Source organism: Halomonas sp. Ps84H-12 (assembly GCF_024124725.1).
Taxonomy (GTDB): domain Bacteria; phylum Pseudomonadota; class Gammaproteobacteria; order Pseudomonadales; family Halomonadaceae; genus Vreelandella; species Vreelandella aquamarina.
Map to the genome: position 1 here is coordinate 1 of NZ_JAMXSJ010000016.1, position 57,671 is coordinate 57,671.

Here is a 57,671-nt window from a genome sequence, read left to right on the forward strand (position 1 = left end):
TTTCTCTCGACCGCCGTCAAGCAAGGGGTAGCGGCGCATACCGCACTGGAGCAACTGTTTGCGGGGGAGGTGCCAGCCTTCATGCAGCAAGAAGCCCCGACTCAGCCAACCGGTGCTGAATAGTTACTAATCGATTAGGCTATCCCTCGCGCCCGCTGCCCTTGGTAGCGGGCGCTTTTTTATACCGAACTACAAGCTGCTAGGATGTCACTCTGACCACTGAACCAAGCGAGCCGATATGTCTTCTGCCTTTGAACACACCCTTGCCGCTATTGATGCGCTTCATGCTCAAGACCCCCGGCCAACCACTCTCGCAGATGGCACTTCTCATCCACAAGAGCTTATCTATGCCCAGCGTATGAGCCGGTGGCTAGAGCGACTGCAGGAGACGCCGAGCGAACTGTTGCGCATTGCCGTGCGCGCCCAGCATCTGCAGCGCTGGCAGCTGCCGCGAAGCGATTACCCAGAAGGTCGTATTGGCTACTTAACTTGGCGGCGGGACCAAAGTGCCCAGGCAGGCGATACCACGGCAGCGATCATGGAAGAAGCGGGCTATTCCCAAGAGGAGGCCAAACGCGTCGCCAGCATGATTCGCAAGCAAGGCTTGGGCCGAGATAGCGATGTTCAAGCCCTAGAGGACTGCGCCTGCCTAGTGTTCTTGGAAAACTACTTCGCCGATTTCTCCCGCAAGGTGGAGCACGACCACATGGTGCGCATTGTGCAAAAGACCTGGGGCAAGATGTCGCCGCAAGCGCATGCGCTAGCCCTGACGCTGCCCATGAACGACGCCTGTGCAACGCTCGTCAAAGAGGCGTTAGACAGCCACTGAGATGCCCCATCAAGATGCACCGCCGCAGTAGCTGCGGTAAAGTAGCGCTATCCCCTATCCGCTTCCAGCAGTGACGGCTCAACCTCCTATGATTGCATCCTTGGATTCTCGCACGGCCCCTTTCAAACGAATTGGCAGCCACTACGTGCGTTTTATCGAAGACCTCCGCGCGCGCGGGTTCGAAGGTGAAATAGCACCGGATTACGCCAACCGCACTGTGCTGGCGACGGATAACTCGATTTACCAGCGCCTTCCCCAGGCGGCGGTGTTTCCGAAACACGCCGAAGACTTAGAGCGCCTTGCCAAGCTCGCCTCCGAGCTGCCCCACCGGGATATCGTCATGACCCCAAGGGGCGGCGGCACCGGCACCAACGGCCAGTCGCTGACCGATGGCATCGTGGTGGATGTCTCCCGCCATATGAACCAAATCATTGAGATTGACGTGGAAGCCCGCCGGGTGCGGGTACAGGCAGGCGTGGTCAAAGACCAGCTCAACGCCGCGCTGAAGCCCCACGGGCTGTTTTTCGCCCCCGAACTATCGACATCGAATCGCGCCACCATTGGCGGTATGATCTCTACCGATGCCAGCGGCCAGGGGAGCTGCCAGTACGGCAAAACTCGCCACCACGTGTTAGAGCTGGATACCGTCCTTCTCGGCGGCCAGCACTTGCATAGCCGCCCACTTAGCGCAGAAGAGGAGCAGCAGGCGCTGGCCCAGGAAGGCGTGTTGGGCAAGGTACACCGCACCGCCGCGACGATTATCGACCAACAGCGCGAACTGATTGAGGCAAAATTCCCACCGCTCAACCGCTGTTTGACCGGCTACGACTTGGCGCATCTGCGCGAAGAGGGCCAGCTCAACCTGAATAGCCTGCTGTGCGGTTCGGAAGGCTCCCTGGGCTTTTTGAGCGAAGCCGTGCTCAACGTCTTGCCGATCCCCAAGCACTCCACGCTGGTCAACGTGCGCTACCCGAGCTTTATGGATGCCTTGCGGGATGCCAAAGCGTTGATGGCCAGCAGCGCGAAGCCAACGTCCATTGAAACCGTGGACGACACCGTGCTGCAACTAGCGATGGAAGACTTCGTTTGGGACAGCGTGGCGGAATTTTTCCCGGCGGGCAGCACGCCCATTCAGGGCATCAACCTGATCGAGTTCAACGACGATGACCCGGAACAGCTCGCAGCGCGTGTAACAGCATTTACCCAGCACCTGAGCCAGGATGCCACTGTGGAGCGGCTAGGCTACACCCTGGCGGAAGGCCGCTCGCAGATCCAGAAAGTCTACGCCATGCGCAAACGCTCGGTGGGCCTGCTGGGTAACGTTCAGGGGGAGAAACGTCCGCTGCCGTTCGTGGAGGACACCGCCGTTCCGCCGGAACATTTGGCCGACTTCATTACCGAGTTCCGCGCCGCGCTGGATGCGCGCAAGCTCTCCTACGGCATGTTCGGCCATGTGGATGCGGGGGTGCTACACGTTCGCCCGGCGCTGGATATGAAAGACCCCGCCCAGGAAGCGTTGATTCGCGAGATTTCTGATGAAGTCGCTGCGCTCACCCAGAAGTACGGCGGGCTGCTGTGGGGCGAACACGGTAAAGGCGTGCGCTCCGAGTACGGGCCGAAGTTTTTCGGTGAGCTTTACCCCTGCCTGCAGCAGGTCAAGGCGGCCTTCGATCCGCACAACCAGCTCAACCCTGGCAAGATCGCGTCACCTTCTGAAATTACCACGCTGATTGCGAAGGAGAGTGACCCGGAACTGCTCACCGTCGATGGTGTTCCTATGCGAGGCCAGCTCGACCGCACCATTGACGAGCGGGCCTGGCAGGCCTATGACGCAGCGGTGTACTGCAACGGCAACGGCGCTTGCTACAACTACGATGTGGACGACCCCATGTGCCCCTCGTGGAAGGCCACCCGCGACCGCCGCCACTCCCCTAAAGGCCGCGCCAGCTTGATTCGTGAGTGGCTGCGCTTGCAGTCGCAAGCGGGCATCGACGTGGTGGAAGAGTCGCGCAAAAAGAAAGCCGAGCGCAGCTGGGGCTTTATTAAAAGCTTCCCCAAGCGGGTGATGAACACCGTTAGCCGCCAGCAGCACCACGACTACTCCCATGAAGTCTACGACGCCATGGCGGGCTGCTTGGCGTGTAAGTCCTGCGCGGGCCAGTGTCCGATCAAAGTCAACGTACCGCAGTTCCGCTCACAGTTTTTAGAGGTGTATCACGGCCGCTATCTGCGCCCGCTGCGGGATTACGTGATTGGCGGCACCGAATTTATGCTGCCTGCGTTAACCAAGATGGCTCCGCTGTATAACGCCGCACTTGGCCAGCGCTGGATAGAGCAACTGATGCAGAAGGGGCTCGGCATTAGCGACTCCCCCGCGCTCTCTCGCGCCAGCGTGAAAAAGCAGCTGCGCGCCTGGGGCATTGCGGAAGCCACGCCCACATCGCTTGCGCTACTCACCGAGCAGCAGCGGGCCAACAGTGTCGTGATTGTGCAAGATGCCTTCACCACCCACTTTGAAGCCAAGCTGGTGATGGATGTGGTAGAGCTGCTAGCGCGGCTGAACCTGCGCGTGTTTGTCATGCCGTTTTCCGCTAACGGCAAGCCGCTGCACGTACAGGGCTTTTTAGGTGCCTTTGAGCGCACGGCAGAGAAGCAAGCCAAACGCCTTCGCGCGCTTAGTGAGTTTGAGGTGCCCATGGTAGGCATCGACCCAGCCATGACGCTGACCTACCGCCAGGAGTACGTCAAAGCGCTGGGCGGCGATAAGGTGCCGAACGTACTGATGCTGCAGGAGTGGCTAGCGACCCGCGTCAACACCCTCGCCCCCGGCCAGCCAACGCTCAAAGACCCAGGCTTTAAGCTGCTTTCCCACTGCACCGAAAAAACCAACGCGCCGGGCAGTCCAAAAGCGTGGCAGCAGGTATTTGCAGCGTTTGGTTTGCAGCTAGAGCTGGCCACCACGGGCTGCTGCGGTATGTCCGGTACCTACGGCCATGAGACCCGTAACGTCGCTACCTCGAAAACGATCTACGCTCAGTCGTGGCAGCCACAGGTGGAAGCCGAAGAGAACAGCGGTAAGCTACTGGCCACCGGCTACTCCTGCCGCAGTCAGGTGAAACGCTACTCGGCGCAAACCCTGCCCCACCCGCTGCAAGCTCTGCTGACCAGTATCAAACAGGCCAGCCGCTAACGCGGCTGGCCTGCTGGGGCTTGCTGATATCCGTGTGGGCGTTTAGAAAAACAGCCGCTTGAGGGCCAAACCAGGGTCCTCTTCGCGCATAAACGCCTCCCCCACCAAAAAGCCATTGACCTCGTGGTCACGCATTAGCTCTACGTCATCACGCGTGTGAATGCCGGATTCGGTAATCACGGTCACGCCTTCAGGGATACGCGGCAGCAGGTCCAAGGTGGTATTCAGGCTGGTGTCAAAGGTGTGCAGGTTGCGGTTATTGATACCCACCAGCTTTAGGTTCAGCGCCAGAGCCCGCTCTAGCTCCTCTGCATCGTGAACTTCCACCAGCACATCCATCCCCAATGCGTTGGCCTGCTGGTTCAGGTCGCGCAACTGAGCGTCATTGAGCGCCGCCACAATTAATAGGATGCAGTCCGCACCGATGGCACGCGCTTCGGTGACCTGATAACCGTGGGTGATAAAGTCTTTGCGGATCACCGGCAGGTCGCAGGCATCGCGAGCGGCAATTAGGTAATCCTCGTGACCCTGGAAGAAGTCGGCATCAGTCAGCACGGAAAGGCACGCTGCGCCGCCCTGGGCGTAGCTTTTTGCAATATCCGCTGGGTGAAACTCTTCCCGCATCACGCCTTTAGAGGGCGAGGCTTTTTTCACCTCGGCGATCACTGCTGCGTCGCCTACCGCAATACGCTGATTCAATGCATCAATAAAGCCACGGGGCGCGCTCTGCCTCTCCGCCAGCGCGAGCAGATCAGCCTCAGATACCGCCTGCTGACGCTCAGCAACTTCCTGGCCTTTACGGGCCAAAATGCGCGTTAAAATAGTCGGCGTTGCCTGGTCACTCATTGGAAGTTTTACCCTTTAAAGACACTAGTGAAGTGCGAAAGCTCTCGGAGCTTCTCAAGCGGTAGTTTGGAGGCCTGGGCATCCTGGGCCACCATCACGCCCTCTTTCAAGCTATCGGCCACGCCCGCGCAGTAGAGCGCCGCCCCGGCGTTGAGTGCCACCATATCTGCCGCCGCTCCTTCACCGCTAAGTGCGGCTTTCACCAAACGCAGGCTATCTTCCGCGCTGGATGCTTTAAGGGTGGCGAGGCTTTGGCGCTCGATGCCCAGGGATTCCGGCGTAATGGTGTACTGGGTAATCTCGCCATCTTTTAGCTCTGCCACCAGAGTGGGCGCTGCCAGAGAGATTTCATCCAGTCCATCTTCAGAATGCACCACCATGACATGGCGGCTACCCAGCTTGCGCAATACCTCGGCCATCAGCGGCACCAGCTCCGCAGAATACACGCCCAACACTTGATTGGGCGCGCTGGCGGGGTTGGTGAGCGGGCCAAGAATATTGAACAGCGTACGCACGCCCATTTCCCGCCGTGGCCCAATGGCATAGCGCATGGCGGGGTGGTGGTTAGGTGCGAACATAAAGCCAACGCCGACCTGCTCAATACAGCGCGCCACTTGTTCAGGCTTGAGGTCGAGATAGATGCCGGCAATATCGAATAAATCAGCGCTGCCAGAAGAAGAGGAGACGCTGCGATTGCCATGTTTAGCCACATGGGCACCGCCAGCGGCGGCCACAAAACTAGACGCCGTGGACACATTAAACAGGTTCGCGCCATCGCCGCCGGTGCCGACGATATCCACCACGTTCTCGGTGTGTAGCTCGACGCGTTTCATTAAATCGCGCATCACCTGGGCGGCGGCGCTAATCTCTTCAGCGCTTTCGCCTTTCATGGCCAGCCCCACCAGCAGGCCGCCAATTTGCGCGTCGGAGGCTTCGCCGGTCATGATTTGGCGCATCAGTGCGTGCATCGCATTGAAAGAGAGGTCTTCGCGGCGCATCACCGCGTTAATTGCGTCTCGCATTTGCATGAGCAGGAAAGCCCCTAAAGCGTATGAATTTGGCGATCAGCCGCGTTGTAAAAAATTGGCCAATAACGCATGGCCCTGGCGCGTGAGTATCGACTCAGGGTGAAACTGTACCCCCTCCACATCAAGGGTACGATGACGAAAGCCCATGATCAGCCCGGGCGTTACGTCATCCTCGGCGGTCCAGGCGGTCACTTCTAGGCAGTCGGGCAGGCTCTCCTGCTCAACGACTAATGAGTGATAGCGCGTCACTTCCAACGGGTTTTCCAGCCCGCTGAACACTCCCTGCCCACGGTGTACCACGGCCGAGGTTTTACCGTGCATCACCTGGGGTGCCCGCACCACTTTGCCGCCGTACACCTGGCCGATGGCCTGATGCCCCAGGCAAACGCCCAAAATAGGCAGTTTGCCCGCAAAATGCTCGATGGCCGCTAGCGAAATGCCCGCCTCGTTGGGCGTACACGGGCCGGGCGAAATCACCAGATGGGTAGGCGCCAGGGCGTGCATTTGCTCCAGGGTAATCTCATCGTTGCGGTAGGTCACCACCTCGGCATTCAGTTCACTAAGGTACTGGACGATGTTAAACGTGAAGCTGTCGTAATTATCCAGCATCAACACCCGTTGCACTGCCTGCGCTTGCGCCATCGCCCCGCTTACTCCATCACATAAATAAAACCGCACAGGCGAGATGATACCCCAACCCAGACGCTCCTTGCAGGGGCAGCGCGCGCTTAGTGGGGCTGCGACACTGCTGCCCGCTCCAGTCGGCAGGCGGCGTACTTGAACTCGGGTATTTTGCCGTAGGGGTCCAGGGCCGGGTTGGTGAGCAGATTGGCGGCGGCCTCGGCGTAGGCAAACGGCACGAAGACCATCCCATCGGGGATTTTATCGTCCACTCTGGCGGTCAGCGTTATTGTGCCTCGCCGCGTGGTAATGGTGAGCTTCTCGCCCGGTACTACCCCCAGACGGTTGAGCTCGCCCGGTGAGAGGCTGGCGACCGCTTCTGGCTCTAGGGCGTCGAGCACCTGAGCACGCCGCGTCATGGAACCCGTATGCCAATGCTCTAACTGGCGACCGGTGGTCAGTACCGTCGGGTAATCATCATCCACCGGCTCGTCCGGCGGTAGCGGGCGCGTGGGGGCGAATTTCGCCAGCCCGCCAGCGCGCGGAAAGGCGTCGCTAAAGACCACGTCCTGGCCAGGGGCGTCCTCGGCTGGGCAGGGGTACGTGACGGAGTTCTCCCGCGCTAGCCGCTCCCAGCTAATGTGGTTGAACGAGTGCATTCCCTGCTGCATTTCGGCAAACACGTCTTGCGGGTGCTGATAGCGCCAGCCCAGCCCAAAGCGGTTAGCGATCTCTTGGATGATCCACCAGTCCGGCTTGGCGTCTCCTGGCAATGGTAATGCCGCCCTGCCCAGCTGTACTTGGCGGTTAGTGTTGGTCACGGTGCCGTCTTTTTCGGGCCACGCAGAAGCAGGCAGAATCACGTCGGCGAACTGGGCAGTTTCAGTGATAAACAGATCCTGCACCACCAAATGCTCAAGCTTACCCAGCGCGGCGCGGGCGTGGGTAAGATCCGGGTCGGACATCGCTGGGTTTTCACCCACAATGTACATACCACGCACCTCGCCTGCGTGAATCGCATTCATCACTTCCACCACCGTCAGCCCAGGCTCATCGCTCAGCGGCGTGTTCCATAGCTCTTCAAACGCGGCGCGTAGCTGGCTATCGCCTACTGGCTGGTAGTCCGGCAGCACCATGGGAATCAGCCCCGCATCCGAGGCACCCTGCACGTTATTCTGGCCGCGCAGCGGGTGCAAGCCCGTGCCGGGGCGACCGGTATGGCCGCAGGCCAGTGCCAACGAGATTAAACAGCGGGCATTGTCGGTGCCGTGGGTGTGCTGAGAAATACCCATGCCCCAGAAAATCATCGCTTTCTCGGCGTTGGCGTAGCGGCGCGCCACCTCACGAATAGTGTCGGGGGCTACGCCGCACAGCGCGCTCATGGCCTCCGGTGTGCTGTGCGCCACGCTCTGCTTGAGCGCTTCAAAGCCTTCGGTGTGGGCGTCGATGTAGGCTTGGTTATACAGGCCTTCCGCGATGATCACGTGGAGCAGCGCGTTGAACAGCGACACGTCCGCCCCCGGTGTAAAGCGCACACTCATGCTGGCGTAAGCGTCCAGCGACTGCCCGCGAGGGTCGAGAATGATGATCTCAGTACCCCGCTTGGCTGCCTGCTTGAAGAACGTCGCCGCCACGGGGTGATTCACTGCCGGGTTGCAGCCGGTGAGGATAACCACGTCTGCTTCCAGCGCCTGCATAAACGAAGCGGTCACCGCGCCAGAGCCTAAGCACTCCATCAGCGCCGCAACGGAGCTGGCATGGCAAAGCCGCGTGCAGTGATCCACGTTATTGCTGCCAAAACCGGTACGCACCAGCTTCTGGAACAGCCACGCCTCTTCGTTAGAGCACTTGGCACTGCCAAAGCCCGCCAATGCTTTGGGGCCTTGCGCCTGCTTAATCGCCATTAGGCCACCCGCCGCGATTTCCAGCGCTTCGTCCCAGCTGGCTTCGTGGAAGTGGCTAAATGGATTGGCAGGGTCAAAGGTAGAGTCGAGCACCTTAGGAATACCCGGTAAGCGTATCAGCGGCTTGGTCAGGCGTGTCGGGTGGCTCACGTAATCAAACCCAAACCGGCCTTTCACGCACAGGCGGTTCTGGTTAGCGGGGCCGTTGCGCCCTTCCACATAGGCCAGGGCATCGTCGTTAATATGGTACGTCAGCTGGCAGCCCACCCCGCAGTAGGGGCACACGGAATCCACCTGCCGCTGGCTTTGAGAATCGCCCTGACCTGCGGTATTGACCACGGTGGCGGGCATCAACGCGCCGGTAGGGCACGCCTGCACGCACTCGCCGCAACCAACGCAGGTGCTTTGGCCCATCGGGTCGGCAAAATCGAATACCACGGTGGCGGCGGCGCCCCGCTGCGCCATGCCGATGACATCGTTACTCTGCACCTCGCGGCAGGCGCGCACGCACAGGTTGCAGGTAATGCAGGCGTCCAAGTTAACGTGCATCGCCGGGTGGCTGGTATCTGGCTGGCTCACCTTTGGCGCAGCCGCTGCATGGTTGACGGCTGCTTTACGGCGTGGCGGTAGCCACGACTTAACGGCCGCTTCGTCGACCGCTAACTGGTCGGCTACTTCCCAGAAGTGGCTGGAGCGGTCAGGGCTTTGGGCGCGGCTGGGCTGGTCGGCCATCAGCAGTTCCAATACCGTTTCACGCGCTTGTGTGGCACGGGGCGAGTGGGCGCTGCGCACCACCATGCCGGGTTTGGCCTCGCGGATACAGCTTGCAGCCAGCACTCGCTCGCCTTCCACTTCCACCATACAGGCACGGCAGTTGCCATCGGCGCGGTAGCCGGGCGCATCTTTAAAACAGAGGTGGGGAATGGCCTCTCCAGCGCGCTTGGCTACCTGCCAAAGGGTTTCTCCTGGGTAGGCAGTGACTTCTTGATCATCCAATACAATAGTGAACGAAGCGGTCATGGTGCACTCCCTTCAGCGGCATCGCTGACAATAATCTGCTGTTGGGCGAGCGCAGGGCGGAAATCCTTGAGTAGCCCCAATACAGGATTTGGAGCCGCTTGCCCCAGGCCGCAAATCGAGGCGTCCTGCATCACTTGTGCCAGTCGAGTGAGCGCCTGCACATCCCATGTGGGTTGCTCTAGCAAGCTGAGCATTTTCTCGCTGCCTACCCGGCAAGGCGTACACTGCCCGCAGGATTCATCGGCAAAAAAAGCCAGCAGATTGGTGGCCACCGCCTGAAGATTGTCTTGCTCAGAGAGCACGATAATCGCCGCTGACCCAATAAAACTGCCGTGCGCCTGCAGCGTGTCGAAATCCAGCGGCACATCGGCTTTACTGGCGGGCAGAATGCCACCCGAGGCGCCGCCGGGCAGATAAGCGACCAGCGTATGCCCTTCCGCCATGCCGCCCGCATACTCCTCTATCAACTCGCGCAGCGTGATGCCTGCTGGCGCCAAGTACACGCCGGGCTTGTTCACTCGCCCGGAGACAGAAAAACTGCGCAGGCCTCGTCGACCATTGCGCCCATGCCCAGCAAACCACTCAGCCCCTTTGTGCCAAATGGCAGGAATCCAATAAACGGTTTCAACGTTATTGACCAGCGTGGGGCGGCCCAACAGCCCCTGCTGGGCTACGTAAGGCGGGCGGTGGCGCGGCTTACCCGGTTTGCCCTCCAAGGATTCAATCAGCGCCGACTCCTCACCGCAGATATAAGCGCCCGCACCCCGGCGCATGATGATGAATCCAGGCGCGACGATGCCCGACTGCTCAAGCTCTGCAATCGCTTCATGGAGCACACGGTGAAGGCCGGGGTATTCGTCGCGCAGATAGATATAGAGCGCCTCGGCCTCTATCGCCCAAGCGCTGACCAGCGCGCCCTCAAGAAACTGATGCGGCGCGCGCTCTAAATAGTAGCGGTCTTTAAACGTCCCCGGCTCGCCCTCATCAGCGTTAATCACGCAGTAGCGCGGCCCGGCGGCTTGGCGCACCGCCTGCCACTTTTTAAACGTAGGGAAGCCCGCGCCTCCCAAGCCTCGCAGGCCCGACGCTTCAAGTGCCTGCAGCACCTCATCAATGCTGATCTTACCGCTGCGCACATGGGCCAGTAACTGATAACCACCTGCCTGCTGATAGGCGTCAAGCCGCTGCCACAAAATCGCTTCAGGATGAAAGTGGCCGGTATCCACCACGGCTTCGACGCCTTCTGCGGTGGCATACAGCACATGGTGATGGCCCACTTCTGCCACCGGCGCGCTATCGCAGCGGCCCATGCAGGGCGCACGAATCACCCGTACACAGCCAGGATCGACGCGGGCTTCCAACGCTTTGTGTAGCGCACTGGCCCCCGCTAATTGGCAGGAAAGAGAATCACAGACGCGAATTGTGGTATCCGGCGGGGGCGCTTGGTGGTCGTGCACCACATCGAAATGGGCATAGAACGTCGCCGTCTCGTACACCGCTGCCATGGGCAGGTTCATATAGGCTGCCAGGGCGCGCAGTTCCACAAGCGATAAGTGGCCGTGGGCATCCTGAATGGCGTGTAGATGCTCTATCAACAGGTCGCGACGCTTTAGGCTTGGCGTCTGGCGCTCATCGCCTAACAGGTCACGCAGCGCCGCCAGTGCGACAGGCGCTACATCACGCCCTTTAGGGTACCCGCGGCGGCGAGAGGACATACCATTTTGAGAGGTCATGACACGCTATCCAGAAAGCTGTTCAAAAGAGTGATTTAAAAAAAGCTACGCTTGTCAAAAGAGGACTAGGCTTAGGGCTAGGCGAACATAGATAGTAGCTATTTTGTCCACCATGTCGTTATTAAGCGGCATTTTTTTAAAGCATAGAGGTTAACAGGCGTGGGTGAAACCACTTCGTTTGCAGGAGTTGGCACTACGCTTTGCTCTAAAGCAAAGCGCGGCAATGGCTCTAGCAACAAAGCAGGACACTCTTTATGATTTGCCGTCATTTTAATAGGTTAGGAGCGTGGTATGGACAAGCGGACACCCTGGATAATCACGCTCTTATTAGTGGCGACATTCATCACCCCCCAGGCATTCGCGGCCACTTCGATTAAAGTGATAGCGTCATTTTCGGTCATCGAAGATTTAGTCAAGCGTGTCGCAGGCGATGATATCAGCATCACGACGATTGTACCGGTGGGCGATGATGTTCACCGCTGGGAGCTGACGCCCCCTAACGTACTTGCAGTGGAAGAGGCCGATATTGTGTTTTACAACGGCCACGGGCTAGAGCCATGGATCCGTCATGTAGAAGCGATGGCCAACGACACGCTAACGCTAATGGCTCTGGCCGAAAGCGCCAACTATGCGCCGCTGACGATTCCAGTGGGTCAGCATAAAGGCAATCCGGACCCCCATATGTGGATGGACCCCAAAGGAGCTGCCGCTTATATCGAGGTAATCACTCACACCCTAAGCGTACGCTATCCCGACAAAGCAGCCGCTTTTCAGGCTCGAGCGGTGCAAGCCAGGGAGGCGCTTGCCCTACTCGACCAGCAGATAAAAGAGCGCCTGGAGGGGATTCCGCAAACCAATCGTATACTCACTACCAGTGAAGCGGCTTTTGGCTATTTTGCCCACGCTTACGGCTTTGAGTATGCCGCGATTTGGGGCCTAGGCAGCGAGACACTGGGCAGCGCCCAGGCTATGGAAATCATGAGCAAACGCTTAACCGACAAACGTCCGCCCGCGCTGTTTTATGAAAGCACGACGCCCTATATCCATATGGATGCCCTAGCGCGAGAGGCTGGCCTTACGCTAGCAGGCCCGCTCTATGTGGATACGCTGAGTGATAGCGATGGCCCCGCCTACAACTACCCGGCAATGCTGCGCCACAATGCCGAGCTGTTGCATGAAGCGCTGGGAGGTGCCAGGGCCGAGGAGTAGGCGCTAGCTAACCAGCTCGCGAAGCGATGCCACTATCAGATCCGGGTGGCTCTGCTCGATGGGGTCGCCGTGGTTATAGCCATATGGCAGTGCCACCGTCGTAAAGCCCGCCGCCTTACCCGCCGCGATATCATGGCGAGAGTCCCCCACCATCACGCTCGCCGAGGGGGCAATATCCAGCGTATGGGCAACATGCAGAAGCGGCAACGGGCTGGGTTTTTTCTCGGCTAGCGAGTCGCCGCCCACGGTAGACGTGAACAGCGCCAGCACACCAAAGTGGCTTAAAATAGGCGCAATGAACCGCTCGGGTTTATTGGTAATCAAGGCCAGCACAAAACCCGCCTCATGCAGCGCATGAAGCGCTTCAGACGCGTCCGGGTAGAGTTTGGTTAATGCATTGGGCGCGGCCCCGTAATGGCGCATAAACGCTTCGTAGGCGTTTTGTTGCAACGCTGCCTCCGGTGCGGCGTTGAGTGCCCAGGACAGCGCTCGCTCTACCAGTACCTGTGCGCCGTTGCCCACCCAATCGCGCACCTGATCTTCACTCGGCTGCGCCAGCCCAACTTCTTGCAGCGCCCGCTGCACGCCAACGGCCAAATCGGGCACTGAGTCGATTAACGTGCCGTCTAAATCAAAGGCGATTAACCGCTTTCCTTGCAAAATGGTATGCACGCGTGGCCTCACTTATGTGCTTAGGCTGCTAGTTGGCAACAGTGTCGATTAATTTGATCATCTTACCTACTTAGTTCTTCGTCATACACCGCATAAAGTTCTATGCTGTGGCTATATTTGACAAGGAGAGAGTAATGGCCATTCCCCGAATTGTGATTGTGGGCGGCGGCGCGGGCGGGCTAGCCCTAGCCACCCGTCTTGGACACACGCTAGGTAAAAAAAAGCGCGCTGAGATTGTCCTGCTTGACCGCAACGCCACCCACGTATGGAAGCCGCTGCTGCATGAGCTAGCCACCGGGGTGCTAAACTCCAGCATGGATGAAGTGGATTATCGCGGGCACTCCTCAGCCCACTACTACCGCTACCAGCGCGGCTCGCTCAACGGTCTTGATCGGGAACAGAAGGTCATTCACCTGGCACCTATTGAAGATGAAGATGGCGTGGAGGTACTGCCCGCCCGCCAGCTCACTTATGACTATTTAGTACTGTCACTTGGCAGTATCTCGAATGATTTTGGTACCAAGGGAGTCGCAGAGCACTGCCACTTTATTGACTCTCCCCAGCAGGCCAAAGCCTTCCAGCGGGATATGATTAATACCTTCCTGCGCTATACCGACCCCAATTTGCGCCAGCACACCCAACTCACCATTGGCATTGTCGGCGGCGGTGCAACGGGGGTGGAGCTTTCGGCGGAATTGTTAGACGCCTCGCGCCTGCTCAATGCCTACGGCGTCACGGCTGTTGATCACCAAACCATTAGCGTGCATTTGATTGAAGCGGCACCGCGCCTGCTCCCCGGCTTATCTGAGCGCATCAGCCAAACCGTTCAGCAAGAGCTGGAGAGCATGGGGGTCACCGTACATGTGGGCACGGCAATTCAAGAAGCTCAGGAGTATCAGCTGGTCACAGGCGACGGTGAGGTGATCGAAACCGATCTCAACGTATGGGCCGCTGGCATTAAAGCGCCGCCGTTTCTTACTGAGCTGGGCTTAAGCACCAACAAGCGCAACCAGATCAACGTCAAGCAGACACTGCAGAGCGTAGACGACCCGCATATTTTTGCAATGGGCGACTGCGCTTGCTGCCCCCAAGGCGATAATGCAACGGTGCCGCCTCGCGCTCAGGCCGCCCATCAGCAGGCCAAGCTATTGGCTAAAAACCTGGAGCATTGCCTGGAGAAGAAGCCGCTGCGCGAATTTCACTATCGCGATCACGGCTCGCTTGTATCCCTGGCCCGTTACGACGCGGTAGGCAACCTCATGCGCAGCTCCGCCTCTCGCGGGCTTTTTCTGGAGGGCTGGCTGGCGCGCCAAGCCTATGCATCGCTCTACCGCATGCATCAACTCTCTATTCACGGTGCGCCAAAAACCGGGCTTGCCTGGCTGGTGGATAAATTGAACCGCTACCTCAAACCACGCATGAAACTTCACTAAAGACATGCAAAGGCGGGAGATCTACCCTAATACCATTCAATTAAGCATAATTAGCAGTTATGGGAGAGAGCTTCAGCTCGCGACAGGGGCTCGGCTAAGGCGCCTAGCGGCGCCATTCGCCCGCTAAAGCGGCCTCCCACTCAGGCTTACTCAGCATAATGGGTAGGTAAACCCGATAACTATCAGCGAACCTTGGCCAGCTCCGCGCGCATCTGCTGAATCACGCTGTCGTAGCCGTGGGGGTCGCTTGCCTGGTGGGCGTTAAAGATCGCTGAACCCGCTACAAAGGTATCGGCACCGGCGGCGGCGATATCCGCGATATTGTCGACTTTGACGCCACCATCAATCTCCAAGCGAATGGGCAAGCCCGAAGCGTCGATACGCGCACGTGCCTCACGCAGCTTGTTCAGCGTGCCGGGGATAAACGACTGGCCGCCAAAGCCGGGGTTGACGCTCATCAGCAGCACCATATCAACCTTATCCATCACGTAATCAAGATACGAAAGCGGCGTGGCCGGGTTAAACACCAGCCCCGCTTTACAACCACCATCACGAATCAGCTGCAGCGCACGATCAATATGCTCGGATGCTTCGGGGTGAAAGGTAATGTAGCTGGCCCCGGCATCAATAAAATCGCTAATCATGCGATCCACCGGCTTCACCATCAGGTGCACATCAATGGGTGCCGTCACACCATGGTCGCGCAGCGCCTTACATACCATCGGCCCAATAGTCAGGTTCGGCACGTAATGGTTGTCCATGACGTCGAAATGAACCACATCGGCGCCGGCCGCCAGCACGTTATCAACCTCCTCGCCCAGCCGCGCAAAGTTAGCGGAGAGTATCGAAGGGGCAATCAAAAAATCCTGTGCAGCGCTCATGAAGGGGTCCTCAGGTAATAAAAATAAAGGGGCCATCTTACCAGAGCCACACACGAAGCCCTATTACACGTGACGGCCATGCAGCACGCTTGCCGTCAGTGCATATCCTTAAACAGATATTTCCAAATAGAATATAAAACACAATTGTAATTCCACAATCCTAGGTTTAACCTTAGCGACATCGCGACTAAATCGCCCCCAGAATTAAGGAGTCTGCAATGACGCTATCCTCTGCATTCCGTACTGGCCTTCGCCGTAGCCTACTGGCCGTTGCCGTTGGCACCGTCGTTTCTGGCATGACCTTCTCCAGCGCCGCCGTCGCCCAGGAGCGCGAGCTACTGAACTCCTCCTATGACATCGCCCGCGAGCTGTTCGCCGCGATTAACCCGGAGTTCCAGGCGTGGTGGGAAGAGGAGCATGGCGAAGAGATCGCTATCAGCCAGTCCCACGGTGGCTCCTCTGCCCAGGCGCGCGCCATTATGCAGGGCCTACGTGCGGACGTAGTGACGTTTAACCAAGTCACCGACGTTCAAGCACTAGCCGATGCAGGCTTGGTGGCTGAGGATTGGCAGGATGCGTTTGAGAACAACGCTTCGCCCTACTACTCCACCACCGCTTTCCTGGTGCGCAAAGGCAACCCGAAAGGCATCGAAAGCTGGGATGACCTCGTTAAAGAAGACGTACAAATGGTCTTCCCGAACCCGAAAACCTCCGGTAACGGCCGCTACACGTACCTGGCTGCCTGGGGCTTCGCCGAGAATGAATTCGACGGCGATGAAGAGAAGATCCAAGACTTCATGCGCACCTTCCTGCGCAACGTAGCGGTGTTCGACACCGGCGGTCGCGGTGCCACAACCAGCTTTATCGAGCGCGGCATTGGCGACGTACTGATCAGCTTTGAGTCTGAAGTGAACAACATCCGCAGCGAATACGGCAGCGATGACTACGAAGTAATCGTCCCGCCGGTGAGCATTCTGGCGGAATTCCCGGTCGCGGTGGTGGGTGAAAACGCCGAACGTAACGGCAACAGCGACTTAGCCCAAAGCTACCTAGAGTATCTCTACAGCGAAGATGCCCAGCGTCAGCTGGCAGGCTTTAACTACCGTGTCCATAACGACACTGTGGTAGAAGAGTTTGCCGACCAGTTCCCCGACACCGAGCTATTTGAAGTCGAAACCGTGTTCGGCAGCTGGGAAGAAGCGATGGAGAACCACTTCGAAGGCGGTGCTCTGCTTGATCAACTGCAACGTCGTTAACGGAACCCCATGAGCCAATTAGCATTTTGGCGATCCGGCAGCACGCGCGTGCTGCCGGGTTTTGGCCTATCTATGGGTATCAGCGTGCTATTTATTTCGCTGGTACTGCTACTCCCCATTACCGGACTATTTGGCCAGCTTTCTGAACTAAGCCTGGCCGAGTACTTTGCCATCATCACCGAAGGCCGCGTCGTCGCCAGCTATATGGTCACCATCGGCGCGGCAGCCGTAGCGGCGCTGGTGAATGCGGTGTTTGGCCTGCTACTGGCCTGGGTACTGGTGCGCTATGAGTTTCCTGGCAAGCGCCTGCTCGATGCCTTGATGGACCTCCCCTTCGCCCTGCCTACTGCCGTGGCTGGCATCACCCTGGCCACGCTCTATGCGGGTAATGGCTGGGTCGGCAACATCATCGAGCCCATGGGGCTTCAGGTCGCTTACACCTGGGTGGGGATTGCCCTGGCGATGGCCTTCACCAGTATTCCCTTTGTGGTGCGCACGGTGCAGCCGGTGCTGGAAGATTTGCCTGCCGAAGTGGACGAAGCCGCGATGTCCCTGGGTGCCACCGATGGCGTGGCGTTTCGCCGTGTGATTATGCCGCATCTATGGCCCGCGCTCGTCACCGGCACCGGGCTTGCCTTCGTACGCTCATTAGGTGAGTTCGGGGCGATTATTTTTATCGCAGGCAATATGCCCTATGAAACCGAAATTACCGCGCTGATGATCTTCGTCAAACTGCAGGAGTATGACTACGCCGGGGCGTCTGCCATTGCCTCGGTGGTGCTGTTTGTCTCGCTGGCGCTGCTGCTCGCCATCAATATCTGGCAGGGCCGCTTTGTGCGTCGTCTGCATGGAGGTAAAGGATAATGCGCCGGATTGGTGATGCGCCTTTAGTGCGGCGCTTATTAATTGGCGCAGCCCTACTGCTGTCTGCGCTATTTCTGCTGCTGCCGCTGGTGGCTATTTTTGCTCAGGCGTTCTCCCAGGGCGTCATGGTATTTTGGGAGAACGTGAGCAATGCGTTCACCCTGCACGCCATTGGCCTTACGTTGGTCATTGCGTTAATGACCATCCCCATTTGCTTGGTATTTGGCGTCGCGCTAGCGTGGCTGGTGACGCGCTTTAGCTTCCCAGGGCGGCGCATTCTGCAAACGCTGATTGATATTCCGTTTGCCGTTTCTCCTGTGGTCGCTGGCTTAATTTATCTACTGCTGTATGGCCGCAACGGCTGGATTGGCGGATGGTTAGATAGCCACGATATTCAGCTGATGTTTGCCTGGCCGGGCATTTTGATGGTCACCATCTTCGTCACCTGCCCCTTTGTGGCGCGTGAATTAATCCCGCTTATGCAGGCCCAAGGCTCACGGGAAGAAGAAGCCGCCGTAACGCTGGGCGCTTCTGGCTGGACAACGTTTTGGCGGGTCACGCTGCCCAACATTCGCTGGGCACTGCTCTACGGCATCATCCTCACCAACGCCCGCGCGGTAGGTGAATTTGGCGCGGTCTCGGTTGTCTCAGGGGCCATTCGTGGGCAAACCAATACGCTACCGCTGCACCTTGAGCAGCTCTATCAGGATTACAACGCCGTGGGTGCGTTTGCGAGCGCCGCCCTGCTGGCCCTGATTGCCCTGTTAACTCTTGCGGCCAAGGCAGGCCTTGAATGGCGCGCATCGCGCCGGGAGGCATACACATGAGTATTCGCTTACAGAATATTGCCAAGCACTTTGCCAACACCCAGGCGCTTGAGCCCATCAACCTGGACATTCACGAAGGTGAATTGGTGGGCTTGCTAGGTCCTTCCGGTTCGGGAAAAACCACCCTGCTGCGTATCATTGCTGGCCTAGAGAACGCCGACCGCTCTCCGCAGCCCGGCAAGATTCTATTTGGCGACCGTGACGTGACCAATGTGCATGTGCGCGACCGCCGCATCGGCTTTGTTTTTCAGCACTACGCCCTGTTTCGCCATATGAGCGTTTATGACAACGTGGCGTTTGGCCTTACGGTGATGCCGAAAAAGCGCCGCCCCTCCAACGGTGAAATTCGGGCGCGAGTCTTCAGGCTCCTTGAGATGGTGCAGCTACAGCACTTAGCCAACCGCTTGCCTGCCCAGCTCTCGGGTGGGCAACAGCAGCGCGTATCGCTGGCTCGCGCACTTGCTGTAGAGCCTGACGTCCTGCTGCTAGACGAGCCGTTTGGCGCCCTGGATGCCAAGGTTCGCCAAGACCTTCGCCGCTGGCTGCGCCGCCTGCACGACGAATTGAACTTTACCAGTGTGTTCGTCACCCACGACCAGGAAGAAGCGCTGGAGCTTTCTGACCGTGTGGTGGTGATGAGTAACGGCCGTATCGAGCAAATCGACACGCCGGATACGCTCTACCGCGCACCGAAGAACCGCTTTGTATTTGAGTTTTTGGGTGATGTGAACCACCTAGAGGGCCGCGTTCGCGATGGCGTGCTGACCTGCGGCGATGCGCACCTCAACGTGGACTTACCCGATGGCGATGAAGAGCTGCTGCTGCGCCCCCATGAGGTGCGCCTGGCGGAAGAACCCAGCGCTGAAAGCCACCTGCCGGTGACGATTACCGCTATCTCCCCGGTCGGTGCCGAAGTACGCGTAGAGCTAGAGGCCGACTGGCTGGCAAAACCGTGGCTAGCCACCGTTCGCCACGCCGATTTCGAGCGACTGCACATGCGCCGGGGGCAGCGCTTGTTTGCTCACCCGCGCCAGTGGCATCGCTTTAAAGAAGACGCTAAAACACCTGAGCAGCAGGCACGAGTGGCTTAGGGACTGCTAGCGCGGCAGGCTAGCACAACGCTATACTGCCGCGATTATTGCAATGCCTTGTTTCTTAACGCTTTGCTTTTTAATACCTTGTTGCGACAGGTATGTTTATCGTTTAACCACAATGATTGCGGAGAGTTTTATGCGTCGGCGTCACTTTTTACGCGCGTCTGGTGCGTTGTTAACCACCCTATTGCTGGCAGGCTGTGCAAGTCCTCAATACCTACAGCTAAACCCCACCCGTAGCGCTAACGTGCCGCAAACCGGCTCGGGTCAGCAAGTGACCGTGGTGGCCGTCGACGCCCGGCCGAGTGAAGTCATTGGTACGCGCACGGGCGGCAACATGTCGACGGCGCAGATTATAGTAAGCAGCCATGAATTGATTCCGCGCCTACAGGCCGAAGCGGAGCGTGCCGCACGCGATATGGGGTTTACCCCTACCCGCGAAGCCGCCCAAGGCCGCCCCAGCCTGACTCTGGAACTTGCCAGCTTGCACTATGGCCGTGGCGACAGCGGGCAGCCGCTAATTGATGAAGCGCGCATTGAAGGGGTTTTCCGGGCCATCGCGCAGAACCAGGGCACGACGTATACCGGGACATATACGTCACGTCGCACCCAAGGTTATGCGCTTAAACCGGGTGAAGATGCCAATACGCGGATGTTGAACGACTTGCTTAGCGATGGCCTAAACCGGGCATTCAGCGACCCAGAGCTGGGTCGGCTTCTCGCCCGTTAAGGGGGATAATTAAACCCGTGGCCCACGCCGCTCAAGCGCCCAGATGCTTTCACTTCGGCCACGGGCATCGGCGGGCAGGTGCGCTAACCGCTCTATGCGGAAATTGGGCGCCATCAGGCGCTCAATTTCCTCATCCGGCACGCTAAATGGCGGCCCGGCATCGCCATCGGCGTGGGTTAACCCCACCAGCAGCCCTTTCGCTCCCGGTGGCACCAACTGAGCCAAGTGGAAAGCGTAGCGTTCGCGGGTAGCCGGTGGCAGCGCAATCAGCGATGCACGATCGTAAAAAGCCTCCACTTCAGCCGCCTGCTGAATATGCAGGTGAAAGAAGTCACCGCACCAGAGCTCGATGTTACCCTGCCGGCACACCTCAAAGCCTGCCTGAGTATAACGAGAGATACCGCCACTACGCTGGGCCAAAAATTGCTCGATAGCCTCCGGGGCAAGCTCTATGCCCAACACCGGGTGCCCTTGGTCCGCGAGCCAGCGCATATCTAAGCTCTTCCCACATAGCGGCACCAACACCTTGGCTCCAGAGGGCACGCCTAGCGTTGGCCAATACTTCAACAGTGCCGGGTGGGTCTCCTCCAGGTGAAAGCCTATCCGTCCCTCTTGCCAACGCTGCCGCCAGGAATTCTCCATGGACATGCCCTCTTACTCTCCTAAAAACCTAACTGTTTAGAACCAGCGGTCACGCTTTTTACGACGGCGCGGCAAGTGCGGCACAATCAGCCCCACCAGCAGGCCAGCGCCCGCCACACCGCCACCGTACATAAAGTAGCGCATCAGCAAGTCTTCCTCTTGAGTGTCCAGACGTGCCTGCAGCGCTCGCACCTGTTGGCGTGACTGCTCTGCCTCGTTATCCAGCTCAAGGTTCCTCGCTTCCAGGTCTGCGATGCGCTGCTCGCGAACATCAAGCGTGGCGGTCATGGAAGAGACCCGCTGCTCCCAGGTATCGTTGATACCGTCAAGCTCTTGGGTCAGCTCTTCCACCTGGGCCTGCAGCTCGGGCAATTGCTGACGAGCACTAGGCGTTTGCTGAAGCTCATTGCTCAAAACCCACACCGTATCGCCGCTATTGCTGCGCACCCGGGTGTAATCACCGCTGGTTTCCAGCACTTCCACCTGCTCGCCTGCATTGAGCGTTCCCACAATGCGATAACCATCTGTCGGCCCACTGCGCACGTAGGTACTTAGCTCATCGCTGACCCAGGCCTGACTATCGGATTGAGCGAATGCCGCTTGGCTGCTCATGCTTAGCAGCACGCCAACTGCGGCGGCATAACAATTACTGCGAAATTTATCTACTTGCATGACGTCATGTCCTGATCATAAAAACGCGCATGGCCGACGAAGCCACCGCGCGTATCGCTCAAAGCGTTGCGCGTGTCTAAAGCGCTTACCCTTCCCCGCGGGGCGGTAACGGGAAGGGACGAGGAAACTCTGCGACGCGAGCATCACTTTTCACGGCCTTCAGGGGGCCTTCACGCTCTACCTCATCAATCCGCACAATGGCGTTAAGAGGCAGGTAACTACGCTTCACACCCTCAAAGGTTCGCTGCAGTTTTTCCGCTCCTGGATCCACCACCACTCGCGACGCATCGTCAAAGACAAACTCCTCGACTTCAATAAAGCCCCAGAGTTCGCTCTGAAAGATCTCTCTGACGTATAAATCCCAAATTTCACCCTGCTGGTGAACCACCACACGGTAGATCGGCTTGGCCGCCATCTTGGCCTAATCCTCTTGCCACTTGAAGGTAACGTTACCGCGCCTAGCCTACCATACTCCGGGGTTGCCCCTTTAGCAGACATCATCGAAAACGGCGCTTTCCTTATTTGACAGCCTCACAGGCCACTAATTAGCCGGTGGTAGCGCCTATTGTGTATGGTACCCACTGGGGCTTGATCTACTTTAAAGGTGAGGACGCGCATACCATCCGTGATCTTTTAAAACGCCAAGAGGATCTCGACTTCTATGTATAATCCCCGCTACGGCAAGGGTAAGGAGTCTATGTGACAAACCACCAAGAGGTCTCTTCACCTGAAGATGCCAAGCTCAACGAGCTAGCACGTCCGGCAACGGCGAGCGCTTTGGCGAAGCCTCTCTGCCATTTGAGCAGTTCACTTCGCGGCTCTATATCTACCACTACGCCCCTCTAGAAAGAGGCGAGCTGGCCACGGTGACCGATGAAGAACTAGAGCGCGTTAAGGGCTTTCTGCACCGTAGCTGGGGAGCCACACGCTTCCCCTACTGAGCTGCAGGCCGACTAATGGCCCCAGTAATACGGGGCCTCCCAAACACTACAGATACGACCAAGATGATACGACTCGATCAATTACTGGTCAGCCAAGGACTGGCCAGTTCTCGTACCCGTGCCCAACGGCTGATCAAAAACGGGCGCGTTTTTTTAAGCGACGGCACCTTGCTGAGCAAACCCTCTGAAAAATGGCCGACCAATGCCCCACTCCGCGTGGAGGAGGACCCAGAAGAGCGCTACGCCTCACGCGCAGGGCTAAAGCTAGAAGGCGTTCTACAGGCGTTAGCCATGCGCTTAGAGGATAAAGGCGTGCTGGATATTGGCCAGTCCACAGGCGGGTTTACTGACTGCGCGCTGCAATTTGGCGCACGCCATGTAGTAGGCGTGGAAGTCGGCCACGACCAGCTTGCCAGCCACTTACGCAGCGACCCACGAGTAACCTGCCTGGAAGGACTCAATGCCCGTCATATGAGCACCTCAGAGGCACTTTTGAGCACGCTTGCCGAACGGCCGATTGATCTTGCGGTGATGGATGTATCGTTTATTTCACAGACGCTGATTCTGCATGAGATTGCCGCCCTACTGCCGCCTAGCGGGCAGCTGCTTTCGCTGGTAAAACCACAGTTTGAGCTAGACCCCGGTGCGCTGGATAAACGCGGCGTCGTGCGAGAACCTCGTCGCTACGCAGAGGTGGAACAAAAAATACGCACCGCCTGCGAGCAGTGCGGCCTCGTCATCAGTCACTGGCAAGAGAGCCCGATTACCGGCAGCGACGGCAATCGGGAGTTTCTTCTTCTCGCCAGCAAGCCCTAGCGGTTAGCTCAACGAAGCAGGCGGGAGGGTCAGCTTGGACTGCACTTTCACCGACTCCCCTTGCTCAGGATGCAGCCAAACATCGAGCTGTTCAAAGGCGATCTTCACTCCCGCCTCCTTGAACAGCTCATCCACCCGGCAATTCACCTCATCGGCCGCAAACAGGCGGTCTAACAAGTCATTGACGAAAATACGCAGTTCGAAATTGAGGCTGTGAGGGCCGTAACTTAGGCAGAACACCTGCGGCTCCGGGTCATCCAATACGCGTGCGTTCTCATCGGCAGCCTGACGTAACAGTCTATGCACGAGTGGTAAATCCGAACCGTGGGAGACGCCGTAGGTGAGCACCACGCGGGTCACGTTATCGGAGAGCGACCAGTTGATCAGTTGGTCGGTCACGAACGTTTTGTTGGGAATGATGATCTCTTTGCGGTCGAAGTCGGTCACCGTGGTCGCCCGAATGCGAATCCGGCTGACCGTGCCGTGAAGGTTCCCTAGCGTAATGGTGTCGCCGATACGAATGGGGCGCTCGAACAGAATGATCAATCCCGAAATGAAGTTGGCAAAGATCTCTTGCAAGCCAAACCCCAAACCCACACTCAGCGCCGCCACCAGCCACTGCAGCTTGTCCCAAGAGACCCCCAAGGTCGCCAGCGACATAACGATCCCGGTGCCTACGATGGTGTAAGAGAGCAGTGAGCTAATCGCATAAGCGCTGCCCTGCTTGAGCGCCAAGCGAGAGAGCACCATGACTTCGAGTAGTCCTGGCAGGTTCCTCGCCATGATGAACGTGACAGCCACTACCAGCAGCGCCGTAAAAAAATCCGAAATGGAGAGAGCATCATCGACCAGATCGCCTTCGCCCGCGTCCCAAAGCGATACCTGGTCCAAGTAACCCAATACCGAGAGCAGATCCGACCACACCAAATAGAGCAGCGCACTGAAACCAATCAGCAGAATCAGCTTGGAGAGCCGCAGCGACTGAGCGTTGATCTTTTCCATATCCAGCGGCGGCTCTTCGACTACCTCGAGCCCGCCTTCAGCACCCTCTTGTACTTGCGCACGGCGGCGGGCTAACGCACGACGATAAGCTAACCGACGGGCGGCCACTGCCAAACTGCGCACCACCGTCGCCTCAACAACCACCCAAAGCCCCAATAAATAGAGCGTAATGGCAAAGCGTGCCACTAATCTGAGCGCCGTATACTCATATCCCCATGCCACTAACCCAAGCAGCACCAAGGGCACAGCCGCCATCGCCAGACCCAATATCAGCCTAAAAAGCCGCACACCAAAAATCGGCACATGGGCAAGAATAAGCTGCGCCAGCCACCAGGCCATCGCAAGCAGCCCGCTCATGAACAGCGCCATCGCCACCGGGCGCTGAGCCAGCGGTGTTTCCATCTGCTCGGACATGGCCGCAATGGCCACGACCGGTACCAGCGCCATGCCCAGCCCAATCAACAAGCGACGCAGCCGCGCGTTGTACGCCGGTGACCAGGTAAAGTGACGCTCGGCGACGCCGTCGGGCACCAGCAGTCGCCGCCCAAGGGCTACCACAAACCAGCTCAAACCAAGCTGCAGCAGCGCCGGTGCCAGTCCAAGGGCCAGACCACCTTCCGCCGTACGTAGGGCTACGCCCGTGCCAGCCAACGCCAGCGGGCCTGGTACCGCCAGCAGTGCATTGAGCAAAACGGCCTTGGGGGTATGCAGCTGGGTATCGCTCTTCAAACGGCCAATTTGTGAATGAATCAGCGCCAAACGCGCTTTGATATGCCCGCGCAAAGCGATTAAAACCACGCTCAACAGAAGCAGTGGCGCGCCCACCAACATGTCCCATGAGAGCCCTTTCCAACGGGTAGGCAACACCGCGCGCCACTCCCCTTCCCGCCACTCCTGCTGAAGATGCTGGGGCAGTTGGCGCAGCCAGTTCACATCTAGAGGACGACTGTTGGCCACCCAAAACAGCTGCTCATCGATGGTAGTGCGTAAATCTTGTGTCGTGCTGAGCAGCTGCTGCTGATTGAGCTGTAGCTCGATAGCCGAGCTCAATAGGTTGCCGTATGCTTGTTCGAGCTGCTCGACCAGCTCGCGTCGGGATTGATACAAGCGGGTCAGAGAATCCACCAGCCCTGGCGTGATATCGACGCCAGCCTCTTCCAGGCGCTGGGTTGCCAGTCGCTCGCCCTGCCGGAGTTGATCGCGCTGGCGAATGAGATCGAACTGCTTCAAACGCAGATCGGCGATTTCATCTTGCAAATCCCGGCGCGGCACCACAACGGGTAGCGATTGACGCTGTTCGCGAAGAATACGCGACAACAGTTGGCTGCCGCGAATCGCCTCCATCTGCTCGTTGAGGCTGCGCTGGAGCTGGCGAACATGTTCCAACTGGCGCTGCGCCTCGATGTTCTCGCGCACGATGCCATTGGCACGGTCCGTCGCCCGCAATAGCTCCAGGCTAAGCGTTTGGTTGATCTGCTGTGCATTCAGCACGACAGGGTGCCCCTCGGCGATCAACGGATCGTTCTTGGCGGCGTCGGCAATGGCCTGTTCAGACTGAAGACGGCGCTGGCGGTCGATCACGCCCTGGAGCAGGTTGAGCTGCTGTTCTTGCTGGTCGATTTGCAAGGCAATCAGGTCACGACGCTGCTGAGCCAGCTCGCGCAGGCGACTGTTAGCGCTCAACTCCCGCTGGTTCAGGGTGACCTCTTGCTCGGCCACCGCTCGCTCTAAGCGCCACTGAATGAGCTGGGCATCCTCACGGGCCGAAAGCTGGCGGTCGGCGAGCAGCGCGGCTCGGGTATCGTGCTCACGACGCAGTGTTTCAGCCCGCTGCAGCGCCTCGGAAATGGCCTGTTGCGCCCGCTCGGGCAGCGTTTGCGCCGCAAGGAGTTGGGAATTTACCTCGGCCATTTGGCTCTGGAGCTGCTGCAGTTCGATCACGGCATCCGCCAGTTCGGCTTCCAAAGCCTCTAAAGGCATATCGCTAAGGTTATCGACCGACAGCTGCAGACTCTCCTCTTGCGCAGCGTTGAGCTCACGCTCCAGGCGTAGCAACTGCTCAGGCGCCTGACTGACCCGCTGCTCGAGTGCCTGCTGACGCTCTTCAATCGCTTGGAGCCGCTCATATGCCTGCAATGCAGCGGTCAACGCCGCTTGGTCACGCTGCTGGTCAGCGGTAGGCTCAGTTTCAAGAGACTCAATGACTGCCAAGCGTTCGGAGAGCTCAGCTTGAGGAGGAACGCCCTCGATCAAGGTGCTTTGAGCGATGGCGGTTTCCGCCAACAGCACTACCACAAACAGGCAGCCGATGGCGGCTTTCAGGGCATTTCTAACCACGTGACGGATGCCTCATAGACATATCGGCCCGCGATGCCGGGCGAGATGGCCATTGTCATAGGTAAGACAGCTCGACGCAATATTGTCAGCACGTCGCCATACGGAGTTGACTTACACAAGCGGCATGTATAGAAACAGTGCTGACATCTCTCTACTCTTAATTTGCGAGCCACGTTGATGGTTACCCGAAAACTGCTGTTCACCGGTTTGGCGACATTTGTGAGCGCGACCGTGCTCAGTCAAAGCGCCATAGCCGATTCCCGAGAAGACATTGAAGCCCGCATTCAAGCGCTCAGTACCGAACTCTACCAGTTGCGCCAGCAGCTTCAGCAAATCGAAGCACCCGAAGATGCCGCCCTGGGTATCGAACCAGCGCCGCTGCCGGTCGAAGTAGCGCTCGAAGACCTGAGTGAACGGCGACAGTTGGAACAAGAGTCGTCACGTAACCCCTTCGCCATCACGACGCATCGCACCAACTATCTGTTCCCCATTAGCTACAACACGAATCAAAACGTCGAGAATTTCCGCAGCATCACAGACGACGTTCAACCGGATAGTGGTGAGGTCAAATTTCAATTCAGTGCCAAGTTCAATTTGGCCGAAAATGTCTTCGGTGACATAGGCGACGTTTACTTTGCGTATACCCAGCGTAGCTGGTGGCAGGCGTACAACACCGATGCCTCCTCGCCGTTTCGCGAAACCAACTATGAGCCCGAAGTGTTTATCGACTTCGACAATGCCTGGAGTGCCTTGGGATGGGTGAACACCCGCAATCGCGTGTCGTTCATCCATCAATCAAACGGACGCTCCGATCCGCTCTCGCGCAGTTGGAACCGAGTGTACTTGGAAAGCACCTTCCAAAGCGGCGATTGGGCGCTCACCCTGGCGCCTCACTGGCGCGTGCCCGAGTCGGATAGCGATGATGACAACCCCGATATCGAGCGCTTCGTCGGCTATGGCGACATTCGCCTCGCCAAGCGCCTGCAAAACAACCATGAATTTGCCGGTCAACTGCGTGGCAACCCTAGCGCCGGCAACTACGGCACGCAGATCGATTACAGCTGGCCAGCGTTCAACGGCGTGCGCACCCATGTGCAGTACTACTACGGTTACGGCGAGAGCATGATCGATTACAACCACCGCGTGCATCGCCTGAGCCTTGGTTTTAGCCTCAACCCACTATTCAGCGCCACTGGGCTGAACCGTTAAGCCAGTAAGGTTGTCTATATGGTGATGACTGCTATGCTGAAGTCGTTACTCAAAGTCGTAACTCATTCACTCGTCAAAGGAAGACATCATGGCAAAACGTAATACAGACACCTCTGCCCGTGCTGACCAGCTGAAAGAAGACCTGCGCCATCTCAGCGAAACAGTCGAAGAGCTGGTGAACGCAACCTCCAAAGACGCCAGCAGCGAAATGCGCGATCTGCGTGAGCGTGCCGAGCGACGTTTAAAAGATACTCGTACTCGCCTAGAAGCCCGCGGAGAACGTTTCTACGAAGACACCCGAGAAACGCTCTCCGAACAGGCAGCGTGTTGTGACCGTTATGTCCATGAAAACCCCTGGACCAGCATCGGTATTGGCGCCGCTGCTGGCCTTGTCGTTGGTATGCTGCTCGGGCGTCGCTAATGGCTTTGGGTCCCACCCAACGCGTCTTTTCTGCCGCCAAACGCCTGCTGAAATCACTGGTAGCCAACAGTGAGACCCGCCTGCGTTTGGCGGTTTTGGAACTAGAGGAAGAGCGCGCCCGCTTATTAGTCTTACTGCTGCTTGCTGGTGCCAGCCTGCTATTACTGCTTCTTGGCATTGCTACGCTAACGGCTCTTGTCATTGTGCTTTTTTGGGACACGTATCGTCTCACGGCCATCAGCGTGAGTGCTGGTGTACTGATTGCACTCAGCGTACTACTCGCCGTAATAGCACTTCGTCAAGCCAAGCGTCATACGCTGCTCAAAGAAACGTTAAAGCAGCTTGCAGCGGACCGGGCCTTGCTAGAGGTGAATGAGGATGACCCGTCACGATAGCGTCGTTAAACCACTCAGTCGCGCAGAGCGCAAGGCGGCGCTGCTCGCCGAACTGGAGCAGCAGCGTATCGACATACTGGTCGATAGCGACACGCTGCTACATGCCTCTTCCCCGCTGGAACGTCATTGGAAAAGCGTCAAACTGCCGCTTTACGCCATTGGCGGCATTGCTGCGTTACGCATTGCACGTCATCCAGGCGGTGCCATGGTGCTAGGTCGTAAGGCACTGGCAGGTTACATGCTCTTTCGAAAGCTGAAGCTCCTTGCCAAAGTGGCGACATAATCGTCCGTTGACCGCTACGCCTGCGACAAGGATTATCCGACAAGCCGCTGCGGCTCACTTACCACAGCGGCTTGTTTAATGCGTGTCGATGACACCTAACACGCTTGTCCACAGGCCACACCGCTTGCCCAGGCCCACTGAAAGTTATAACCGCCTAGTTGGCCCGTCACATCCAGCACTTCCCCAATAAAGCGCAGTTGAGGTAGATCCTTTACTTCAAAGGTTTTGGATGAAATGGCGTCGGTGCTGACACCCCCCATCGTCACCTCGGCCGTGCGCCACCCTTCGGTGCCTGCTGGTTTTAGCTGCCACTGATTTAGCCGCTGGGCCCAAGCTTCGAGCGCTTCGTTGCTGTATTGCGCCAGCGGGCTGGCCAAGTGAGAGTCGGGATACCACTCCAGCAGCGCTTGGGCAAAGCGTTTGGGGAAACGCTCGCCTAGCCAGGTCGACAGCAGCCGCTTAGGGGTTTCCTGGCGCGCATGGCGCAAAGCGTCAGCCGCGTCTTCGCCCGGCAAGAGGTCGATGGAGATTGCGCTACCCGGCTCCCATACGCTGGAAATTTGTAGCATAGAAGGGCCGGATAGCCCTCGATGGGTAAACAGCATCGGCTCGACAAAGCGCTTCTCTTTGCAGCTCACTGCCGTGGGCACGCTAACGCCAGAAAGCCCCGCCGCCCGCTCTTTCCAGCTATCGCTTAGGGTAAATGGCACTAGGCCGGGGCGCGTGGGCAGCACCTCTAAGCCAAACTGGCGGGCAATATCGTACCCAAAGCCGGTCGCCCCCATGGTAGGAATGGAAAGCCCTCCGGTCGCCACGACCACCACCCCTGCATCAATCGTGCCCAGAGACGTGGCCAACCGCATGCCCTCGCCCTGCCGCTCCAGCCGAGAAACGGATGTGCTCAGTTTAATCTCCGCCCCGGCCCACTCACACTCGGCCAAGAGTACCCGCACAATCTCTTTGGCGGAATCTGCGCAAAATAGCTGCCCTGGCGCTTTTTCCACATACTCAACGCCATGGGTTTCTACCAGCGATACAAAGTGTTCTGGGCGATAACGTTTTAATGCAGAAATGCAAAAATAAGGATTTTCAGAGTAAAAGTGTCCAGGCGCTGTATCAAGATTGGTAAAGTTACAGCGGCCTCCCCCAGACATAAGAATCTTTTTACCCGCTTTGTTCGCATGGTCGACCACCAAAACGCGTCGCCCGGCATAGCCAGCCTGTGCCGCGCACATTAAACCAGCGGCACCTGCGCCAATGACTACGACGTCGTAGACCATAACTGAGGCTCCCAGAGTGAAAAGGCGGGCATTTTAACAGGTAAGAAGCGCCAAACTACTGTACATTTTAAAAACTCATGTATAAGAAATGCACAAGATACTACCTATTCGCCTCAACATTCGCCCCAACAATGTTGCAGGTAATGACTTACTATCATCGCCGATTGCGGAATATTTCAATAATACTGAGACACTTATGATCGCTTTTAAACGCTCCTTTTGCTGCCTCGTGCTACTCCTTGGATGGGCTTCTATTGCCAGCGCACAATCAAAGCCGCCTGTGATTGGTTATTACGTTGAGACAGAGACCTGGTCCGACCCGCTGGAAGCACTAGGCACCTTACGTGCTGATGAAAGCGTGACCTTATCGGCCACCGTAACCGACACCATTGCAGAGATTAACTTCGATGATGGCGAGCAGGTAGAGCGCGGTCGTTTACTGGTTCGTTTGGAAGACGCCGAAGAGCAAGCACTGCTAAGAGCCGCCCAGGCCATTACCGATGAGCGGCGAAACGCTTCTGACCGCGCTTCGCAGCTGCAGCAGCGCAACTTAGCGGCTAGAGCAGACGTAGAAGACACTCAATCCCAGCTGCGCCAAGCACAAGCCGATGCCCAAGCCCTGGAAGCTAGACTGGAAAATTACCGAATACACGCGCCGTTTAGCGGCCGCGTAGGATTTCGTGACGTCAGTGTGGGCACCCTCGTCACCCCCGGCATGGCGTTGGTGACGCTAGATAAGCTAGATGTAATGAAACTCGATTTTACCGTACCAGCGGTATTTTTGGGGCGGCTATCCGCCGGGTTAAGTCTTAGTGCCACCACGGCGGCGTACCCAGACGAGGTATTTCGCGGCGACGTTGCCAGCATTGGCACAAGGATTGACCCGGTATCCCGTAGCGTTAGCGTGCGTGCCGAGTTGACCAATCCTGATTTAAAGCTGCGCCCTGGCATGCTGATGGAAGTCATCGTGCAGCAGCGCGTACGCGATGCGTTAGTGCTGCCTGAAGCCGCGATTCAGCCTAGCGGCAACCGCCACTTTGTGATGGTGATTCAACAGCAGGAGAATGCGCCACGCTTAGAGCGCCGAGAAGTAGCTATCGGCGAGCGCCGCAGCGGGGAAGTAGAAGTACTAGAAGGCATTAGCGAAGGCGATTTGGTGGTGATTCATGGTCTGCAGCTAGCCCGTGAGGGTCAAGAAGTTCGCCTGCTAGGCGTTGCCGACGACAGCACGGACATTCGCTCGCTGCTGGAGGCTGATCGCTAATGCGTTTATCCGATATTTCCGTTCAGCGGCCAGTGCTGGCCATGGTAATTGCCGCACTGATTATTGCTTTTGGCTTGCTGGCCCTTAACCGCTTGCCGCTGCAAGAGTACCCCACGGTTGACCCGCCTATTGTCAGTATTGATACCCGCTACCCCGGTGCCTCGGCCAGCGTGGTAGAAACACGCATTACCCAAGTATTAGAAGACCGCATTGCCGGGGTGGAGGGCATCGAGCTGATCACCTCCCAAAGCGAGGATGGCCGCTCGCGGATCGAGATCGAGTTCGCCATCACTATGGATATCAACGCTGCGGCGAACGATATCCGCGACCGCATTTCAGGCGCACTGCGCAACCTGCCGGACGACGCCGACAATCCTGAAGTCACTAAAGCCGACAGCAGCGAAGAGATTGTTGTTTGGCTAAGCCTATCGGGGGCGGACTACTCGATTGCCGAACTCACCGACTACGCCAACCGCTTTCTCGTCGATAGCCTTTCAGTACAGCCGGGCGTTGCCCGAGTACGCGTGGGCGGCGGCCAGGATTACGCCATGCGTGTATGGCTGGACCGTAACGCATTAGCAGCCCGTGGCCTCACCGTGGGCGATGTGGAGGACGCTCTACGTGCTGAAAACGTCGAGCTGCCTGCGGGTTCTATCGAATCCGATGACCGCCAGTTTATTGTCCGCTTGCCGCGCAGTTTCGCCACTGCTGAAGACTTTCAAGGCTTAGCGCTTGCCCAAAGCAATAACGGCTATCTAGTGCGCTTATCGGATGTCGCCCGGGTGGAAGTAGGCTCTGTGGAAGACCGCTCCGTTTTCCGAGCCAACGGCGTGCCTATGGTGGGGCTGGGGATGATCATGCAGTCCACCGCCAACGTGATTGAGCTTTCTGAGGCGGTTCAAGAAGAGCTTGGGCGGCTTCAAGGCACTCTGCCTGAAGGCATGTCGCTCACGCTGAACTATGATGCCTCAGTGTTCGTTTCCGGTGCCATTGAGCAGGTGGTGATGACGCTGTTTATCGCCATGGGGCTCGTCGTGGTGGTGATCTTTCTATTTCTTGGCAATTTCCGCACTACCCTTGTCCCCGCCGTCACGGTGCCGATTGCCGTCATCGGTGCATTTACAGCACTGGCAGCCATGAATTTCTCCATCAACCTGCTCACCCTGCTCGCACTGGTGTTGGCCATCGGGTTGATTGTTGATGATGCCATTGTGGTGCTCGAAAACATCAACCGACGCATGCACGACTACGGTGAAACACCGCTGGTGGCCGCCTTTCGCGGTACGCGGCAAATCGCCTTTGCGGTGATCGCCACCACCCTAGTGTTAGTCGCCGTCTTTGTGCCACTGAGCATGCTGCAAGGCGATATTGGTCGGCTGTTCTCTGAATTCGCCCTGACCATGGCAGCAGCAGTGGTCGTCTCTACCTTGCTCGCATTGACCCTAACGCCAATGATGGCCTCCAAAATACTCAAGCCCGGCATGCACGATAGCCGCATTGGGAAAGGCGTGCAGTGGCTGCTGGATGGCACCAAACGCCGCTACCAGCGAGCCTTAGAAGCCGTACTAACGGCCAAATGGCTGGTCGTGGCCCTGTTTGCCCTACTCATTGCCGGAACGGCGTGGCTCGCCACAGCGCTGCCCAATGAATACACACCGCAAGAGGATCGCGGCAACTTTATTGTGCTGGTCAACGGCCCGGAAGGAGCCACGTTCGACTACATGATGGACTACATGGATGAGATCGAAGCGCGGCTCACCCCCTTTGTAGAGAGCGGTGAGCTTGAGCGCGTGGTGGTTCGTGCCCCGCGTGGCTTCGGTAATATCGAAAACTTCAACAGCGGCTTTATCATCGTCAATATGGCGGACTGGGGCAGCCGTCGCAGCGCCTGGGAGATCATGGCCGATGTGCGCCAGCAGCTCAGCTCGCTCCCTGGCGTCCAAGCCTTCCCGGTGATGCGCCAGGGCTTTGGTCAGCGCACTCAGAAGCCAGTGCAGTTTGTGCTGGGCGGCGGCACTTATGAAGAGCTGGCCCGCTGGCGCGACCGGCTGATTAATCATGTGCGGGAAAACAACCCACGTCTAACCGCCATCGAAAGCAATTACGATGAAACCCAGCCTCAGCTGCGTGTCGATATTAACTATGAGCGCGCCGCTGCGTTAGGCGTCACCTTGACTGAGATTGGTCGCACGCTGGAAGTGTTGCTGGGGGGCCGTAACGTAACGCGCTATGTGGATGATGGCGAAGAGTACGATGTGATTGTGGAAGGTGACCGCAGCCGCCAAAACAGCCCGCGCTCACTGGATAATATCCAGGTGCGCTCGGCGCGTTCCGGCGAACTCATCCCACTGGCAAGTCTGGTAACGCTGTCAGATTTTGCTGGTGCCAGTACGCTGAATCGCTTCGACCGCGTGCGCGCGATTACCATTGAAGCGAACCTCGCCGATGGCTACCCGCTGGGCGAAGCGCTGGCATACCTGCAAGACACCGCCGATACCATTTTGCCGGAAGAGGTACAAACCAACGTGGCGGGGCCATCGCGGGATTTCCAGCAGGCAAGCGGCGCGACAATGTTCCTACTGGTGCTAGGTGCCGTGGTGGTATTCCTGGTACTGGCCGCCCAGTTCGAAAGCCTCATCCACCCGTTTGTGATTATGCTGACGGTACCGCTGGCTATGAGCGGCGCACTGCTGGCGCTGCTGCTCAGCGGTCAGTCGCTGAATATTTATAGTCAGGTGGGCTTGGTGCTGCTGATTGGTTTGGCAGCGAAAAACGGCATTTTGATCGTCGAGTTCGCCAACCAGCTCCGCGATGAGGGGCAAGCATTTCGCTCAGCGTTAATTGAGGCCTCGGTGACCCGCCTACGGCCCATTTTGATGACCGCCGTGACCACCATGGCGGGTGCTATTCCGTTGATCATCTCCAGCGGCCCAGGGGCGGAATCGCGGTTGGTGATTGGCACGGTGATTATGGCTGGTGTCGGCGCCGCTACCGTCTTCACGCTGTTTGTGGTGCCCGTGGCGTACGACCTGCTGGCCCGCCACTCTGGCTCGCCTGGAGCAGTGAAGCGCCGGCTCGAAGAGGAGATCGCCAACGCGCCTACGGCTCAACATACGCCGCTTGATACGCCAGAGCGATAACGCATCCCCAAAAACACTAAGGGCGCCAACGAGGCGCCCTTAGTGTTTAAACGTCACAACGGCTGTACTTATTCGCAATCGCCGATACGCTCACCTTCAATCACGGTGTTCATAGTCAGCTCACCCATGGGAGACTGAGTCAGAATATCCACAGTGCCTTCAATTTGCTCGCCCATAAAGCGCATTTCGCCGTCGATCGTGGCTTCGCCACCTTCAGCGCGGCATACCATGCTGTAGGAGAGGCCGTCGGCATTCATATCCTGGTTGAGCAGCTCGCAGCCCTCTTCCTCTTCGATGAAGCCAAAGTCAGCGCCTTCCAGCTCTTCCTGAGTGATGCACTGACGCTCGGTTTCCGTTTGATCGGGAATCTGCATATCGCCGCTGACGCTAGTCACGCTGACAAACTCCCACTCGCCGGGCGTAACATTAGGTGTTTCCGCCTGGGCAACCATCGGGAAGGCCGCTAGGGCCGCAACTGCCATGTACTGTTTCATCATCGCTTTTATCTCGCTAGGTGGTTCGGGAAAACTCGTCATTATCCTACCTGATTCGTTGATCAGGTGCCTGCTTGCAAACAGCACTGCTACACTAAGCTGTCAATGACATTGAGTGTAACGCTGAAAAGGGCAACAACCATGCACGACGACGCACTAATTAATCATGATTTCCACTGCCCTTACTGTGATACGCCACTCACCTTTGTGATCGATACCTCTCAGGGTAGCCACGACACCTGGGAAGATTGCCATCAGTGCTGCGCGCCCATCCAGCTACAGGTCATTGTGTCACCAATGACCGGAGAGCTAGACGCCGTCATCACTGGACGTGACGACGACGTGCTGTAGCGTTGGATTAAAAAGCTTAAACCCCCTCCCCTTGCTGTATCACTGACTGGCGCTTGGCCTCGCTGCGGCGCATGAAGTACCACGCCAGAAGTGTCGCCAACGATACGGTCAGAATAATCAGCGTCGCCAGCGCGTTGATCTTCGGCGACACGCCCATCCGCACCGAGGAAAACACCACCATCGGTAGCGTATTGGCCCCCGGCCCAGAGACAAAGCTGGCAATCACCAAGTCATCCAACGACAGCGTAAAGGCCAGCAGCCAGCCTGCAGCGAGGGCGGGTGCAATGACCGGTAGCGTGACAAAGAAGAAGGTTTTGACCGGCGGTGAGCCTAAATCCATCGCCGCCTCTTCAATAGAGCGGTCCACTTCCCGCAACCTAGCCGCCACCACCACCGCCACGTAGGCGCTACAGAACGTAGTGTGGGCAATCCAAATAGTGGCCATGCCACGGTCAGCGGGCCAGCCGATCAGCTGCGCCATTTGTACAAACAGCAGTAGCAGCGAAAGGCCGGTAATCACTTCCGGCATCACCAGCGGTGCGGTCACCATGCTTGAGAGCGCTGTTTTACCCCGGAAATGGCCGTAGCGCGTCATCACGAACGCGGCGACCGTGCCCAGGCACACCGCCATACTGGCCGCAAAGAAGGCAATCTCAAGGCTGGTCCATACCGCCGACAGAATCTGCTGGTCGCGGAACAGCTCGCCATACCATTGGGTTGAGAAACCGGCCCATACGGTTACTAGGCGCGACTCATTAAACGAATACACCACCAGCACCATCATGGGCAGGTACAAAAACAGCAGGCCCAACACCAGCATCACGGTGGTAAAACTTGGGCGCCGACGCGATCTCATCATTCTTCAAGCTCCCGTGACTGGTAGCGGTGGAACCACACAATGGGAATGAGCAATAGCAGCAGCATCACCATGGCGAGCGCTGACGCGACCGGCCAGTCACGGTTGAGGAAAAACTCTTCCCACAGCACCTTACCAATCATCAACGTATCGGGGCCGCCTAGTAGCTCAGGAATCACAAACTCCCCAACGGCAGGAATAAACACCAGCATTGAGCCTGCGATAATACCCCCCATGGAGAGTGGCAGCGTGACTTTCAAGAAGGTGTTGAATTTACGTGACCCAAGGTCCGATGCCGCTTCCAGGAGCGAATTATCCAAACGCGTCAGGTGGGCATACAGCGGCAGTACCATAAACGGTAGGTAGGCGTAGACAATGCCCACAATTACCGAAAACTGGGTATTCATCATCCGCAGCGGTGAATCAATCACCCCCAACCCCATCAGCAGGTTATTGATCAGACCGCTATTGCTAAGAATACCCATCCAGGCGTATACCCGAATCAGAAACGACGTCCACGAAGGCAGCATAACTAACAGCAGTAAAATCAGCTGCCAGCGCCCTGGGGCACGGGCCATGGCATACGCCATCGGATAGCCAATCAGCAAACACACTGCCGTTGCGACAAATGCGGCTTTAATCGACCCCCAGTACGCCGCCACATAGAGTGAATCGGACAACAAAAATAGATAGTTGCCCAGATTCAAAAAGATGTTCAACGTTTGGTCGGCGTACTCGACCAGTGGCCCATAGGGCGGTATGGCGATCACTGACTCCGACAGGCTGATTTTTAGCACCAGCGCAAATGGGAGCAGGAAAAACAGCGTGAGCCATACCAGCGGAAACGCAATCACGGCGCGTCGGCCTAGCTGCATCCGCTTGATCACGCCTGCAATGCGAGATGGCATCATAATAGGCAATCTCCTGTCAGCCCCCCGGGCATTAGCGGTTCAGCACGATAGCGCTATGGTCTTCCCAATAAACGTACACGCTATCCTCCCAGGTTGGGCGGTCACCGCGCCGCTCGGTGTTGGCCATGCTCACTTTAATCATCTGCCCGGAAGCAGTGCGCACGTAGTAAAGTGAATAGCCGCCCAAGTAGGCGATATCATCCACCTTGCCCGCTTCCCAGTTGTACTCTGATGACGGCTGCTCACGGGTTAGCCAGATTTTCTCGGGGCGCAGCGCCGCCCACACCCGGCGGTCTACTGCCTGGGTGGTAATGCCGTGGTCGATATAGATCGGCCGTGAGAGCGCAGGTGACTCAATGCGGCAGTGGTCAGCGGCGTCCTCAATGATCTCACCCTCAAACAAGTTCACTGTACCGACGAACTCGGCCACCATCCGGCTGGCAGGGCTTTCATAAATATCCACCGGCGAGCCAACCTGCTCAATCCAGCCATCCGCCATGATCGCTACACGGTCGGCCATGGTCATGGCCTCTTCCTGGTCGTGGGTCACCATGATGCAGGTCACACCCACCTGCTCAATGATCTCAACCACTTCCAGCTGCATTTCGGTGCGCAGCTTTTTATCCAGCGCGCCCATGGGCTCATCAAGCAGCAGCAGCTTGGGTCTTTTGGCAAGCGAGCGCGCCAAGGCGACCCGCTGGCGCTGACCGCCAGAAAGCTGGTGGGGTTTACGCTTAGCGAAGCGCTCCATATGCACCAGTTTGAGCATCTGGGCAACCCGCGCTTCAATTTCAGCTTTAGGCAGCTTGTCCTGCTTTAATCCAAAGGCAATATTCTGCGCCACGGTCATGTGCGGAAATAGCGCATAGGACTGGAACATCATATTGATGGGCCGCTTGTGTGGCGGCATCTCAGTGATGTTTTCGCCACTCAGCAAAATGCGCCCTTCGCTGGGCGCCTCAAAACCGGCAAGCATGCGCAGTAGGGTAGATTTACCCGAGCCAGACCCACCTAGCAGGGCAAAAATCTCGCCGCGCTTTACCTGCAAATTCACATCATCGACGGCAAGCGCATCATCAAACCGCTTGCTCAAGCGCTTAACCTCTAAAACGATATCCTCGGCAAATCGAGGTGCTTTCCCCTGAGAGCGCACAGGCGGGGGAATGGCAGACGAAGAGGATGAAGAATCGTTCGACAGGGGCGTAGTGACCATTCGCCACTCCCATCAAAAGGCCCGGTTAACCGGGCGATAAAAGACAAACAGCGAGCCGAGCAGCTACCCGGCTCGCCGTCAGGCGATGATTAGAATTAACGGCCAGACTTAACGCGGTTCCAGGTGCGCGTACGGGCACGCAGGATATCCTGGGGTTTTTCTACCTGGACATACAGGTTCTGCATGACCTCGGTTTCCGGGTAGACGGCCGGATCGTTAATCAGCTCATCTGAGAGGTACTCGTTCGCCGCCAGGTTGGGGTTGGCATAGCGCACGTACTCGCTGATCTCAGCAGCAATTTCAGGGTCGAGGATAAAATTAATAAACGCGTGGGCGTTTTCGGGATTCGGAGCATCTGCCGGAATCGCCATCATATCAAACCACAGCGCAGCGCCCTCTTTCGGGATGCTGTAGCCAATGGTGAAATCACGGCCCGCTTCTTCCGCACGCGCGGCAGCCTGGAAGATATCACCAGAGTAGCCTGCCGCCACGCAGATATCACCGTTGGCAAGGTCAGACACATAGCGCGAAGAGTGGAAGTAGGTAATGTTATCGCGCACTTTGGAGATTAGCTCACCGGCAGCCTCAATGTCCTCAACGCTTTCATTGAGCGGATCAAGGCCAAGATAGACCATCGCGGGCGACAGCATTTCATCGCCAGAATCGAGCATCGCAAGGCCACAGCCTGCTTCACTCAGCTGAGTGGTAATTTCCGGGTCAAACAGTAGCGCCCAGCTATTTAACGGTGCGTCGTCACCCAAAATTTCGGTGACGCGCTCAACGTTATAGCCAATGCCGTTGGTGCCCCACATATAAGGAACCGAGTATTCGCTACCCTGATCGATGGTTTCCAGATTAGCCATCAGCTCTGGGTTAAGGTTATCCAAATTGGGCAGCAGCTCATGGTTAAGCGGCTGAAAAACGCCTGCTTTCAACTGGCGGGTGAAGTAGTAGGTCGAAGGCACGACCACATCGTAGCCGGAACGGCCGGAGAGCAGGGCCGCATCAAGAATTTCGTTACTATCGTAAACGTCGTAGGTCACTTCTATACCGGTGCGCTCGGTAAACTTCTCCAGCGTTTCCGGAGCAATATAGTCTGACCAGTTATATACCCGCACTTCATCAGCGTGGGCAGCAGCGGCCGCTACGGCAAAAGAGATGGCCGTAACGGCCCCTGAAAGTTTTTTAATGTTCCCCACTTACCTGCTCCTTATCTCGAAAGTCTTCATCACCAATGGCCATGTACTGCAACCGGCTGTCGCTGGCTGATTCGTCACCCTATGCAACTAGCTTCAACTGAAAACAGCTTAGGCGATTATCGCAACCGTGCGAATTTTGCGGTGCAGTGCCGTCTACCGCAAGAGTATGTGAAAAATTCTTGTATTCAGCTCCCTATGCCCCCACTTTCCACCTGCGCGAAAGGTAGCAAGAAAGTTTCATAGCCAACACCTATTGGAAAGATTCAGTTTTCCAATTTTAGCTATTGGTCGCAGTCCGCTACCATGAGCAGCAACTTTTTCTACTGCCACTCACCTATTATGGAGACGTTCTGAATGTCTTTGATTAACACTGAAGTAAAACCGTTTAAAGCCACAGCTTACCTGAACGGCGAATTTATCGATGTCACTGAAGCGGACCTGAAAGGTCAGTGGTCCATTTTCTTCTTCTACCCGGCCGACTTCACCTTCGTTTGCCCGACTGAGCTGGGCGACCTGGCTGACAACTACGAAGCCTTCAAGAAGCTGGGCGTTGAAATTTACAGCGTATCTACCGACACCCACTTTACTCACAAAGCATGGCACGACAGCTCTGAAACCATCGGCAAGCTGCAGTACCCGATGATTGCTGACCCGACCCTGCAAATTTCTCGCAACTTCGAAGTGCTGATCGAAGAAGCCGGTCTGGCCGAGCGCGGTACTTTCGTCGTTGACCCGGATGGTAAAATCCAGATTGTCGAAATCAACGCTGGCAATATCGGCCGTAACGCTGAAGAGCTGCTGCGTAAAGTGAAAGCTGCTCAGTACGTTCGTGCAAACCCGAACGAAGTATGCCCGGCTAAATGGAAAGAAGGCGAAGAGACACTTGCTCCGTCTCTGGACCTCGTAGGCAAAATCTAAATTGCCTACCGCTGCCGCTTAGGGTTCGAATCACATTAAGTTGAATCCCTACAGGCAGCGCAACACCCGGGCACTTGGCCCGGGTGTTTCGTTTAAGCACCCGTGTAACCGCACCCCCTGTTTTCCCTAGCGCTTTTACCGACTGCCCTACTGATCCGGCAGCGGGCGTTTTAGGTTGAGAACAACTTACTGCTGACTGCGAGGAAGCCACTGTCATGCTGGACGCCAATTTAAAAAATCAGTTGAAAGCTTACCTGGAAAAAGTGACTCAACCGTTCGAGATCGTTGCGTCCCTCGATGACGGTGCCAAGTCACGCGAATTACTGGGCCTGTTGGAAGATATCAGCAGCCTCACCGATAAAATTACCCTGCATACCGACGGGCAAGATAGCCGTACCCCGTCGTTTGCGATTAACCGCCCCGGCGAAGAGACCGGCGTGGTGTTTGCAGGCATCCCCATGGGCCACGAGTTCACCTCGCTGGTACTGGCACTGCTGCAAGTCGGTGGTCACCCACCAAAGACCTCTCAAGAGCTGTTAGATCAAATCAAGGATCTCGACGGCGAGATGCTGTTTGAGACCTACTACTCGCTCTCCTGCCAGAACTGCCCGGATGTAGTTCAGGCGCTGAACCTGATGGCGATCTTCAACCCGAACGTGCGTCATGTCGCTATCGACGGTGCGCTGTTCCAGGATGAAGTCGAATCGCGCGAAATCATGTCCGTGCCCAGCATCTACTTAAACGGCAAGCCGTTTGACCAGGGCCGCATGACCCTTGAGCAGATTCTGGCCAAAGTGGACACTGGCGCCGCCGAGCGTGAAGCCAAGAAGCTGAGTGAAAAAGCTGCCTTCGATACGCTGGTGATTGGCGGCGGCCCAGCAGGTGCAGCGGCAGCCATCTACTCCGCACGTAAAGGCATTAACACCGGTGTTGCCGCCGAGCGCTTTGGTGGCCAGGTATCCGACACCATGGGTATTGAGAACTTTATCTCTGTTACCCACACCGAAGGCCCCAAGCTGGTCAGCGCACTTGAAGAGCATGTTAAAGAGTACGAAGTCGACGTGATGAATCTGCAACGTGCTACGTCGTTCAAAGCAGCAGAAGCCGAAGGCGGCCTGCATGAGGTCACGTTTGAGTCTGGCGCGAAGCTGAAGAGCAAAACTCTGGTACTGGCCACCGGTGCCCGCTGGCGTGAAATGAACGTGCCCGGCGAGCAAGAGTACCGCAACAAAGGTGTTGCCTACTGCCCCCACTGCGACGGCCCGCTGTTCAAAGGCAAGCGTGTCGCGGTGATTGGTGGCGGTAACTCCGGCGTTGAAGCCGCTATCGACTTGGCTGGCATCGTCGGCCACGTAACGCTGGTTGAGTTTATGGGTGAAATGCGCGCCGACGCGGTACTGCAGAAGAAGCTGAAGAGCCTGCCTAACGTCGACATCGTGCTAAATGCCCAAACCACCGAAGTGACCGGCGACGGCAGCCGCGTCAATGGCCTAACTTACAAAGACCGCAACACCGATGAAGTGAAGAGCATCGCGTTGGAAGGCATCTTTGTACAGATTGGCCTAGTGCCTAACACCGAGTGGCTGAAAGACTCGCCAATTGAAATGTCACCCCGTGGCGAGATCATCGTCGATGCCCACGGTATGACCTCGGTGCCCGGCGTGTTCGCCGCTGGCGATGTCACCACCGTACCCTACAAGCAGATCATTATTGCGATGGGTGAAGGTGCCAAAGCGTCACTGGGTGCCTTCGATTATCTGATTCGTAACTAATCTGCTAGATGACTGGCTGATAGGGCGGCAGCGCCGCCCTACTGAGTTCGTTCCCTTTGACGTGAAGACCGTGACGTCGCGCCCGCCTCCCTGCGGGCTTTTTTATGTGCGAGTTTTTATGTGCGAGCGCTACACACCGGGCACGCTGGGTCTCTAGGCACTTGAAAATGGCGCCACTGGCCGCTTAAGCCATCAAACGTAGATAACCCCTGATGCGCACTCCCTGCGCCGCTTAGCAGCTTAAATGCCTCTACCGCCTGGAAGCAGCCAATTAGCCCCACTAGCGGGGCCATGACACCGCTCTCTGCACAGCTCAGCGCCTCATCCTCACTATCCCCTGGCGGGTATAAACAGGCGTAGCAGGGGCACGCGTCATCACGCGGGTCAAACACCGCCAACTGGCCCGAAAAACGAATCGCCGCGCCGGAAATCAGCGGTACGCCTGCCTGTTGGGAGGCGGCATTGATGGCATAGCGGCTGGAAAAACGGTCGGTGCAGTCCAACACCACATCGGCCGAGGCCACCAGGGCGGTGAGCGCTTCGCCTTCTGCATGCTGCTCAAGGGCCACAACGTGGCACTCTGGGTTAAGCGCCTGCATGCTCTCCTTCGCGGAGCGCGCTTTGTTCACCCCCAGGCTTGCCTGCTGATGGGCAATTTGGCGCTGCAAATTCGTCAGCTCGACATGGTCAGCATCGGCGATAGTGATGGTGCCTACACCCGCCGCCGCCAAATAGAGCGCCACCGGCGAGCCAAGCCCGCCGGCACCGATAATCAGCGCATGGGCAGCGTGCAAGCGCTCCTGCCCCTCAATGTCCACCTCAGGCAGCATGATTTGGCGGCTATAGCGCAGCAGCGCCTGATCGTCCATCATCGCGTTACTTATCCTCAAATTCCTCAAAGTCGGGGATGTGCAGGCTGAAGCTCTCCTTCACCTCCTCCATCACCACGTAGCTTTTCGACTCTTTCACGCCCGGTAATGTCAGCACCACATCGCCTAATAGCTGACGATACGCGGCCATCTCAGGAATGCGGCACTTCAAGATGTAGTCAAACTGCCCAGAGACCAGATGGCACTCCTGAATCTGCGGCAGCTTCTCCACCGCACGGCGGAACTCGTCGAATACCGCGGGCGACTGGGTTTCCAGGCTAATTTCAACAAACACCAGCAAATTCGCCTTGAGCGCTCTGGGGTCAAGAATGGCTTGGTAGCCGCGGATAATGCCCGCACGCTCCAAGCGCTTCACCCGCTCTAGGCAAGGGGTTGTGGATAAACCAACTTCAGAGGCAAGGTCTACATAGGAAATGCGTGCGTTCTCTTGCAGGCAACGCAAAATTTTCAGGTCGATACGGTCCAGCGTTCTATTTTTTGGTTTCATGGCAGGATCCAATACTGATGAATCAGGCAGTTATTCGAGGTACCCCAGGGTAACCCGTTCATGGCCGCCCATGTCTTGCACGCTTTCAACGCTTTGATAGCCCGCCAGCTTTAGCGCTTGGCGCACACTGGGAGCCTGCTGATAGCCGTGCTCCAGCGCCAGCCAGCCGCCGGGCGAGAGAAACGCCTGCGAGGTGGTAATCAAGTGCAGCAGATCCGCCATACCGTCGGCCTCGGCCACCAGCGCCGAGCGTGGCTCAAAGCGCACATCGCCTTGGCCCAAATGCGGGTCATCGGCGGCAATATAGGGCGGATTACTGACAATGATCTCAAATGTTGAACCAGGTGAAGACGCACTAGGAGAAGAAAGCGTGAAAGCGCTGAACCAATCGCTGACCAGGAACGTAGCGTTAGTGATATTAAGCGTGCGGGCATTGTCAGCCGCCAGCGCCACCGCCTCTGGGCGAACATCCACCCCGACCACCTGCCAATCCGGCTTTTCACTGGCAAAGGCCAGCGCGATAGCCCCGGTGCCCGTACCAAGGTCAAGCAGCCTGCCGGTTGGCGTGCCTGCACGCGCTAATGCGGCCTCTACTAGGGTTTCGGTATCGGGTCGAGGAATCAGCGTGGTAGGCGAGGTAGCCAACGGCAGCCCCCAAAACTCACGCTCTCCGGTTAAATAGGCCACCGGCTGGCCCTGGGCGCGGGCGGCAATTAGCGCGTCAAAGCGGGCATGCTCCCAAGTCGGGCATTCGCTATCGCCCCAGGTATAGAGCCATGTGCGGCTGCGGCCAGTAGCGAACTCCATCAGCACCTCGGCATCTACGCGAGGCGACGGCGAACCTGCCAGCTGCAGCCGCTGGGCGGCGCTCTTCAGCAAAGCGTCGAACGTCATTAAGCGTCCTGCAGCGCCGAAAGCTGTTCCGCTTGGTACTCATGAATCAGCGGCTCGATCACGTCGTCCAACTGCTCGCCACTCACTACTTCGGTCAGCTTATACAGCGTCAGGTTAATGCGGTGATCGGTAATGCGCCCCTGAGGGAAGTTGTAAGTGCGGATACGCTCACTGCGGTCACCAGACCCTACCAGCGAGCGGCGGGCATCGGCCTGCTCCTGGCGCTGGGAATCCACCGCGTTACGCTTGAGCTTGGCGGCAAGCAGCGACATCGCTTTGGCGCGGTTCTTATGCTGGCTACGCTCTTCCTGACACTCCACCACCACGCCGGTAGGTAGGTGGGTAATACGGATCGCGGAATCTGTGGTGTTAACGTGCTGACCACCGGCACCGCTGGAGCGGTAGGTATCAACCCGCAAATCCGCAGGGTTAATATCAATATCCCCCACTTCATCCACTTCAGGCATCACCGCAACGGTGCAGGCGGAAGTATGGATTCGGCCCTGGGATTCGGTCGCCGGTACGCGCTGCACCCGATGAGCGCCAGACTCGAACTTAAGGCGGGCATAGACGCCGTCGCCCTTCACTCGGGAAATGACTTCTTTATAACCGCCCTGCTCGCCGTGGCTAGCGCTAACAATTTCTACGCGCCAGCCGCGCTTTTCCGCATAGCGGGAGTACATGCGGAAGAGATCACCCGCAAAGATGGCCGCTTCATCACCACCCGTGCCCGCGCGCACTTCCAAAAAGACACCGCGACCGTCGTCCGGGTCTTTCGGAATCAGCAGGCGCTTGAGCTCAACGTCGAGCGCTTCCAACTGCTCGCGGCCGTCGAGAATTTCCATCTCCGCCAGCTCGCGCATCTCCGGGTCACTGTCGCGGCTTAGCTGCTCGGCTTCGGCAATGCTGTTTTCCACCTCAAGGTAGCGCTTCCAAGCGGCGACCAGCTCTTCCAGCTCCGAGTACTCGCGAGAGTAGTCGCGGAAGCGCTGCTGGTCGTTGATCACCTCAGGATCTGACAGCAGCATGGCCAGCTCTTCAAACCGGTCGGAGAAGCTGTCTAAACGTTGGCGCAAAGTCTCTTTCATGCGGGCGTATCATCCTTCTGGCGTTTTGCCGGGGGCGCAGGCTGCTCAAAGGCGGGCTTCGGTGGCAGCAACAGGCGCGGTGCGGCGCTAAGCAAATCGTGGTTTTCCTGAGAGGCCGCTTCGCGAATGGTGAGCGTTGGCTGATGCATTAGGCGGCTGGCCAGCTGATGCGCTAGGCGCTCAACCACTTTGGCCGGGTCTTCGCCTTTTGCCAAACGCTCAAGCGCCTGATCCCGCGCCTGATCGCGCAGCGCCTCACCGTGGCGGCGATAGTCGCGAATTACCTCACCGCCATTACGAATACGCCGCTCATGCTGCCAGCTACCCACGCCGTGCTCAATGAGCGACTCGGCCTGGTCGGCTGCCACTTGGCGATGGCGACGATTCTCTTCGATCACCTCTTCCAGGTCATCGACGGTATACAGGAACACATCCGCCAGCTCACCCACTTCTGGCTCGATATCCCGGGGTACGGCGATATCGACCATAAACACGGGACGATGGCGACGCTTCTTCAGCGCCCGCTCGACCATCCCTTTGCCCAATATAGGCAGCGGAGATGCGGTAGAGGAGATAACAATATCGGCATGCTCTAAGGCATCAGGAATCTCCGGCAGCGTAATCGCCGTACCGCCCAGCGACGATGAAACCTGCTCGGCCCGCTCCCGGGTACGATTCGCCACGGTGAGCTGACGGACACCAGCTTCATGAAGATGGCGCGCCACTAGCTCGATGGTCTCACCTGCGCCAATCAGTAACGCGTTGGCGCGGCTGAAATCATCGAAAATGCGGCTGGCCATGCTGACGGCAGCATAGGCAACGGACACCGGATTTTTACCGATGCCGGTTTCGGTGCGTACCTGCTTAGCCACGGCGAAGGTGTGCTGAAAAAGACGCTCCAGCTCGCCACCCAGGCCCTTGGCCTGACGCGCTTGCTGATAAGCATCTTTTAACTGGCCCAGTATTTGCGGCTCACCCAACACCATGGAGTCCAACCCCACGGCCACGCGCATCAAATGACGAGCAGCGTCGTTGTCGTGGTAGTGGTAGGCGCAGCGGGCGAGCTCTTCAACGCGTAAATTATGAAAACGACCCAGCCAGTCCAGCACAGTCTGCTCACCGGCGGCATCCGTCACACAGTAGAGTTCCGTGCGATTACACGTCGAAAGCACCGCCGCTTCGCTAATGTGTGGCAGGCTACGCAGTTCAGCCAACGCGCTTTCCAGCTGCGTCGGCGTAAAGGCCACCTGCTCACGCACAGCCACGGTGGCAGTACGATGATTGATTCCCAGGGCAAGAAGCGTCATGGGTTATGCGTCTTCGCTAGTGGATCGGTCGTCACGTCACTGTCGGTCATGGTTTCTTGGCTTGTTAATACAAGTCTAAGAGAGCAGCTCATTAAGTGAATTGCGCTGACTCGGCTCTTTTTCAAGGTGGGACATTCTATCACAGCCGAGCATCTTCTGGCGCACACCACTTTGCCGCAGGCAACCAAGCCGCTATGCTGAACACTCGGCCACTTGATCGAGATACGCATGCCCCATCGCGCAACACTACTGGGTATTCCCTGTTCGTTTTCGGGTTTTCCACTTTTGCCCTTGGCCGCCACGCTGATACTGAGCGGCTGCCAGCTGTCACCCTCTCTTTTTGACGGTGAAACCAACGCTCATGTTGAAGACCCAATGGTGACGGCACCGCCTATTACCAGCGGGCTGGATGCCGCTGGGTTACGTACCCTGCTAACCGCAGAGCTGGCCGGACAACGCGGCGATTACCGCTATGCGGGCCAGGGATATCTTGAGGCCGCCCAGCGCTACACGTCACCAGGGCTGGCCGAACGGGCCACGTTCGCCGCACGCTTTGGTAATGATGCCGCACTAATGGAAGCCGCCGCGCTGCGCTGGCGTGAATTAGACCCTCGGGCAGAAACACCCAACCGCCTGCTTGCCTCACTATCACTCCAACGGGGCGACTGGCTGGATAGCCTAGAGCAGCGGCTAGCCATTGCTGAATCAGGCGGCAATGGTGAAATTGCCCCCTTCGCTGAAATCGCCGTCGCCGAAGAGGCACCGCTTAACCTGTTAGCACAGCAGCTACGCAGCTATCTTTCACAGCCGGAGGTTTCCCAGCGCGAGTTTCACAGCGATGTGCTGCTGGGTACCGCCCTGATCGAAGCTGCCCTGGGAGAAACGCAAACCGCCCAGCGCTATTTAGATGAAGTAGAACAGCAAGAGCCAGAGTCAGCCGCCCTGTGGCTAGCTAAAGCACGCCTTGCGCTGGAAACTGGCGACCACCGCGGCGCACAGCAGGCAGCCCAGCAAGGCCTTAGCCTAGCGCCTGACGACGTGCGCTTTATCTTAATGCTGGCCCAAGCAGAAATACGCCTCAACAACATTACCGCCGCCGAAGTGCAAACCAATGCTCTATTAGAGAGCCACGGTGGCAACCAGGATTTACGCATTGCCTTGGCGCAGCTCTATTTAGAAGAAGGGCACAGCGAGCCTGCCTACCGGCTGCTGCAGCCGCTCATTAGTCAAGAGAACATACCCAACATTGCCTACTTCTTATTAGGTGCTATTGCCCAATCCCAAGGAGAGGTCGACAACGCCCTCCTCTACTACCGCCAAGTGTATGAAGGTGATGAATTTTTAGCCGCCAGGTCGGCGGCGGCTCGCATGCTCATTGAGGATGATCGTTTACTCGACGCCCGCGCTTTTCTACGCATTGAGCGCATGCGCCACGACGCCTATTTCGGTGACCTAGTAAGGTTAGAAGTGCAACTGCTGGACGAGTTGTCGCTTCAAGAAGATGCCACCGCCCTGCTGGATCGGGAAATTACCCGCACCCCAGATGACACTAGCCTGCTGTACCTTCGCGCCATGCGCGCCTGGGAGATGGGCGACTTAACAGGCATGGAGCGGGACTTACGGCAAATCTTACGCACCGAGCCCAACAATGCTGACGCGCTAAATGCCCTAGGTTACACGCTCGCTGACCTTAACTTACCCGGAAGACTAGAAGAAGCTCGTGAGCTTATTGAGCGTGCCTACGAAGCGGACCCAGATAACCCGGCGGTATTAGACAGCATGGGCTGGGTGTATTTCCGCCTCGGCAAACCCGACGATGCGCTGGCATGGCTAGAAAGCGCCTACGCGCAGATGCCCGACCAAGAAATTGCCGCGCACTTAGCCGAGGTGCTTCATTCACTAGGACGCAGTGACGAAGCGCGCCTGCTGATTGCACGCATTCTGCAACGAACCACTTACCATCCTCACATTGATGATTTACTTGAGCGTTACCCTGAACTTACGCCACCCAGCGCGCCCTAAGGCTTACTTCTTTACCGTTGCTAGTTTTTACCCTTAATAGACAGCACTGACATGGAGCCAGTTATGTTGACTTCTTTTTTGAACAGCGCGCCAGTGAGCACCCCTTCCGCATCACTCTATCGTTCTTCCCGCCTATGGGTGGCCGCCCTGGCGGTGGCTGCCCTTACCGGGTGTGCCAGCCAAGCGCCGACGGATGAAGGCGGCCGCCAAGCCGGCCAGTGGGAGCGCCAACAGGCAGATGTGGAAGCGTTCGAGAGCTGGACCCTGGTCGGCAAAGCGGGCCTACGCACTCCAGAAGAGAACACCAGCGCCAACCTGGACTGGAACCAAACCCCCTACTACTTCCGCATGCTGATTAGCGGCCCCTTTGGCGGTGGTCGCAGCGTACTGGAAGGCCGCGAGGGTCGCTTCTCACTGACCACCAGTGAAGGCCGTTTTGAAGCAGAAACCCCGGAAGCCTTAATGGAAGAGCAGCTTGGCTGGTCGTTGCCAGTGCGCGCCATGCCTGACTGGGTGCGCGGCCTGCCCGGCGACCACGCCAGCTACCAGCTCGAAACTGACGAACTCGGCTTCCCGAGCCACCTTCAACAAGACGGCTGGGAAATTGACTACCGTGACTGGGAGCAGGCTGAAGGTATGTGGCTACCGCGCCGCTTGGTCATGAACTACGGCGATGTACGCATTACCCTGGTAGTTAATCAGTGGCAGGCCTCCGAATAGAGCGCTCGGGCTGGCAAGCGCCGGCCCTCTTTCATACGTTTAGCCAATAGAGAACCGGCATGCCCGCAACACCCTGCCCACTCACTCTACCCGCCCCAGCCAAGTTAAACCGCATGCTGCATATTGTGGGCCGCCGTCAAGACGGCTACCACGAACTGCAGACGCTGTTTCAGATTATCGACCTCTGCGATTATCTAAGCTTCAACCTGCGCCAAGACGGCGTTATCGAACTGACCACATCGATGGATGGCGTAGCGCACGATGACAACCTTATTGTGCGTGCAGCAAAGCGGTTGCAGCAGGCCAGCGGCACCCACCTTGGTGCTTCTATATCAATTGAGAAGCACCTGCCCATGGGCGGCGGCCTGGGTGGCGGCAGCTCCAACGCGGCAACCGTACTTAAAGGACTCAATCAGCTCTGGCAGCTTGGGCTCAGCGATGCCACCCTAGCAGAGCTGGGCTTAGCGCTAGGTGCCGATGTACCCGTCTTCGTTTTAGGCAAAAGCGCCTGGGCCGAAGGCGTGGGCGAGAAATTAACACCCGCGACCCTCGACACCCCGTGGTTTGTGGTCATCCACCCAGGCATTAGCGTCTCAACCCCCGCAATCTTCCAAGACCCGGAATTGACACGCGACAGCCTCCCCATTACTATGGCGCGCGCACTGCAGGGGGGAGTGGCCGAGTGGCGTAATGACTGCGAAGCTACCGTCAAAAAACGCTACCCGCGTATCGCGGAAGCACTTGACTGGCTCGCGCAGCACGCACCTAGTCGGCTGACGGGCACTGGCGCCTGTTTGTTTGCAGCTTTTGAGTCACAAGAGGCTGCGCAAACGGTGGCTGAACTGGCTAATCAGCGCTGGCAAGCATGGGTCGCGCGCGGACTTAACACCTCTCCCCTACAAGATGCTCTGGGCTGCTGAAAGCGCCCGGTCATCGCATTAGGTTATTGCTGGGGTATCGCCAAGTGGTAAGGCACCGGTTTTTGGTATCGGCATTCCCAGGTTCGAATCCTGGTACCCCAGCCAATTCTAATGTTGATCTGCGTTTTCTCCCCTGATCCCCAACACTGCAAAGGTGGCTGCGCGTGTCAAAATTGATGGTTTTCACCGGGAACGCCAATCCCGAACTCGCTCAAAAGATTGCCGAGAGCTTAGACAGCCGTATGGGTAACGCCACGGTGGGTCAATTTAGCGACGGCGAAATCGCGGTCGAGATCAATGAGAACGTGCGTGGTAAGGATGTCTTCATCCTGCAATCCACCTGTGCCCCGACGAACGACAACCTGATGGAACTGATCCTGATGGTCGACGCTCTGCGTCGCGCCTCGGCTGCCCGTATTACGGCAGTGGTTCCCTACTTTGGTTATGCCCGCCAGGACCGTCGTGTACGCTCCGCCCGCGTTCCCATCTCAGCAAAAGTTGTGGCGGATATGATGGTGAAAGCAGGCGTTGATCGCGTAATGACCATGGACCTGCACGCCGACCAAATTCAAGGTTTCTTCGACGTACCGGTTGATAACGTGTACGGCTCACCGATCCTGCTGGACGACATCGAGCGTCAAAACTACGACGATCTCGTGGTTGTTTCCCCCGATGTTGGCGGCGTTGTGCGTGCCCGTGCCATCGCCAAACAGCTGAATGCTGATTTGGCTATCATTGACAAGCGTCGCCCCCAGGCCAACCAAGCCCAGGTGATGCACATTATCGGTGAAATCGAAGGCCGCACTTGTGTGGTCGTCGATGACATGATTGATACCGCTGGCACACTGTGTAAAGCCGGTGAAGCGCTGAAAGACCACGGCGCTGCGCGCGTCGTCGCGTATGCTACGCATCCGATTTTGTCCGGCCCTGCGGTCGACAACATCACCAACTCTGTACTGGACGAGGTTGTCGTGACCGACACCATTCCGCTCGCCGACCATGCGCGTCGTAGCGGAAAGATTCGCCAGTTGAGCGTTGCTGGCTTGATTGCGGAAGCGATTCGCCGCGTCAGCAACGAAGAATCCGTCAGCGCGATGTTCCACTAACGCCTGACGTTATAAGCCCCCAACTGGGGCCCTGGAAACGTCGTCGTCTGGTCGCGGGCGGCGGCGTTTCCTTACTTAAACCAAGAGGCAAATTCCATGTCTGATTTTATCCTGCAAGCCAGCGTTCGTAACGACCTGGGGAAAGGTGCGAGCCGCCGCCTGCGTCGTGCGAACCAACAAGTACCGGCCGTTGTATACGGCGGTGAGAAAGGCGCTCAGTCTATCTCTGTAGAAAAAACTGCTTTCTACAAAGCGATTGAAGACGAGGCCTTCTTCTCCTCTGTCATCAAACTGGTGATCGACGGTAAAGAAGAGCAAGTGGTTGTTCGTGACCTGCAGCGTCACCCGTTCAAGCCACTGCTGACCCACGCTGACTTCCTGCGTGTTGATGCTACTCACGAAATCACCATGAACGTGCCGCTGCACGTGGTGAACGAAGAGAAGTGTGTAGGTATCAAAGACCAAGGCGGCGAACTGCACGTCCTGGCTAACGAAGTCGCCATCAGCTGCTTGCCGAAAGACCTTCCGGACTTCCTGGAAGTGGACATCAGCAACGTTGAGCTGGGTACTACCCTGCACCTGTCTGACCTGACCCTGCCGGCTGGCGTCACTTCTGTTGACCTGTCCCACGGTGAAGAGCACGACAACGCCATTCTGAGCATCACCAAAGTGAAAGTACGTGGCGGTGACGAAGAAGAAGGCGAAGGCGACGCAGAAGCCAGCGCCGAGTAAGCCTTGCTAAAGGTGCTGCCAGCGTATGCTGACCAGTGCCGCCTGGGCCATGCCCGCATGGCCCAAGGATGTTAAAATCAAGCGCTTCGGCGCTTGATTTTTTTTTGCAGCGTGGCGCTACCCTGCTTATCTGCAAAGCAGCTGCCAGTGAGTCAACGATATATCTTCCAGAACCGTTGGAGGTGGGAAAATGAGCCAGGTAACGGCCATTATAGGACTGGGCAACCCAGGCGCAGAATACGACGCCACCCGCCATAATGCGGGCTTTTGGCTAGTGGACGCCATTGCACGCAGCGCCCACACCGAACTGCGTCCTGAGAAAAAGTTTTTAGGGTTATACGCCAAAGCCCGCGTGGGTGACCATGAGCTGCACCTGCTCAACCCCACCACCTTTATGAACCGCAGCGGTGCGGCTGTGGCAGCGCTAACCCAGTTTTTTAAGCTTACCCCAGACAACCTACTGGTCGCTCACGATGAGCTTGACCTCCCCCCTGGGCAGTCACGCTATAAAACCGGCGGCGGGCACGGCGGCCACAACGGGCTGAGGGATATTATCAGCGCCCTTGGCAACCAAAATCAGTTTCATCGGCTGCGGATTGGCATCGGCCATCCCGGCGAGGCGCGCCAAGTAGTGAACTATGTACTAGGCCGCCCTGGCAAAGCCGAACAAGAAGCCATTGAGCGCTCATTGGATGAGTGCCTAGCCACGCTTCCGCTTGCGCTTTCCGGCGACTGGGCTAAAGCCATGAACCGCCTACATAGCGTAAAATAGCAGCACGTTTTCAGCACACATTCTCTACGCGTTACGCACGCGCTTTTTTCACACTTGGCAGGCGCTTTATTGGTAGCGCCGCCCTAGCGGCCAGGAAGTTACTTATGGGCTTTAACTGCGGTATTGTCGGCCTACCCAACGTAGGCAAATCCACGCTGTTCAATGCGTTGACGAAGTCAGGGATTGATGCAGAGAACTTCCCGTTCTGCACCATCGAACCCAACGTTGGCATCGTCCCGATGCCAGACCCACGCCTGGATGCGCTAGCGGCCATCGTAAAGCCTGAGAAAGTGCTGCCCACCACCATGGAGTTTGTGGATATCGCAGGCCTCGTGGCGGGTGCCTCCAAAGGTGAAGGCCTGGGCAATAAGTTCCTGGCCAACATTCGTGAAACCCAAGCCATTGCCCACGTGGTGCGCTGCTTCGATAACGACAACGTGATCCACGTCGCCAACCAAGTAGATCCCCGCGCCGACATCGAGACCATCAATCTTGAGCTCGCCTTGGCCGACCTAGACACCGTCGAGAAAGCCAGCCAGCGCCTACTGCGCTCAGTGAAAGGCGGTGATAAAGACGCCATTGCCACCAAAGCCGTGCTGGACAAAATCCTGCCGCATCTTGCCGAAGGCCAGCCGCTGCGCAGCTTTGGCCTGGATGACGACGAAAAACGTCAGGTAAAAAGCTTTGGCTTTTTGACCCTCAAGCCCACTATGTACATTGCTAACGTCAATGAAGATGGCTTTGAGAACAACCCCTACCTGGATATCGTCAAAGAGATCGCCGCCGAAGAAGGTGCAGTCGTCGTACCGGTGTGCAACCAGTTAGAAGCCGAAATTGCCGAACTCGAAGATGAAGAGCGCAGCATGTTCCTCTCCGAAATGGGCATGGAAGAGCCGGGCTTAGACCGCGTAATTCGCGCGGGCTACGCCCTGCTGGGCCTGCAAACCTACTTCACCGCCGGTGTGAAAGAGGTGCGCGCCTGGACCGTGAAACAGGGCGCTAGCGCACCCGAGGCCGCCGGTGTGATTCACACCGATTTCCAAAAAGGCTTTATCCGCGCTGAAGTCATCGCCTATGACGACTACATCACGCTGGGCGGCGAGCAAGGTGCCAAAGATAACGGCAAATGGCGCTTGGAAGGTAAAGACTACATCGTCAAAGATGGTGACGTGATCCACTTCCGCTTCAATGTATAAGCGAGAAAAGAAACAAATGCTTGACGGGCGGCATACCTCTGGGTAATATTCGCACCCGTTGAACGGCTACGTAGCTCAGCTGGTTAGAGCACATCACTCATAATGATGGGGTCCCCTGTTCAAATCAGGGCGTAGCCACCAACACCGAATACCGCTAGCAATAGCAGAAGCCCGCTGACTCAGTCAGCGGGCTTTTTCGTTTCTAGACTTTTCTTGGTTAGCTCAGGAGAGCGTCGGGCGGTTCAGGAACACCGTCAGCGCCCGCGTCAGGTAATCCACATCTCGCGTACCGGACGTTTCACGAATCGAGTGCATCGCCCACTGGGGCAACCCGACGTCGATGGTCGGCACGCCTACTTCTGTGGCGGTAATCGGCCCGATGGTACTACCACAGCCCATATCTGCCCGCGTGACGAACGACTGCACCGGCACATCCGCCTCACGGCACACATCCCGGAACAGCGCGCCGGTGACGCTATTGGTCGCGTAGCGCTGGCTAGCATTGACCTTGATCACCGGGCCGCCGTTAATGGCCGGGCCATGGCGCTCATCGTGCTTATCACGGAAGTTCGGGTGCAGCGCGTGGGCGTTATCACAGGAGATCATCAGCGACGATTGAATCAGCTGGATCAACGACTCCTCGCTGCCACCGCCCACCTGGGCATTCAAGCGTTTCAGCACGTCGCTCAAGAACGGCCCCTGGGCACCGCACGCGCTGGCACTGCCCACCTCCTCATGGTCATTCGCCACCAGCAGTGCGCCCTGGCTACCATCGCTTTCCAGCAGCGCTTCCAGGCCCACGAAGCACGACAGCAGGTTATCCAGCCGCGCACTGGCCAGCAGCTCCTTGCGCAGCCCGACCAGTGATGGCGGCTGAACGTCGTAAAAACCCAACTCGAAATCCACCACCTCGACCGCGCGTAGGCCATGCTGCTCTTCCAACCACTGCCCCAGCAGTTCGTGCAGCTTGGCGGTATCGCTCTGCATCAGCACCGGCGCCATCTGTGTTTGCGGATTGATCGAGCGCCCCGCATTTACATCGCGGTCCATATGGATCGCCAAGCTCGGAATCATCGCAATCGGACGCGCCACGTTGAGCAGCACGCTCTCCAAGCGGCCATCGGCATGGCGCACGTGAACGCGGCCCGCCAAGCCCAAATCGCGGTCAAACCAGGGGGCCAACAGCACGCCGCCGTAAACCTGCACGCCCAACTGCAGCCAACCTGCTGAATATTGGGTGGCGTTGGGCTTCAAGCGTAGCCCTGGGCTATCGGTATGAGCACCCAGCATGCGCAGGCTGGTTAACTTACCAGCGGGCAGCTGAAAAGCGATCACCGACGAATCGTTACGCGTCACGTAGTAGCGCTTTCCCGGCACCAACTGCCAGTTCGCGGTCTCTTCCAGGCGCGTAAAGCCCGCCTGCTCCAAACGCTCAGCCATGCTCTGGGTGGCATGCCATGGCGTGGGCGACTGCTGCAAAAAACCGCACAGCCGCGTTAAACGTTCCGCGTTGAAAGCCTCGGACATGGAATTCCTCATAACAGTAATGATTGAGTCTCACAGGGGAAATGACCTGCTACAATGCTCCCCTCGGCCTACGCAACTCATAGGCTGACTGCGGGTCTAGGGAAGAATGAGTGTACACAAATCCGGGAGAGCTTGACTGATGAGCTTGTTTGCAACGCTTTCGCGCTCGGTCGCCCTTGCCGTGATGCTGGTGATCACCAGCCCGGCAGCGCTGGCGCAACTTGCGCCGACCGACGAACAACGCCAAGCGGCGGTGGAAATTGCGGAAGCCCTCCGCTATGGCCATTATGCCGATATTGATTTCGACGAACAGTGGTCACAGGAAGCTTTCCAGCGCTATCTGGACATTCTTGATGGTCAGCGCAGCTACTTACTGAACCGTGACATCGAACCCTACCGCCACCTCGAAGACGACATGGCCGACGCGCTGTTCGACGGCGACCTAGACGATGCGTTTGCGCTTTACAACCGTCTCAGCGAGCGGCAAACCAACCGCTTGGAATGGCTGCTTGCCGAATTGGACGACGGTTTATCGTTGGAGTTCGATAGCAACGAACGCTTGGAAGTCAACCGCGAAGACGCTCCCTGGGCCAGCCGCGAAAGCGAGCTGGATGAGCTATGGCGCAAACGGCTGAAAAACGACGCCCTGACCCTCGCCCTCACCGACCAAGACGCAGAGCAGATCGAAGACAACCTGCGCCAACGTTATGAAGGCCAACTCTCGCGCTTACGCCAAGCGGAGTCGGAAGATGTCTTCGGTCTGCTGATGGCGGCCGTCTCGGGCACCATCGACCCCCACACCGGCTACCTCTCCCCCCGCCAGGGCGAGTCCTTCGATATCCAGATGAGCCTCTCGCTGGAAGGCATCGGTGCGCTGCTGCAAGCGGATGGTGAGTACGTCAAGGTTTCCAGCTTGGTTCCCGGCGGCCCAGCAGAGCGCGCAGGCGTGCTAGAGCCCGCCGACCGCATTATCGCCGTTGGCCAGGAAGAGGGTGAAATGGTCAACGTGGTGGGTATGCGCTTGGATAACGTGGTTGACCTGATTCGCGGCCCGAAAGGCTCCGTGGTGCGCCTGGACGTGGTGCCGGCCCAGGCGGTGGATATGACCCGCTCGCAAATCGTCGAAATCACCCGCGACACGGTGAGCTTGGAAGATCAGGCAGCTGACAGCGAAGTGATTGAAGTTAAACGCGACGGCGCTCCTCACCGCATTGGCGTGATTAACGTTCCCACGTTCTACGTTGATTTTGATGCGTGGCAGGCCGGTGAAGAGGAGTATCGCAGCACCACCCGCGATGTAGCCCGCGAAATCGAAAAACTGAAAAAAGAGGGCGTTGAAGGTATCGTACTAGATCTGCGTAATAACGGCGGCGGTGCGCTCCAGGAAGCTAACTCGCTGATCGGCCTGTTTATCGACCGTGGCCCCACCGTGCAAGTACGCGACGCCCAAGGCCGCATTCAGCTGTATGGCGATGCCGAAGCAGGCACCGTATACGACGGCCCGCTGACCGTGCTGGTGAACCGCCTCTCGGCCTCGGCGTCGGAAATCTTCGCCGGTGCCATTCAGGATTATGGTCGTGGCATTGTGGTGGGCGCATCGACCTTCGGCAAAGGCACCGTTCAAACCCTGAATGAGCTTAGCCACGGCCAGATCAAGCTAACCCGCGCCAAGTTCTACCGTATCTCTGGCGACAGCACCCAGAATCGCGGCGTCGAGCCCGACATCACCTTCCCCAGCCTGATTGACCCAGAGCGGA

The 57,671-nt window shown here is 57.6% G+C and carries 50 protein-coding genes, 2 tRNA genes and 1 pseudogene (1 of these 53 running past the window's edge); 30 read left to right on the plus strand and 23 right to left on the minus strand.

Annotated elements, in window-relative coordinates; genetic code table 11:
* Positions 1–238 precede the first annotated feature (238 nt).
* Positions 239–829 carry a DUF4202 domain-containing protein gene (locus NH344_RS09370; RefSeq protein ID WP_253027825.1) on the plus strand — a complete coding sequence of 197 codons (591 nt, stop codon included), beginning with the start codon at positions 239–241 and terminating at the stop codon, positions 827–829.
* Between the two features lie 88 nt (positions 830–917).
* Positions 918–4,019, plus strand: coding sequence for an FAD-binding and (Fe-S)-binding domain-containing protein (locus NH344_RS09375; RefSeq protein ID WP_253027826.1), 3,102 nt, complete (start codon positions 918–920; stop codon positions 4,017–4,019).
* A 42-nt stretch (positions 4,020–4,061) separates the two neighbouring features.
* Here NH344_RS09375 and trpC read toward each other — a convergent pair whose 3' ends face one another.
* The 5 genes from trpC to NH344_RS09400 all read right to left on the minus strand — a co-directional run bounded on the left by trpC (position 4,062) and on the right by NH344_RS09400 (position 11,171).
* On the minus strand, positions 4,062–4,865 hold the full coding sequence (gene trpC, locus NH344_RS09380) for an indole-3-glycerol phosphate synthase TrpC (protein ID WP_044628136.1): 804 nt from the start codon (positions 4,863–4,865) through the stop codon (positions 4,062–4,064).
* A gap of 8 nt (positions 4,866–4,873) precedes the next feature.
* Positions 4,874–5,893, minus strand: a complete 1,020-nt coding sequence (gene trpD, locus NH344_RS09385) for an anthranilate phosphoribosyltransferase (RefSeq protein ID WP_044628137.1) — start codon at positions 5,891–5,893, stop codon at positions 4,874–4,876.
* A gap of 36 nt (positions 5,894–5,929) precedes the next feature.
* The gene (locus NH344_RS09390; RefSeq protein ID WP_058577632.1) at positions 5,930–6,535 is read right to left on the minus strand and encodes an aminodeoxychorismate/anthranilate synthase component II; all 606 of its coding nucleotides are present in this window, start codon (positions 6,533–6,535) and stop codon (positions 5,930–5,932) included.
* 86 nt (positions 6,536–6,621) lie between these two features.
* Entirely contained in the window at positions 6,622–9,438 is a 2,817-nt protein-coding gene (gene fdhF / locus NH344_RS09395; protein ID WP_253027827.1) for a formate dehydrogenase subunit alpha, read from the minus strand.
* Positions 9,435–11,171 carry an NAD(P)H-dependent oxidoreductase subunit E gene (locus NH344_RS09400; RefSeq protein WP_253027828.1) on the minus strand — a complete coding sequence of 579 codons (1,737 nt, stop codon included), beginning with the start codon at positions 11,169–11,171 and terminating at the stop codon, positions 9,435–9,437. Before NH344_RS09400 ends, fdhF begins: the two co-directional genes overlap by 4 nt.
* A gap of 291 nt (positions 11,172–11,462) precedes the next feature.
* Between NH344_RS09400 and NH344_RS09405 the strand changes: the two genes are divergently transcribed.
* Positions 11,463–12,380, plus strand: coding sequence for a zinc ABC transporter substrate-binding protein (locus tag NH344_RS09405; protein ID WP_230834735.1), 918 nt, complete (start codon positions 11,463–11,465; stop codon positions 12,378–12,380).
* Between the two features lie 3 nt (positions 12,381–12,383).
* Here the strand turns inward: NH344_RS09405 and NH344_RS09410 are convergent, their stop codons facing one another.
* Entirely contained in the window at positions 12,384–13,052 is a 669-nt protein-coding gene (locus tag NH344_RS09410) for a phosphoglycolate phosphatase (RefSeq protein WP_044628195.1), read from the minus strand.
* A 134-nt stretch (positions 13,053–13,186) separates the two neighbouring features.
* On the opposite strand from NH344_RS09410, the gene NH344_RS09415 reads away from it, so the two are divergent.
* On the plus strand, positions 13,187–14,485 hold the full coding sequence (locus NH344_RS09415) for an NAD(P)/FAD-dependent oxidoreductase (protein WP_044628196.1): 1,299 nt from the start codon (positions 13,187–13,189) through the stop codon (positions 14,483–14,485).
* 182 nt (positions 14,486–14,667) lie between these two features.
* Here the strand turns inward: NH344_RS09415 and rpe are convergent, their stop codons facing one another.
* Complete coding sequence (rpe, locus tag NH344_RS09420; RefSeq protein WP_044628197.1) at positions 14,668–15,366, minus strand: ribulose-phosphate 3-epimerase; 699 nt, start codon at positions 15,364–15,366, stop codon at positions 14,668–14,670.
* A 218-nt stretch (positions 15,367–15,584) separates the two neighbouring features.
* On the opposite strand from rpe, the gene cysP reads away from it, so the two are divergent.
* The 5 genes from cysP (at position 15,585) to NH344_RS09445 (ending at position 20,137) form a co-directional block, all read left to right on the plus strand.
* Positions 15,585–16,622 (plus strand): thiosulfate ABC transporter substrate-binding protein CysP, encoded by a 1,038-nt coding sequence (gene cysP, locus NH344_RS09425; protein WP_044628198.1) that lies wholly within the window; start codon positions 15,585–15,587, stop codon positions 16,620–16,622.
* 9 nt (positions 16,623–16,631) lie between these two features.
* Positions 16,632–17,486 carry a sulfate ABC transporter permease subunit CysT gene (gene cysT, locus NH344_RS09430; RefSeq protein WP_044628199.1) on the plus strand — a complete coding sequence of 285 codons (855 nt, stop codon included), beginning with the start codon at positions 16,632–16,634 and terminating at the stop codon, positions 17,484–17,486.
* Positions 17,486–18,313, plus strand: a complete 828-nt coding sequence (gene cysW, locus NH344_RS09435; protein WP_044628200.1) for a sulfate ABC transporter permease subunit CysW — start codon at positions 17,486–17,488, stop codon at positions 18,311–18,313. Before cysT ends, cysW begins: the two co-directional genes overlap by 1 nt.
* Positions 18,310–19,404 (plus strand): TOBE-like domain-containing protein, encoded by a 1,095-nt coding sequence (locus NH344_RS09440; protein ID WP_044628201.1) that lies wholly within the window; start codon positions 18,310–18,312, stop codon positions 19,402–19,404. Before cysW ends, NH344_RS09440 begins: the two co-directional genes overlap by 4 nt.
* A 139-nt stretch (positions 19,405–19,543) precedes the next feature.
* Complete coding sequence (locus NH344_RS09445) at positions 19,544–20,137, plus strand: YajG family lipoprotein (RefSeq protein ID WP_044628202.1); 594 nt, start codon at positions 19,544–19,546, stop codon at positions 20,135–20,137.
* Positions 20,138–20,146: 9 nt separating this feature from the next.
* Here NH344_RS09445 and NH344_RS09450 read toward each other — a convergent pair whose 3' ends face one another.
* From NH344_RS09450 to NH344_RS09460, 3 genes are all read right to left on the minus strand, one after another.
* A complete protein-coding gene (locus NH344_RS09450) occupies positions 20,147–20,779 on the minus strand; it encodes a thiopurine S-methyltransferase (protein ID WP_044628259.1) in 633 nt (210 codons plus the stop codon).
* Positions 20,780–20,815: 36 nt separating this feature from the next.
* Positions 20,816–21,451 carry a TIGR04211 family SH3 domain-containing protein gene (locus NH344_RS09455; RefSeq protein WP_044628203.1) on the minus strand — a complete coding sequence of 212 codons (636 nt, stop codon included), beginning with the start codon at positions 21,449–21,451 and terminating at the stop codon, positions 20,816–20,818.
* An 85-nt stretch (positions 21,452–21,536) separates the two neighbouring features.
* The gene (locus NH344_RS09460; RefSeq protein ID WP_009100748.1) at positions 21,537–21,866 is read right to left on the minus strand and encodes a DUF1820 family protein; all 330 of its coding nucleotides are present in this window, start codon (positions 21,864–21,866) and stop codon (positions 21,537–21,539) included.
* Positions 21,867–22,203: 337 nt separating this feature from the next.
* Here NH344_RS09460 and NH344_RS09465 point away from each other — a divergent pair.
* Together NH344_RS09465 and NH344_RS09470 are read left to right on the plus strand one after the other, a co-directional pair.
* Positions 22,204–22,408: pseudogene (locus NH344_RS09465) on the plus strand (hypothetical protein); the annotation flags it as partial.
* Positions 22,409–22,455: 47 nt separating this feature from the next.
* A complete protein-coding gene (locus NH344_RS09470; protein WP_253027829.1) occupies positions 22,456–23,208 on the plus strand; it encodes a TlyA family RNA methyltransferase in 753 nt (250 codons plus the stop codon).
* Positions 23,209–23,211: 3 nt separating this feature from the next.
* Here NH344_RS09470 and mscK read toward each other — a convergent pair whose 3' ends face one another.
* Positions 23,212–26,547, minus strand: coding sequence for a mechanosensitive channel MscK (gene mscK / locus NH344_RS09475; RefSeq protein WP_253027830.1), 3,336 nt, complete (start codon positions 26,545–26,547; stop codon positions 23,212–23,214).
* A gap of 177 nt (positions 26,548–26,724) precedes the next feature.
* Here mscK and NH344_RS09480 point away from each other — a divergent pair, with 177 nt between their 5' ends.
* The 4 genes from NH344_RS09480 (at position 26,725) to NH344_RS09495 (ending at position 28,855) form a co-directional block, all read left to right on the plus strand.
* On the plus strand, positions 26,725–27,756 hold the full coding sequence (locus NH344_RS09480) for a phospholipase A (protein ID WP_044628206.1): 1,032 nt from the start codon (positions 26,725–26,727) through the stop codon (positions 27,754–27,756).
* A gap of 88 nt (positions 27,757–27,844) precedes the next feature.
* Complete coding sequence (locus NH344_RS09485; RefSeq protein WP_044628207.1) at positions 27,845–28,177, plus strand: DUF883 family protein; 333 nt, start codon at positions 27,845–27,847, stop codon at positions 28,175–28,177.
* Entirely contained in the window at positions 28,177–28,572 is a 396-nt protein-coding gene (locus NH344_RS09490; RefSeq protein WP_044628208.1) for a phage holin family protein, read from the plus strand. The genes NH344_RS09485 and NH344_RS09490 overlap by 1 nt, the downstream gene beginning before the upstream one ends.
* Positions 28,556–28,855, plus strand: coding sequence for a YqjK family protein (locus tag NH344_RS09495; protein WP_137093870.1), 300 nt, complete (start codon positions 28,556–28,558; stop codon positions 28,853–28,855). The genes NH344_RS09490 and NH344_RS09495 overlap by 17 nt, the downstream gene beginning before the upstream one ends.
* A gap of 95 nt (positions 28,856–28,950) precedes the next feature.
* Here NH344_RS09495 and NH344_RS09500 read toward each other — a convergent pair whose 3' ends face one another.
* Positions 28,951–30,135, minus strand: coding sequence for an NAD(P)/FAD-dependent oxidoreductase (locus tag NH344_RS09500; protein WP_228168694.1), 1,185 nt, complete (start codon positions 30,133–30,135; stop codon positions 28,951–28,953).
* A gap of 196 nt (positions 30,136–30,331) precedes the next feature.
* On the opposite strand from NH344_RS09500, the gene NH344_RS09505 reads away from it, so the two are divergent.
* Both NH344_RS09505 and NH344_RS09510 read left to right on the plus strand, forming a co-directional pair.
* Positions 30,332–31,399 (plus strand): efflux RND transporter periplasmic adaptor subunit, encoded by a 1,068-nt coding sequence (locus tag NH344_RS09505; protein WP_172515632.1) that lies wholly within the window; start codon positions 30,332–30,334, stop codon positions 31,397–31,399.
* The gene (locus NH344_RS09510) at positions 31,399–34,539 is read left to right on the plus strand and encodes an efflux RND transporter permease subunit (protein WP_253027831.1); all 3,141 of its coding nucleotides are present in this window, start codon (positions 31,399–31,401) and stop codon (positions 34,537–34,539) included. The genes NH344_RS09505 and NH344_RS09510 overlap by 1 nt, the downstream gene beginning before the upstream one ends.
* A gap of 68 nt (positions 34,540–34,607) precedes the next feature.
* Here the strand turns inward: NH344_RS09510 and NH344_RS09515 are convergent, their stop codons facing one another.
* Positions 34,608–35,036: a DUF3617 family protein gene (locus NH344_RS09515; protein WP_253027848.1), complete on the minus strand. Its 429-nt coding sequence runs from the start codon at positions 35,034–35,036 to the stop codon at positions 34,608–34,610.
* Between the two features lie 138 nt (positions 35,037–35,174).
* On the opposite strand from NH344_RS09515, the gene NH344_RS09520 reads away from it, so the two are divergent.
* A complete protein-coding gene (locus NH344_RS09520; protein WP_054644977.1) occupies positions 35,175–35,384 on the plus strand; it encodes a CPXCG motif-containing cysteine-rich protein in 210 nt (69 codons plus the stop codon).
* A 16-nt stretch (positions 35,385–35,400) separates the two neighbouring features.
* On the opposite strand, the gene NH344_RS09525 is transcribed toward NH344_RS09520, so the two are convergent.
* The 4 genes from NH344_RS09525 to NH344_RS09540 all read right to left on the minus strand — a co-directional run bounded on the left by NH344_RS09525 (position 35,401) and on the right by NH344_RS09540 (position 39,563).
* Positions 35,401–36,243 (minus strand): ABC transporter permease subunit, encoded by an 843-nt coding sequence (locus tag NH344_RS09525; protein ID WP_253027832.1) that lies wholly within the window; start codon positions 36,241–36,243, stop codon positions 35,401–35,403.
* Entirely contained in the window at positions 36,240–37,151 is a 912-nt protein-coding gene (locus NH344_RS09530) for an ABC transporter permease subunit (RefSeq protein WP_253027833.1), read from the minus strand. The genes NH344_RS09525 and NH344_RS09530 overlap by 4 nt, the downstream gene beginning before the upstream one ends.
* Positions 37,152–37,182: 31 nt before the next feature.
* A complete protein-coding gene (potA, locus tag NH344_RS09535; RefSeq protein WP_253027834.1) occupies positions 37,183–38,364 on the minus strand; it encodes a polyamine ABC transporter ATP-binding protein in 1,182 nt (393 codons plus the stop codon).
* Between the two features lie 95 nt (positions 38,365–38,459).
* The gene (locus NH344_RS09540) at positions 38,460–39,563 is read right to left on the minus strand and encodes a polyamine ABC transporter substrate-binding protein (protein WP_054640865.1); all 1,104 of its coding nucleotides are present in this window, start codon (positions 39,561–39,563) and stop codon (positions 38,460–38,462) included.
* Positions 39,564–39,917: 354 nt separating this feature from the next.
* Here NH344_RS09540 and ahpC point away from each other — a divergent pair, with 354 nt between their 5' ends.
* Positions 39,918–40,481, plus strand: coding sequence for an alkyl hydroperoxide reductase subunit C (ahpC, locus tag NH344_RS09545; RefSeq protein WP_044628218.1), 564 nt, complete (start codon positions 39,918–39,920; stop codon positions 40,479–40,481).
* Positions 40,482–40,696: 215 nt separating this feature from the next.
* Positions 40,697–42,253, plus strand: coding sequence for an alkyl hydroperoxide reductase subunit F (gene ahpF, locus NH344_RS09550; protein WP_253027835.1), 1,557 nt, complete (start codon positions 40,697–40,699; stop codon positions 42,251–42,253).
* Positions 42,254–42,369: 116 nt separating this feature from the next.
* Here the strand turns inward: ahpF and moeB are convergent, their stop codons facing one another.
* From moeB to hemA, 5 genes are read right to left on the minus strand one after another with little or no spacing between them, the layout of a single operon-like run.
* A complete protein-coding gene (gene moeB, locus NH344_RS09555) occupies positions 42,370–43,125 on the minus strand; it encodes a molybdopterin-synthase adenylyltransferase MoeB (protein WP_253027836.1) in 756 nt (251 codons plus the stop codon).
* A gap of 4 nt (positions 43,126–43,129) precedes the next feature.
* The gene (locus tag NH344_RS09560; RefSeq protein WP_044628221.1) at positions 43,130–43,630 is read right to left on the minus strand and encodes an Lrp/AsnC ligand binding domain-containing protein; all 501 of its coding nucleotides are present in this window, start codon (positions 43,628–43,630) and stop codon (positions 43,130–43,132) included.
* Positions 43,631–43,660: 30 nt separating this feature from the next.
* Positions 43,661–44,524 (minus strand): peptide chain release factor N(5)-glutamine methyltransferase, encoded by an 864-nt coding sequence (gene prmC, locus NH344_RS09565; RefSeq protein ID WP_253027837.1) that lies wholly within the window; start codon positions 44,522–44,524, stop codon positions 43,661–43,663.
* Positions 44,524–45,612 carry a peptide chain release factor 1 gene (gene prfA / locus NH344_RS09570; RefSeq protein ID WP_044628223.1) on the minus strand — a complete coding sequence of 363 codons (1,089 nt, stop codon included), beginning with the start codon at positions 45,610–45,612 and terminating at the stop codon, positions 44,524–44,526. The genes prmC and prfA overlap by 1 nt, the downstream gene beginning before the upstream one ends.
* The gene (gene hemA, locus NH344_RS09575) at positions 45,609–46,919 is read right to left on the minus strand and encodes a glutamyl-tRNA reductase (protein WP_137093883.1); all 1,311 of its coding nucleotides are present in this window, start codon (positions 46,917–46,919) and stop codon (positions 45,609–45,611) included. Before hemA ends, prfA begins: the two co-directional genes overlap by 4 nt.
* A gap of 228 nt (positions 46,920–47,147) precedes the next feature.
* On the opposite strand from hemA, the gene NH344_RS09580 reads away from it, so the two are divergent.
* The 9 genes from NH344_RS09580 (at position 47,148) to NH344_RS09620 (ending at position 54,528) form a co-directional block, all read left to right on the plus strand.
* Positions 47,148–48,941, plus strand: a complete 1,794-nt coding sequence (locus tag NH344_RS09580; protein WP_058577616.1) for a tetratricopeptide repeat protein — start codon at positions 47,148–47,150, stop codon at positions 48,939–48,941.
* A 63-nt stretch (positions 48,942–49,004) separates the two neighbouring features.
* Positions 49,005–49,661: a lipoprotein insertase outer membrane protein LolB gene (gene lolB / locus NH344_RS09585; RefSeq protein ID WP_054640861.1), complete on the plus strand. Its 657-nt coding sequence runs from the start codon at positions 49,005–49,007 to the stop codon at positions 49,659–49,661.
* Positions 49,662–49,720: 59 nt separating this feature from the next.
* Positions 49,721–50,581 carry a 4-(cytidine 5'-diphospho)-2-C-methyl-D-erythritol kinase gene (ispE, locus tag NH344_RS09590; protein ID WP_253027838.1) on the plus strand — a complete coding sequence of 287 codons (861 nt, stop codon included), beginning with the start codon at positions 49,721–49,723 and terminating at the stop codon, positions 50,579–50,581.
* Between the two features lie 30 nt (positions 50,582–50,611).
* Positions 50,612–50,686 (plus strand) — tRNA-Gln (locus NH344_RS09595).
* 59 nt (positions 50,687–50,745) lie between these two features.
* Complete coding sequence (locus NH344_RS09600) at positions 50,746–51,687, plus strand: ribose-phosphate pyrophosphokinase (RefSeq protein ID WP_172416021.1); 942 nt, start codon at positions 50,746–50,748, stop codon at positions 51,685–51,687.
* A gap of 96 nt (positions 51,688–51,783) precedes the next feature.
* Positions 51,784–52,419: a 50S ribosomal protein L25/general stress protein Ctc gene (locus tag NH344_RS09605; RefSeq protein ID WP_044628228.1), complete on the plus strand. Its 636-nt coding sequence runs from the start codon at positions 51,784–51,786 to the stop codon at positions 52,417–52,419.
* 190 nt (positions 52,420–52,609) lie between these two features.
* Positions 52,610–53,191 (plus strand): aminoacyl-tRNA hydrolase, encoded by a 582-nt coding sequence (pth, locus tag NH344_RS09610; RefSeq protein WP_054644979.1) that lies wholly within the window; start codon positions 52,610–52,612, stop codon positions 53,189–53,191.
* Positions 53,192–53,295: 104 nt separating this feature from the next.
* Positions 53,296–54,387 carry a redox-regulated ATPase YchF gene (gene ychF / locus NH344_RS09615; protein ID WP_058577613.1) on the plus strand — a complete coding sequence of 364 codons (1,092 nt, stop codon included), beginning with the start codon at positions 53,296–53,298 and terminating at the stop codon, positions 54,385–54,387.
* A 64-nt stretch (positions 54,388–54,451) separates the two neighbouring features.
* Positions 54,452–54,528 (plus strand) — tRNA-Met (locus NH344_RS09620).
* A gap of 81 nt (positions 54,529–54,609) precedes the next feature.
* Here NH344_RS09620 and NH344_RS09625 read toward each other — a convergent pair.
* On the minus strand, positions 54,610–55,914 hold the full coding sequence (locus NH344_RS09625; RefSeq protein WP_253027839.1) for a M18 family aminopeptidase: 1,305 nt from the start codon (positions 55,912–55,914) through the stop codon (positions 54,610–54,612).
* Between the two features lie 139 nt (positions 55,915–56,053).
* On the opposite strand from NH344_RS09625, the gene NH344_RS09630 reads away from it, so the two are divergent.
* Positions 56,054–57,671: the 5' portion of a carboxy terminal-processing peptidase gene (locus tag NH344_RS09630; RefSeq protein ID WP_253027840.1), read on the plus strand. Its footprint extends 488 nt past the window's final position; 1,618 of the gene's 2,106 nt are visible here — the first part of the coding sequence; it begins with the start codon at positions 56,054–56,056; the stop codon falls past the right edge of the window.

Excerpts from the sequence above, each read along its gene's own strand:
- NH344_RS09370 (WP_253027825.1), top strand. The coding sequence starts at position 239 with ATGTCTTCTGCCTTTGAACACACCCTTGCCGCTATTGATGCGCTTCAT.
- NH344_RS09375 (WP_253027826.1), top strand. The coding sequence starts at position 918 with ATGATTGCATCCTTGGATTCTCGCACGGCCCCTTTCAAACGAATTGGC.
- trpC (WP_044628136.1), bottom strand. The coding sequence starts at position 4,865 with ATGAGTGACCAGGCAACGCCGACTATTTTAACGCGCATTTTGGCCCGT.
- trpD (WP_044628137.1), bottom strand. The coding sequence starts at position 5,893 with ATGCAAATGCGAGACGCAATTAACGCGGTGATGCGCCGCGAAGACCTC.
- NH344_RS09390 (WP_058577632.1), bottom strand. The coding sequence starts at position 6,535 with ATGGCGCAAGCGCAGGCAGTGCAACGGGTGTTGATGCTGGATAATTAC.
- fdhF (WP_253027827.1), bottom strand. The coding sequence starts at position 9,438 with ATGACCGCTTCGTTCACTATTGTATTGGATGATCAAGAAGTCACTGCC.
- NH344_RS09400 (WP_253027828.1), bottom strand. The coding sequence starts at position 11,171 with ATGACCTCTCAAAATGGTATGTCCTCTCGCCGCCGCGGGTACCCTAAA.
- NH344_RS09405 (WP_230834735.1), top strand. The coding sequence starts at position 11,463 with ATGGACAAGCGGACACCCTGGATAATCACGCTCTTATTAGTGGCGACA.
- NH344_RS09415 (WP_044628196.1), top strand. The coding sequence starts at position 13,187 with ATGGCCATTCCCCGAATTGTGATTGTGGGCGGCGGCGCGGGCGGGCTA.
- rpe (WP_044628197.1), bottom strand. The coding sequence starts at position 15,366 with ATGAGCGCTGCACAGGATTTTTTGATTGCCCCTTCGATACTCTCCGCT.
- cysP (WP_044628198.1), top strand. The coding sequence starts at position 15,585 with ATGACGCTATCCTCTGCATTCCGTACTGGCCTTCGCCGTAGCCTACTG.
- cysT (WP_044628199.1), top strand. The coding sequence starts at position 16,632 with ATGAGCCAATTAGCATTTTGGCGATCCGGCAGCACGCGCGTGCTGCCG.
- cysW (WP_044628200.1), top strand. The coding sequence starts at position 17,486 with ATGCGCCGGATTGGTGATGCGCCTTTAGTGCGGCGCTTATTAATTGGC.
- NH344_RS09440 (WP_044628201.1), top strand. The coding sequence starts at position 18,310 with ATGAGTATTCGCTTACAGAATATTGCCAAGCACTTTGCCAACACCCAG.
- NH344_RS09445 (WP_044628202.1), top strand. The coding sequence starts at position 19,544 with ATGCGTCGGCGTCACTTTTTACGCGCGTCTGGTGCGTTGTTAACCACC.
- NH344_RS09450 (WP_044628259.1), bottom strand. The coding sequence starts at position 20,779 with ATGGAGAATTCCTGGCGGCAGCGTTGGCAAGAGGGACGGATAGGCTTT.
- NH344_RS09455 (WP_044628203.1), bottom strand. The coding sequence starts at position 21,451 with ATGCAAGTAGATAAATTTCGCAGTAATTGTTATGCCGCCGCAGTTGGC.
- NH344_RS09460 (WP_009100748.1), bottom strand. The coding sequence starts at position 21,866 with ATGGCGGCCAAGCCGATCTACCGTGTGGTGGTTCACCAGCAGGGTGAA.
- NH344_RS09470 (WP_253027829.1), top strand. The coding sequence starts at position 22,456 with ATGATACGACTCGATCAATTACTGGTCAGCCAAGGACTGGCCAGTTCT.
- NH344_RS09480 (WP_044628206.1), top strand. The coding sequence starts at position 26,725 with ATGGTTACCCGAAAACTGCTGTTCACCGGTTTGGCGACATTTGTGAGC.
- NH344_RS09485 (WP_044628207.1), top strand. The coding sequence starts at position 27,845 with ATGGCAAAACGTAATACAGACACCTCTGCCCGTGCTGACCAGCTGAAA.
- NH344_RS09490 (WP_044628208.1), top strand. The coding sequence starts at position 28,177 with ATGGCTTTGGGTCCCACCCAACGCGTCTTTTCTGCCGCCAAACGCCTG.
- NH344_RS09495 (WP_137093870.1), top strand. The coding sequence starts at position 28,556 with ATGACCCGTCACGATAGCGTCGTTAAACCACTCAGTCGCGCAGAGCGC.
- NH344_RS09500 (WP_228168694.1), bottom strand. The coding sequence starts at position 30,135 with ATGGTCTACGACGTCGTAGTCATTGGCGCAGGTGCCGCTGGTTTAATG.
- NH344_RS09505 (WP_172515632.1), top strand. The coding sequence starts at position 30,332 with ATGATCGCTTTTAAACGCTCCTTTTGCTGCCTCGTGCTACTCCTTGGA.
- NH344_RS09510 (WP_253027831.1), top strand. The coding sequence starts at position 31,399 with ATGCGTTTATCCGATATTTCCGTTCAGCGGCCAGTGCTGGCCATGGTA.
- NH344_RS09515 (WP_253027848.1), bottom strand. The coding sequence starts at position 35,036 with ATGATGAAACAGTACATGGCAGTTGCGGCCCTAGCGGCCTTCCCGATG.
- NH344_RS09520 (WP_054644977.1), top strand. The coding sequence starts at position 35,175 with ATGCACGACGACGCACTAATTAATCATGATTTCCACTGCCCTTACTGT.
- NH344_RS09525 (WP_253027832.1), bottom strand. The coding sequence starts at position 36,243 with ATGATGAGATCGCGTCGGCGCCCAAGTTTTACCACCGTGATGCTGGTG.
- NH344_RS09530 (WP_253027833.1), bottom strand. The coding sequence starts at position 37,151 with ATGATGCCATCTCGCATTGCAGGCGTGATCAAGCGGATGCAGCTAGGC.
- potA (WP_253027834.1), bottom strand. The coding sequence starts at position 38,364 with ATGGTCACTACGCCCCTGTCGAACGATTCTTCATCCTCTTCGTCTGCC.
- ahpC (WP_044628218.1), top strand. The coding sequence starts at position 39,918 with ATGTCTTTGATTAACACTGAAGTAAAACCGTTTAAAGCCACAGCTTAC.
- ahpF (WP_253027835.1), top strand. The coding sequence starts at position 40,697 with ATGCTGGACGCCAATTTAAAAAATCAGTTGAAAGCTTACCTGGAAAAA.
- moeB (WP_253027836.1), bottom strand. The coding sequence starts at position 43,125 with ATGATGGACGATCAGGCGCTGCTGCGCTATAGCCGCCAAATCATGCTG.
- NH344_RS09560 (WP_044628221.1), bottom strand. The coding sequence starts at position 43,630 with ATGAAACCAAAAAATAGAACGCTGGACCGTATCGACCTGAAAATTTTG.
- prmC (WP_253027837.1), bottom strand. The coding sequence starts at position 44,524 with ATGACGTTCGACGCTTTGCTGAAGAGCGCCGCCCAGCGGCTGCAGCTG.
- prfA (WP_044628223.1), bottom strand. The coding sequence starts at position 45,612 with ATGAAAGAGACTTTGCGCCAACGTTTAGACAGCTTCTCCGACCGGTTT.
- hemA (WP_137093883.1), bottom strand. The coding sequence starts at position 46,919 with ATGACGCTTCTTGCCCTGGGAATCAATCATCGTACTGCCACCGTGGCT.
- NH344_RS09580 (WP_058577616.1), top strand. The coding sequence starts at position 47,148 with ATGCCCCATCGCGCAACACTACTGGGTATTCCCTGTTCGTTTTCGGGT.
- lolB (WP_054640861.1), top strand. The coding sequence starts at position 49,005 with ATGTTGACTTCTTTTTTGAACAGCGCGCCAGTGAGCACCCCTTCCGCA.
- ispE (WP_253027838.1), top strand. The coding sequence starts at position 49,721 with ATGCCCGCAACACCCTGCCCACTCACTCTACCCGCCCCAGCCAAGTTA.
- NH344_RS09605 (WP_044628228.1), top strand. The coding sequence starts at position 51,784 with ATGTCTGATTTTATCCTGCAAGCCAGCGTTCGTAACGACCTGGGGAAA.
- pth (WP_054644979.1), top strand. The coding sequence starts at position 52,610 with ATGAGCCAGGTAACGGCCATTATAGGACTGGGCAACCCAGGCGCAGAA.
- ychF (WP_058577613.1), top strand. The coding sequence starts at position 53,296 with ATGGGCTTTAACTGCGGTATTGTCGGCCTACCCAACGTAGGCAAATCC.
- NH344_RS09625 (WP_253027839.1), bottom strand. The coding sequence starts at position 55,914 with ATGTCCGAGGCTTTCAACGCGGAACGTTTAACGCGGCTGTGCGGTTTT.